Here is a 57671-nt window from a genome sequence, read left to right as displayed (position 1 = left end):
TCAGATTGATAATAACCTGTCCTAGTTTCTTCGGGTCAAAAATTTTAATTCCATCAATTACTTTTCCGATTTTTTGTTCATTGTCATCTAGATAACCGACAATGGCATTTTTGGAACGTGTATCGTGATCTAACGTTCTTTTAACGGCAATACCAAGGTCGCCAGCGCCGTAGATCAACGTATTGCGTCTGTCACTTCTTATATTTTTTGTATAAACAAAGAATATTTTAATAAATGTTCGGTATGTCGTGAGCAATAAGAAACAAAATAAGGCATATAAAATAATGAGTGAGCCAGGTAGAGTGTGTTGATCTCCAGTTGCGAGTAATACCGTTTTGATAACGAAGAAAACAAGTACTGCGAATACAATTGCTGTAAGAATTCGAATGGAATCAACAGCACTGGTATAGCGTATAATGCCCGTGTGCATCTTAAATAAATAAAAGGAAGTTGCTGTGACACCCATTGCATAAATCAGTCTGATCGCAAATTCAGATGTATTTATGAAAGCAAAATCAAAACTGTAATAGATGATATTTGCCAAGGTAAAGGCAAATATTGCCGTAAAGATATCTAATACAAAAATAATCCAACGTGGAACAATATTAAGTTTATTAAACATAGTTTTGTTTTAGTGCTTAGTTGGACAAATGTAACTTTTTTTCTAAACAGGTAGGCATATAAGTGCTTAATTTCTTTTGCTTAGCTTAAATAAAAGTAGTAAATTTAAAAAGTAATGCATGAAAATAAATGAGTGACTTAAGTAAATTGGCAAGTCAAGCAATGATACAGCCACAAGAGACTTTATCAGCGACTGCTTCTAGGGAAAAAAGATTGTTTATTGGTATACCCAAGGAAATTGCATTTCAGGAGAGAAGGATTTGTTTGACACCACTGTCAGTCGGTCTTTTGGTAGAAAATGGCCATGAAGTTATTATGGAAACTGGTGCCGGTTTAGGATCTAATTTTTTGGATCATCATTACAGTGAACAAGGTGCTCGTATTGTCTCATCTGCTGAGGAAGTTTATCAAGCGGATTGTATTGTGAAAATATGCGCACCAACTTTTGAGGAAGTAGGAATGATGAAGCAAAATCAGATATTGATGTCTTCACTACAGCCTTCATTATTAGAGCTACCTGTTCTGAGAGCACTTATTCAAAAAAAAATTACTGCTTTATCTTTCGAATATCTGCGCGATGAAGGGGGCTGTTTGGCAGTAGTCCGAGCAATGGGAGAAATTGTTGGTGCTACTTCAACTTTAATCGCTTCTGAATATTTAAGTAATAGTTTTGGTGGTAAAGGCTTAATGTTGGGAGGTATTACAGGTGTTCCGCCGACAGAAATGGTCATTATAGGTGCCGGAACAGTTGGAGAATATGCGGCAAGGACAGCTATTGCACTGGGTGCACAAGTGAAAGTTTTTGATAATTCCATTTATAAATTAAGACGTCTCCAAAATAATCTAGGAAGTCGCGTATACACTTCTATTATCCAACCTACAATTTTGAACAAAGCTGTGAAAACCTGCGACGTGGTCATCGGTGCTTTACGCTCAAAAAATGGGAGAACTCCTTGTGTCATTTCTGAAGAAACGGTTTCAGAAATGAAACCTAATTCTGTTATTATAGATGTAAGCATTGATCAAGGGGGATGTTTTGAAACTTCAAATATCACATCACATGATACACCGACCTTTAGAAAATATGATGTCATTCATTATTGTGTCCCTAATATTGCTTCTCGGGTGGCGAGATCTGCAACCTATGCATTAACAAATATTTTTACACCAATACTACTTGATATTGCTGAGCAGGGAGGTGTCAAAAATGTCATTTGGAAAAGTGCAGGAATTAGAAGTGCAACCTACTTATACCAGGGAATATTGACCAATAAGGATATTGCTTCAAAATTTGAAATGACAGCCAAAGATTTGGATTTAATTATAGTGACCAATTTGTAATTCATGAAACTTACTTTAATGATTATTCTTTTTTCAGTTGTTTTTCAAGCAACAGCGCAAGAAAAGTTTGCCTTATATAATGACAAGATCCCAAATTCTATCAATACAGATACGGCCAGATACAATCGAAATATTCCAGAAATATTTGTTTACAAGCCAAATGCAGCTTTAGATAAGGGTATGGGTGTGTTGATTATTCCAGGCGGTGGCTATGCACATATTGCTATGGATCATGAAGGACATGATGTTGCAAAAGAGTTGAACAAAGCTGGTTTTACGGCTTTTGTTCTTAAATATCGATTACCTTCGCCCAATATCATGGTCGATAAGAGCATTGGACCAATACAAGATGCGCAGCGTGCCATGCAGTACATCCGCAGTGGTTTTCCTTTATTGCATAAAGTCGGAGTTATCGGTTTTTCAGCAGGAGGGCACCTTGCATCTACTTTGCTTATCAGTTCAAAACGTGGTTTCATTGCTAATCCGTCACAGTTATCTTTAGCGCCCGATTTTGCCGGATTGATTTATCCCGTTATCTCCATGACTGACGCTATTACGCACAATGGTTCTAGAATCAACCTTCTCGGAGAGAATCCATCTCCAGAGCAGATTGCCAAATTTTCATCTGAACAGCATGTGACCTCAGATCTTTGTCCTGTATTTTTTGTTCACGCAAAGGATGATAAAGCGGTTCCGATTGAAAACAGTTATGTGATGATCAAAGCACTGGATAAAGCTCATGTTAAAAATAAGCTATTGACTTATGAGGAGGGGGGACACGGTTTTGGTTTGATTAATAAGACAAGTTCAGTAGCTTGGTTAGATAGTTTTGTAGATTGGGTAAATCATTTATAACATATTATTGAAATGAAACATATTTTAGGTCTTATTTTTAGTTTTTTGTTTTTAATAGCCGAAGCACAAACCTCTGATGGAGGATGGAAAGTGCCTCTTAATGCAGCAAGTCCTGCATTTGAAGTTCCCAAGAAAGATGGAACTTCTATTGCCAGTTCCGATCTGAAAGGAAAAGTAGTGTTGCTTAATTTCTTCGCAACCTGGTGCCCTCCATGTCGAGAGGAATTGCCTCGCTTGCAGAAGGAAATATGGGAAAAATATAAAGATAACCCCAAATTTGAATTAATGGTACTGGCGCGTGAGCAGGATTGGAATAAAATTGATCCCTTTGTTGCCGAACACAAATATTCCCTACCATTTTATCCAGACTTGAAAAGAAATGTATTTGGTTTATTTGCAGACCAAGGTATTCCACGCAATGTCGTACTCGATGCCCAGGGCAATGTTATTTACCAGTCCCTTGGGTATGAGAAAAAAGAGTTTGATCAATTGATTGCTCTTATTGATCGTCTTTTACTTAAAGACTGATATATTGCGCGATCTTGACGGTTACAGGTTGTCCTATTTGGATTGAAACAGGAGTCGTACTGATGGCATGTAGTTGTAAGGCATGATTTGTAATTACTAATTCATAATAAAAACCTCTAAAGCGGATATCGGTTAATGTGAAATCATGCGTTGTCTCCGATGCCGTTATAGATACCCATTCTTGATGAATGATGACGGTTGTATCACTTTGGATTTGAAGCAATTTCGCATCTGTGCTACTCAGAATATTGCTTTTAGCTAATAAAAGTGCTGTGTATGGATTAGTTGGTCTTTCGTAAAGTTCCCTTGGATGGCCTTGATCCAATATCTTACCATCTTTCATTACAATAAGATCGTCGGCCAGTGCCAATACTTCTGTCGGATCATGGGAAACAAGTATGATCGTAAGGCCTGTCTCGACCACAATTTGTTTGATGTCTTGTTGCAATGTGTCTCTGAAAGAGGCATCAACCTGATTGAAGGGTTCATCCATCAATAGTACTTGTGGATCATTTACCAATGCTCTGCAGATCGCAACACGTTGTTTTTCTCCACCGCTGATGTCAGCAATTCTTTTCTTTGCAAGATGATCAATCCGCAGTCTTTTTAGGATTGCAGCAGTTTTTGTTTGTTTGGCTTCGATATTTGTATTTGGCAATTGGGAAGCGACATTATCCCAAACATTGGCAAATGTGTTTAAGTCATCAAAACCCTGGGAAACCAGCTTCATGTCTTGATGCCCTGGGATTAGTTTATCTTTTCTTGTTGGAACTAACCAGCCTTTGTAACGAACTTCACCGGTTAATGGCTCTAATAGACCATAGATGAGACGAAGTAATGTACTTTTCCCACTGCCGGATTCTCCGATAATAGCCGTGATTTTACCTTCTTGGATTCCTATATTTGCTTGCTGTACGGCTAAACTTTCCGAATTTTCTAAAAATGAAAAACTAAGATTTTCAAGATGGATGTAAGGAAGTCCAAGGACCTCTTTATCAAAGGGAACATACTGACAAGAAGATTGTGACATATTTTGCAAAATAAAAAAAGCCGAATGTTATAATTCGGCTTAAAATTAAGCATTTTAATATTATTCTACCCTAAAAACCTAGCGTCAGGCCAAAAGTAAAATTATTTAAACCCTGTTGATCAGGACTATTTTCGAACATATCATTGAAATAATATTTGACAAAAACGCCCATTGAATCATATCCGAGTCGCGCAAAGGCACCATACTGGAAGCTGGCCAAATTGTAATTATCTTTAAATTTTTGGCTGCCTTGTTCATTACTTTTTAAACGTTGACTACCTTTTATTAAAATTCCAGTCATTGCGCCGACAGCAAGTTTCGCACGCTCACCATTTTTAAACCTTTTACTTCTGAACTCAAATGTTAACGGAACACGTAGGTATGTTGATGTAAATACATTCTTCTTGTAAGTGATGTCATCCGGGTAGGAATAGTCCAAAGGAGTAGCGTCCTGATCCAGCAAAACATTATGTTTCAACCTCAGATAGTTCCATTCAAAACCTGTCGATATATACGTTTTGAATCGATCACTGAATCGAAGGCCAAATTGAGCAATATCGAAACCAAAGTTGGAAGCTTTTTTATATTCTAAAAATTCGTTATTCTCATTTAATGTAAAGCTACCATCATTAATTAACCTTGAAAATCCCCAATCTATGCGAGAAAAAGTGATGCCACCAAATATTTTTGGATATTTTGAAACAGCAGGTGTGTTTTTGTCATCAATTTTATCACTGTCTTCTTTGCCTAAAATGCTTGTTGAAATATTAATTTTTTTAGTGCTGTCCTGTTGTGCATATGCTTTTACTAGAAGGCAGGATGTTAGGATACCGATGATTGCGAACGATAGAAAATATTTTTTCATATGGAAAGAGTTTATTTAGGTTTTACTTTTTTCTTTTTTTATTTTTAACGAGACTATTAAGTAGATCAATCTGTAATGTTCCCTCGTCATCATTGCTGAACTGAACTTCTGAACCATTCCCTTGATTGATGGTTTTGCTCAAAATGTTGAGCACCTTAGTAACAACATTCTGTTTGCTTTCGCTGGCTGAAGCCATCATACTTTCTTCTTCGTCCGGGTTTTCAATAATGGGTTTGATCGGGATGTATTCCATTGCATGTGCTATTTGTGCTTGTGAATCCACAACTACTAGCATCGGTTGTTCTGCTGTTATTTTTAGTTTTTTAAGCGCTACCTCTTCATTGATCTGTGCAATTTTCGGTGGCATTGATTTTATTTGATAATCAGTTTGCGTATCCTGAGTTTTTTCGGGTACAGTTTTGACGGCAAATCGGACAGGCTCTTCTTTAGTTTCTATCAAATCTTCTACTACATCCTTTTGTTCTTTTTGGGTAGCTGTATCTTTTTTCCGATTAACAATGTTTGTGGTTTCCACGGTGCTTGCTGACTGCTTCATGACCAATAGACTAAAAATCCCAATACAAATGAGGGTCGCGGCGATGCTAACAAGCGGTTTTAACCACTTTATTTTTTTCTTGATTGGTACAATTTTCTGTTCATCAAGATCCGCTTCTATTTTATTCCAGATATCAGCGCTAGGCTGTATATCAAGTTTGTCAATATGATCGCGGAATAATTTGTCGATTTCTTCATTTTTCATAACGTAAATGCCTCAATTTTTAATAATCTTGTTTTCAGCCACTGCCTTGCTCTTGATAACTGTGATTTTGAATTTCCCTCACTTATGTTGAGCATTTCGGCAATTTCTTTGTGTGTATAGCCTTCTACAGCATAGAGATTAAAGACTGTACGGTAACCAATGGGTAATTGATGAACGATTGACATTAAATCTTTGTAATGTATCTGATCGGTAGCGTTGTTATTCGGAATTTCATGAATAATGTCGTTATCGAGAGACTCTACATAAACAATTTTGTTTTTTCGCTGTATTTCAATAGCCGTATTGACCATAATTCTTCGTATCCAGCCTTCGAGAGACCCATTTTCTGAAAACAGGTGTCCTTTAGTGAAGACTTTTACAAATCCGATTTGCAGTATATCCTCCGCTTCTAAGCTGTCTTTTGAATAGCGTAAGCAAACAACAAACATTTTTTTAGAAAAAAATTGATATAGATGGTACTGAGCTTTTCTATCTCCAGTGAGACATTTTTTCCATGTTGAATCTATACTTACGTTTTCCAAAATTTAATCAGTTTATATTAGGAAGACGTAAGATATTTAGGAAAGGTTGCATGGGGCGCAACTATTTTATAATTATTTTTCGACTTGTAGGTGATGTAATCTCAATTTCAATTGTTTTTGCATCATCAGGCAGTAAGTTTGGGATTTTATTCGGCCATTCGATAAAACAATAATTTCCAGAATAAAAATAATCCTCATAGCCAAAGTCATAGGCCTCTTCTTCTTCTTTTATTCTGTAAAAGTCGAAATGAAAAATTGTGCCCTGTGGTGTGCTATATTCATTTACAATTGAAAATGTGGGACTTGAGGTGTTGTCTTGTACTTGCAAAGCTTTGCAAAGTGCTTTTATAAAGGTTGTTTTTCCCGCACCCATATGACCGTAAAAGAGAAATACACGATCATCAGGAAAAGACTTTAAAAGTAGTTCTGCAGCATGATCTAATTCTGAAAGTTGATTTACTTCGATTATCATGCTGCAAAATTACTTATTTGGAAGTATAAGTAGCGAAAGGAATAATCATTTCTTCCAATGAAATACCCCCATGCTGAAAAGTTTCATTAAAATAATTGACAAATTGATTGTAATTGTTTGGGTATACAAAGTATGAATCCTCTTTTGCAAAGACAAAGCAGGAGCTCATGTGCAACTTTGGTAATTGAGCGTCATGTGGATTCTTAATTAAGAACACGTCCTTGTCAATAAAATTTAGATTCTTACCCTGTTTATAGCGTAAATTGGTATTTGTATTACGGTCACCAACAATCTTGCTCGGTTTTTTTACTTTAATTGTTCCATGATCTGTTGTGATGATCACTCGAACATTACGCTGGGACAGCCATTTCAAGGCTTCAAATAAGGGCGAGTGTTCAAACCATGAAAGGGTTAAAGAACGGTAAGCCGCTTCATTGTTTGCCAATTCGCGAATCATAGCCATATCTGTTCTTGCATGCGAAAGCATATCGACAAAGTTGTAGACTAATATATTCAGATTGTTCTGGATTAAATTGCTCAGATTGTCCACGACATCTTTCCCCTGATCTAAGGTTAAGACCTTTGTATAGGAGTGTTTTATAGGCTTCCGGTAGACACGCTGGATTTGGTCTTCTAAAAATTTGTCTTCATATAAATTTTTACCACCTTCATCTTCATCGTTTTGCCACATTTTTGGAAATCGCTTTTCCATTTCTAAAGGCGTCAGTCCACTGAAAATTGCATTTCGGGCATATTGCGTCGCGGTCGGTAAAATACTGTAGTAAGTATCTTCTTCCTCTAGTCTAAAATAATCGGTGATTACTTCGTTGATCACTTTCCATTGATCGTAACGCAAATTGTCAATTAAAAAGAAAAATGTAGGTTTATCTTCCGTTAATTGCGGAAATACCTTTTTCTTAAATAATTGATGCGAAAGTATTGGAGCTTGATCTGGAGCTTTCATCCAATTCAAGTAGTTCTTTTCTATAAATTTGCAGAATTGAACATTTGCTTCCGATTTTTGCATTGTCAAGATTTCATGCATGCCCGCATCTTCAAGTTTCTCTAGCGAAAGCTCCCAATAGATCAGCTTTTTATATGCCTCGGACCATTGTTGATAATTCAGATCATCATTTAATACCATACCAAGGTTTCTAAAGTCCTGTTGATATGCCATCGATGTTTTCTCGTTAACAAGTCTCTTGTTTTCCGTCAGTTTTTTGATAGTCAGGAGAATTTGCTTCGGATTAACGGGTTTTATAAGATAATCGTCAATTTTAGAGCCTATGGCATCCTCCATGACATGTTCTTCTTCATTTTTTGTGACCAGTACAGTAGGTACGGTAGGATTAATGGATTTTAAGATTGCTAATGTCTCTAAACCTGTTAAACCCGGCATATTTTCATCTAAAAATACTAGGTCGAAAACACCTTCTTTAAAAGCATCCACCGCATCATTTCCATTATTTACTGTTTTGACTTTATAGCCTCTTTCTTCTAATAAGAGTATATGAGGTTTTAAAAAATCAATTTCATCATCAGCCCAAAGTATATGTGTTTTTTGCATATTGTAATATTTGCTATAATCAAAATCGATTAAATTCCAATTGTTTTAGTGTTTAGGTAGCTGGAGTAATAATCACTTTTTTTTGATATTTTCATTTAAACTATACGAACTTAAATAAAAAAGGAGCTTTACCTATTATTTTTAACACTTGTTAACCACTTAAACTAATTATATTTGTATTTATAATTTAACTCCTAGGACAGGAAAATAAACTGGCTCATCTTTAACTCATTTGATGAACAATTAAAGTTAGCTATTGTTTTGGCGCTATATGTTAGAAGAAATGCATTCATAAATTGAATAAGAAAAAAATATTAAATGATCCTGTCTATGGATTTGTTTCCATTCCATCGGGATTGATTTTTGAGCTTATACAGCATCCTTATCTGCAACGACTTCGCTATATTAAGCAAGTCAGTATGACACATTTGGTGTATCCTGGAGCGCTGCATACCCGCTTTCAACATGCGATAGGGGCTATGCACTTGATGTCGTTGGCGATTGATACGCTAAAAGGTAAAGGTGTCGATATCAGTGAAGAAGAGAAAGAGGCGGCACTTGCGGCTATTTTGCTTCATGATATTGGCCATGGTCCCTTTTCTCATTCTTTAGAACATACGATTATAGATGGGGTTTCGCATGAGTTACTATCTTCTCTTTTAATGGACCGTATCAATAATGAGTTCGGAGGAAAGCTTGATCTGGCCATTACTATTTTTAATAATAAATATCACCGAAAATTTTTCCATCAGTTAGTTTCCAGTCAATTGGATGCTGACAGAATGGATTATCTAAATAGAGACAGCTTTTTCACAGGAGTATCAGAAGGCGTTATTTCATATGATCGAATTATAGCTATGTTAGCTGTGGTTGATGATCAGATCGTTATTGAAGAAAAAGGAATTTACTCGGTTGAAAAGTTTTTAATAGCGCGTCGATTAATGTACTGGCAGGTATATCTCCATAAAACCGTAGTGGGCGCAGAACAGTTATTAATCAAAATACTGCAACGGGCAAAGCAATTAGCAAGTAGTGGCAACGCATTGTTTGCGACACCAGCGTTTAACTGGTTTTTGACTCAAAAAATTGATAAGAACAATTTTTTAGAAGATGCTTTACACTTGGACTGGTTTACACTTTTGGATGATACTGATATTATGTCTGGTATTAAGACATGGGCCCATCATGAAGATTCTATTTTGCGTATGATGTGTCAGAAATTGATGAGCCGTGAATTGTATCGGACCATTATGAGTAATATGCCTTTCTCAAAAGAATTGATGGATGAGGTTTATCGTCGCGTTAAAGAATATTTTCAGGTAAGTGATGACGAATTGCAATATTACGTTTTCACCCAGGAAATTCAGAACAGTGCTTATGATAGCCACAATGACCCGATTAAGATATTGATGAAGACAGGTGAGATTAGCGATATTGCTGAAGCATCAGATTTGTCGAATTTAGAGGCGTTAGCAAAAAAAGTGCAGAAGTTTGTACTGTGTTATCCCAAAGAGCTTGGATATATAGCAATTCCAGCTAAAAAATAATTAAAATATAATAAAAAAACATAGCTTTGTAGCATGCAATTTACTGCTCAACAAATAGCATCCTTATTAAATGGATCGATAGAGGGGAATCCTGATGTAGAAGTTTCAAATTTAGCGAAAATAGAAGAAGCTTCTTTAGGGGATCTTTCATTTCTATCGAATCCTAAATATGAGCAATTTTTATATGAGACTAATGCCTCTATTGTAATTGTTAATGAAGATCAACAATTATTATCAGCCCCCAAATCAACTTTAACGTTGATCCGCGTAAAAAATGCTTATACGGCATTTTCTACATTATTGAACATCTATAATGAAGTTCGCCTGGATAGAAAAGGCAGAGAAGAACCGTCATATATACATGATACTACTACCATCGGTGAGGATGGTTATATCGGAGCTTTTGTCTATATTGGCAAAGGTGGAAAAATCGGTAAAAATGTTAAAATTTACCCGCAGGTTTATATTGGTGATAATGTGATTATCGGTGACAATACGACCTTATTTCCTGGCGTTAAGATATACCAAGATTGTGTGCTGGGAAATAATGTTACTGTGCATTCTGGAACTGTAATTGGTTCTGATGGTTTTGGATTTGCTCCGCAGGATGATGGTACCTATGCTAAGGTTCCTCAAATTGGTAACGTGATTATTGAAGACGATATCGAAATTGGTGCCAATACGGTTATTGACCGTGCTACAATGGGATCTACAATATTACATAAAGGTGTTAAACTGGACAACTTGATTCAAATAGCCCATAATGTAGAATTAGGAAAGAATACTGTAATTGCCGCTCAAACGGGTGTTTCTGGAAGTAGTAAGATCGGTGAAAACGTAATTTTGGGTGGCCAGGTTGGTATTGTAGGCCATATTACTGTTGCTGACAAAAGTCAGGTACAGGCTCAAGCCGGAATCAATAGATCGATTACCGAAGCGAATAAAAAGTGGGCGGGGAGCCCTGTATTGGGTTTTCAATCCAATATGAGATCGCAAGTCATTTATGCGAAATTACCTGATCTTGAAAAACGTGTCAGGGAGTTGGAGCGATTATTAAAGGAAAATTTGAAATCTTAAAAGAACCTTTTGGTCGTTTTTGATTAAATATATGTTAGAAATGAATGTAAAACAAAGAACCATCAAGCAAGATGTGGTCATATCTGGAGTCGGTTTACATACAGGTAAAACTGTATCTATGACAATAAAGCAAGCTCCTGAAAATCATTGGTATAAGTTTAAAAGAATTGATTTAGAAGGTCAGCCAGAAATACTGGTTGATGCTGATAATGTCACAGATACATCGAGAGGTACAACGATTTCTCAAAATGGCGCAAGTGTGAGTACTATTGAACACTTAATGGCTGCTCTGGTAGGTTTACAGATTGATAACGTATTAATTGAAATTGATGGACCCGAAGTACCTATTTTAGATGGTAGTTCAGCCATATTTATTGATAAATTTGAGGAAGCTGGTTTCGAAGAGTTAGAAGCTGATCGTGATTATTTTGAAATTCAGCATGCCATACATTATATAGAATCTGAACGTAAGGTAGAAATCATGGCAATGCCACTAGATGGTTACCGTTTAACGTGTATGATTGATTTTAATTCGCCTGTATTAGGAAGTCAGCATGCTGCTATTAATACCATTGAAGATTTTTCAAAAGAAATATCTTCTTCAAGAACTTTCTGTTTTTTACATGAATTAGAAATGTTGGTTGATAATGGTTTGATCAAAGGTGGCGATTTAAGCAATGCGATCGTTATCGTTGATAAAGAAACATCTCCTGAGGAATTGAAGAAATTATCACATTTGTTCAACCGTGATGATGTTACTGTTGCAAAAGAAGGTATCTTGAGCAATATTCAGCTTCGTCATCAGAATGAGCCCGCTCGTCATAAGTTATTAGATATGGTGGGTGACCTCGCTTTAGTTGGTCGACCATTGAAAGGACATGTTATGGCAGCAAGACCTGGTCACGCCGCTAACGTTGCTTTTGCAAAGAAAATCAAAGAGCAAATCCGCAAGGATAAAAATACAAAAAAGATTAAGGTGTACGATCCAAATATGACTCCTGTATATGATACAGTGCAGATTATGAAGATTTTACCTCACCGTCAACCGATGTTAATGGTTGATAAAATATTAGAATTAACAGAAAATCATGTAGTTGGCCTGAAAAATGTTACAATGAATGAAGACTTGTTCATGGGGCATTTTCCTGGGGCGCCAATTTTCCCTGGGGTATTGCAAATTGAAGCGATGGCACAGACAGGTGGTATTCTAGTATTGAATACTGTTCCTGACCCGGAGAACTGGTTGACGTTATTTTTAAAAATTGAAAACGCACGATTTAAAGTGCAGGTAAGTCCAGGTGACACGATTATTTTTAGATGCGATTTGACGGAACCTATCCGCAGAGGCATTGCTAAAATGAAAGGTGTAGCTATGGTAGGTGAAAAAGTTGTTTGCGAAGCTGAGTTAATGGCTCAGATTGTGAAAGTAAAATAATAGTAGAGATGATACAGCCGTTAGCTTATATACATCCAGAAGCAAAGATTGCTCAAAATGTTGTTGTAGAACCATTTGCTACTATCCATAGGGATGTAGTTATTGGGGAGGGAACGTGGATCGGTTCCAATGTGACAATTATGGATGGGGCACGTATTGGTAAAAATTGTAAAATTTATCCAGGAGCAGTTATTTCAGGTGAACCTCAAGATTTGAAGTTCGACGGTGAAATTACAACTGCTGAGATTGGGGATAATACTACTATTCGCGAATGCGTTACTATCAATAGAGGAACAAAAGATAAATTTAAAACAGTAATTGGAAAAAATTGCCTTATTCAGGCATATAGTCATATTGCACACGATTGTACAATCGGTGATTACTGCATATTTTCAAATAGCAGTACACTAGCGGGACATATTACCGTAGGAGATTATGTAGTTTTGGCAGGTATGGTAGCAGTTCATCAATTCTGTACCATTGGATCGCATGCTTTCGTGACAGGTGGTACATTAGTAAGAAAAGATGTACCTCCGTTTATCAAAGCGGCACGTGAGCCTATTTCTTATGCAGGTATAAATTCTGTTGGATTAAGGAGAAGAGGCTTCTCAGAAGAGCAGATTGCTGAAATTCAAAATATTTATCGTGTTCTATTTGTTCAAAATAGAAATTTAACAAAAGCGGCGGCGATCATTGAGGCTGAATTTCAGGCAACTGAAATTCGTGACGAGATATTAGGTTTTATCCGCAACTCTAATCGAGGTGTTATTAAAGGATTTAATCAAAGGGCTGTCTAATTTTAGATCATTTGAAAATTATTTTAACAGATGTAGGTCGGCGTTATAATCGGGAATGGATTTTTAAACATATTACATATGAGTTTGAATCCGGAAAGTCATACGCCATACTTGGACCTAATGGTTCAGGAAAGTCCACTTTGTTAAAAGTGCTTTCGGGAAGTTTAGCGCCTTCCGCTGGAAGTATTTATTATGAAATGAATGATAAAGCAGTGGATGTTGAGTCGGTTTTTCAATATCTTTCGCTCGCTACGCCCTATGTAGAATTAATAGAAGAATTTACGTTACGAGAGCAAATACAATTTCATTTTAAATTTAAGAATTATCTAAGCGGATATAGTGAACCTGAGGTTGTACACTTATTAGGCCTGGAAAATGCAATAGACAAAGAACTGAAATTTTTTTCCTCAGGAATGAAGCAACGTGTCAAATTGGCTTTAGCTTGTTGCAGTGATTCTGCTTTCGTGTTATTGGATGAACCAACTAGTAATTTGGATACCGCAGGTGAAGGATGGTACTTAGAATTGGTTGATAAAACAAAGCGTGCAGATCGATTGTTTATCATTTGTTCCAACCAAGAGAAGGAATATAATTTTTGTGACCAGACCCTGTCTATTTCAGATTATAAAAGTTGATAATTATTAGATTTTTATTAAAAGATTAGATTTTGTAGTTTTGTGACTCAGAAAATAATTATAAAAGTTTAAATCATGGCAAAAGCATCAGACGTTAAGTCAGGAAATGTTTTAAGATTCAACGGTGAGTTAGTCGCTGTTGAGGAATTTATACATCGTACACCAGGTAATTTACGTGCTTTCTATCAAGCGAGAATGCGTAATGTGAAAACTGGTAAATTAGTAGAATACCGTTTTCGAGTTGACGAAAGTGTTGAGATTGCTCGTGTTGAAACAAACGATTATCAATATTTATATGAGGAGGGAGACTTTTTCGTTGTAATGGACAATACCACTTACGAACAGTTTAATATCCCTAAGTTCTTGTTTGGAACTTCGGCACGATTCTTGAAAGAGGGTATGAACGTAATTGTAGCATTTGAAAGTGATGAAGCAATTATGGCGCATGCTCCTAAAAGTGTTGAATTAGAAATAACATACACAGAGCCTGCAGTAAAGGGAGATACTTCAACAAATGCATTAAAAAATGCAACAGTGGAAACTGGAGTTGAAATTAAAGTACCTCTTTTTATTAATCAAGGAGATAAAGTAAGAATTGATACGCAAACAGGTGATTACATCGAGCGTGTTAAATAATATTAAGATTTAGGTTTAGGTTGATTATTCGGTCTTGTTAGCACCCAGCTGCAAGGCCGTTTTTTTTTCTATTATGATGACCAAAAATGAACTCAGGACATATTATCGGCATTTAAGATCGCGATTAGCTCCGTCTGAAGAGATTGATCTAAATTTGGGTCTGTTAGAAAATTTAAAGCGTTTGGAATGGCAAAACGTGAAATTTTGTCATGTCTTTTTGCCAATACTGAAATTTCATGAACCTAATACGCTGCTACTCATTTCATATTTGCAGGAAAAGTTTCCGGAGATTCAAATTGTTATCTCCAAATCGAATTTACAGTCTAATGTGATGAGTCATTATATTTATGATGATAAGTTGGCATTAGCTCATAATCAATGGGGCATACTCGAACCGGTAGAAGGAGTTTATGTTGACGAAAAGAGTATTGACATGGTGCTGGTTCCCTTATTAATTTCAGATAAGGCTGGGAATCGGATTGGATATGGAAAAGGTTATTACGATCGCTTTTTATCTTTATGCAGACCTGATGTTAAAAAGGTCGGTCTTTCATTTTTTGAACCTATAGCGATAATCGAGGACATCGATCCGCACGATATTCCTTTGGATGTCTGTGTGACACCAAAAACAATATATTATTATTAAAATAAAAGCGGGAACTATAAGTTCCCGCTTTTATTTTAATATAAAATTCGAAATTTTATGGTATTCTGAACTTTTTTAAGTTGTTTGATTAAATCCCGGTCATATTCACCTTTGATATCCGTGACAGCATAGCCTATATCAGCCTTAGTCATCAGAAATTGAGATATGATATTGATATCATTTTGAGCATAGACAAGATTAATCTGCGCCATGATACCAGGTACATTTTTATGGATATGAAGTAAACGTGTAACATCTTTTACTTTAGGAAGCAATAGATTTGGAAAATTGCGACTCATGTAGGTATCTCCATTATTAATGAAGTCGGCCATTCTTCTCGGAATAAATTCGGCGTTTCTCTTTTTGTCTTTTTTGTCATCAAAAACAACAATGCCTTTTGCATTGCAAATATCTTTGTTAAGATGATTTTTTGCATCACCTAAAACGCCAATCGTTTTGAGCTTATCGGCACGGGATAATTGATCTTCAGAAACAGAGATATCTTTTCCAAGTAAAAGCATGCCGACGTCTTTTGTATACTTTTCTTCAAAAGTGTCTTTTGTGCGCACAGAAAATCCATCTCTTTTTAATATATGAGAAGCAATTTCAGGAACCTCTCCGACGATCAGACAAAGAATCCGATTTTTAGGGTAGGAAATAGCGCGGGGTAAATTATTGACATATAGAAATTCATCAAAACTAGGTGTAATAAAATCCGCTTTTTCAGTGACAGTTTTTCTGGAAATATTTTCAGTAAATGCAAAGAATTTCTCAATAAGCCCGGATTCTTTTAATTGAAAATCAGAATACCCATCACCGATGCCGTAAATAGTACCATCTATTTTTAATTCCTGTAGTAATTTTACTTTACCGCCTTCATCCGATAAAGGATTTGATTCGTCAAATCCGATGATATTATCATGCTCATCAAATATAAAGGTGTTCGCGTAGATATTTTCCTTTTTGATATTATAAGGAATAACAACTGGCGTAATGAACTCTTTAAATCCTCCAGATACAATCCAAGCGGTGTCCGAATTTTTTTTAAAAAACTCTCTATTTCTTGAGAATGAAGTAGAGACTTTCTTTTTCAGGTGTGTAATAAGTTTGTCGAGATGACTTTTATTTGCTTGTAGTAATTGGACACGACCAGCTAATGCTTCACGAAATGAAAGTTTACCCTCCATTGCAAGATTGGTGTAGCGTTCAATTTCAAGATATATCTTTTCCCTGTCAGGATGATGTTCTAGCGAAATTTTTGCTAATTCGTCCAAAGCCTCTACTTGCGTAAAGGTACTGTCAAAATCAATGATGTAATAATTTTTCACGGTTTAGTTTGAGTTTAGGATTAGATTATTTATTGTCAGTTATAGCGTACAGCTATCTCTTTTAAGGTCGTTTCTAAAGGTTTATATTCAAAAGCTAATGCCTGTTGTAATTTTGCATCTGTATAGGCTAGCTTCTCGCTAGAAGCCCTAGCGCTATCTTTTGTAAGGGTCGATTTTTCCTTTTTTATCGATGCAACTGCAGTCGCTAGCGTAGCTGCGATCATCAGTACAGCAGGAGGGATTGCTATTTTAGGAGCTGCTTTACCCATCAAGGCACTTGCCTTCTCCAGTAGTTCCTTATTGCTGAGGTTCACATTGTTGATAATAAAACGCTCTCCTGAAATATTTTTTAGTGCCATTAGATTGCGCATAATGGAAGCCACATCTTCAACATCAACCACACCAACAGTACCTGTTGGGTAGTATTTTAATCCTTTATTGATTAATGAAAATATTGCACCGGAACCTTTTGCACCAGAGGAAGCTCCAATGATAACAGATGGATTTACGATAACAGCATTTAAACCTTCCGCAATACCTCTCCAAACTTCCATTTCACTTTCATATTTTGAAATTGCGTAGTTGGATAACGAAGACTCATATTCCCAATAGTCTTTTTCACTAACAGGAGCTTGATTTTTACTGGATCCTAATGCAGCAACAGAACTGACATGAACAAGTCTGGCCTGATGTGCTAGACAAAGGTTGACAACATAAGCGGTCCCTTCAACATTTACTTTTTTCATGTTCACCGCATCTTGTTTTTGGTAAGATACGACAGCGGCACAGTGGTACACCTCAGTGATATTTTGGAATGCTTCTTCAAGATCAAAGTAGTTACAAATATCAGCGTCAATCCATTGGATTAAAGACGATGATAATAGCTGTTCTGGAATTATCGAGTTTGAGCGTTTCGTAGCTATCACATCAATTCCTAAATCGATCAATTGCTTGATCAATGTAGCCCCTAAAAATCCGGTTCCTCCTGTTATTAATATCACATGTTAAAGATAACGTTAAAAATAATGTTTTCAAAAGTAAGTTAATAAATGGATATTTGTCTAAGGCAAGGTTTTAATTTTTGATTACCGTCAACACAAATTCATCATATGTCATTATCCGTTTTTTTTAGTCCGATTGTTACCCAAAAGCTATTTCCTGAAGAAGGATTTTTTCGTTCGCAACTTGGCAATGTTGTTCGTTTTTATGACAATCAATTTCCGACTTGGGATAAAGACGATAAGCCACAATTGGCTATAATTGGCGTAGAAGAAGATCGTGCTGCTGTTAATAATCAGGGCTGTGCAAAATCTCCTGATGCGATAAGAAAACATTTGTATCAGCTTTACCAAGGGGATTATGCAATCAACGCTGTTGATCTCGGTAATATTAAAGAGGGGGCAACGATAAAAGATACTTACGCAGCACTTAGAGCAGTTGTGGAAGAATTATTAGCCGATGATATCGTTCCCATAATAATTGGTGGTGGTCAGGATCTGACCTATGCACAATACTTAGGCTATCAAAATCTGGGGCAAAAGGTGGAAGTGGCCGTAATAGATGGTCGATTTGATCTGAACCAGGAAAGTGGTGAACAGGTTGCACTGGATTCAAGATCATATTTGAACCATATTATTCTGCACGAACCCGATTACTTATTTAATTTAAATAATATTGCATATCAGACCTATTTGGTAAGTAAAGAATCGTTGAATATGTACGATAAGTTATTCTTCAATGCTACTAGGCTCGGTGCAATAGCCGGTCGAATGGATCAATCTGAACCGCTGGTGCGAGCCGCTGATATGGTTAGTTTTGATATTGGAGCTATCCGTGCTTCTGAAGCTTCGGGCAATGCGAATGCAATGCCAAATGGTTTATTTGGCGATGAAGCCTGCCAGATTGCACGTTACGCAGGGATGTCAGATAAATGTTCTTCAATCGGGTTCTATGAATTTAACCCATCTTATGATCCCATGCAGCAAACAGCCATGTTGGTATCCCAGATGATCTGGTGCTTTATAGATGGCTTTTATAACCGTAAGCAGGATACCCCTTTATTACCAAAATCGTCTTATATTATCTATAGAACGACCCTGGAAAATGAGGAACATGAATTGGTATTTGTTAAAAGTAAAAAATCAGATCGCTGGTGGATGCAAGTTCCATATTTTGGGTCACGTTCTGTTAATGAAAGGTATCATTTGGTTCCTTGTCGATATGAGGACTATCAGATGGCTGTTACAGGTGAAATGCCTGACCTTTGGTGGCGAACTCATCAAAAGTTACAGTAGTTTTAATGGTCTGAAAAGACCATTTTTTATTTAGTTAAGTGAATTTATGGAAACAGTGTATATTATTATCGTTATCATTTTATTAGTTGTTCTAATTGTAATTTCTTTGAAAAAGAAGGATTCACATCAAGATGATAATCAGTGGAGACAGGAGAAGGAATTAATGGCAATAGAACTGGCAAAAGTGCAGCAACGTGAACAGAGTTTATTGCAAGAGCGGGCGATGTTGCGTGATGAACTGGAAAAAGAACGGGAGCATGTACTGATCGTTGAACGTTCTTTAGAGAGCACGCGTTCTTTTTATGAGGCGCAGCAAGATAAGTTTCAGGAGCAGAAAGTGGAGATTGCTGCTATTAAAAGCCAATTTAATACCGAGTTTCAGGTCATTGCCAATAAAATTTTAGAAGAAAAGACACTTCGATTTACAGAAACCAATTCGAAGTCCATTGGATTGATCTTAGATCCTTTAAAAGAAAAAATCAAACTTTTTGAAGAGAAAGTGGATAAAACTTATTCGCAGGAAGCCGCAGAAAGAAACTCTTTGAAAGGTGTGGTGCAACAGCTGATGGAGCAAAGTTTGCGGATTAAGGATGAAGCGACCAACTTGACGCGTGCTCTTAAAGGTGACGCAAAGAAACAGGGAAATTGGGGCGAGGTAATCTTAGAACGTGTTCTGGAACGCTCGGGGCTTGTGAAGGATCGTGAATTTAGATTGCAGGCATCATTTACAGATATTGATGGGAGACGAATGCAACCCGATGCCATTATTGATTTGCCCGAAAATAAACATCTGATTGTCGATTCGAAAGTTTCTTTGATAGCTTACGAGCGTTGGGTAAATGCAGAAGATGATATCGATCGTGCTGTTTTTGCAAGACAGCATATTTTATCTGTGGAAAATCATGTCAAAGACCTTTCTGCAAAAAATTATCATGAATTGTATGGTATTGAATCTCCAGATTTTGTCTTACTCTTTATGCCGATAGAATCTGCTTTGAGTATGTCGGTTTCCGAAAAACCAGATCTTTTTAGTGATGCATGGGATAGAAAGGTCGTAATTGTAAGCCCATCTACGCTTTTAGCAACCTTACGTACCATAGCTAGTATCTGGAAACAAGAAAGACAGACACGTAATGTTATTGAAATTGCCAAGGAAGCCGGAGCACTTTATGACAAATTCCACGGATTTTTAACAGATATGGATCAAGTACAGGCACAATTGCAAAAAGCATTGAAAAGCCATGAAGATGCTTCTAAAAAACTATCTTTCGGCGCTGGTAATGTGATTAAGCGCGTGGAGAATCTGAAGAAATTAGGTGCTAAGGCAAATAAGCAAATTGATTCCAAATATTTGGATGAAGAAATAGAAGAAGAGGATTAAACCTCTTCTTCTATTTCTTCGTTCATTTTCTTAAGTCTTTTATTGATCGATATATCGATAGAAGCATCTTTTAAATGGTCTATAGCAGCTTTCTCCGTAACGGTATAAGCATCCGATTCATATTCATCGATTATGCGTTGATTGTAGATCGCCTTATCATAAGCATCTCTTCCTGAAAGAAGCTTAACGAATACCGGTAAACACTCAAGGAAAATAAAAAGTAATCCGATGAAAGTAACCGCATTTGCAGTTGCTTCATCCACTTGTCCGTTAGCTTTAAACTTAAGGTTTCCAAGGGCTGAATTTCGGTCAGCAAATCCAGCCAGATTAACAGCGCTATCCAAACTGGCATTTGAAAGCCCTTTTTGATTTAATATACCTTCCGCTTTTTGTTTGTCAAGTATTAAGCGCTCTTTAGCTATAATTGAGCTACGTAAACTGTCAAGATATACTGTTGATTTTTCTAATTCAAGTTCTTTTCGTTTTGCATATGGTCCGTATCCTACTACACCAGATGTTTCGGTTGTTTTATTACCGAAGATTTCAAAGTTGAGCTTTTGTCGATCGGCTTTGATTCTTGCATCAAGGGAATCTCTTTCTGTGGTAAGTGATTTAAGTTGAGTGAGATCAAACGTATATTTTTTGTTAAAAATAATATTTAGACTGTCTATCTTAGCTCGTTCATTGGCAATATAGGTTGTCTTTAAATTTTCTCTTATTTCTTTGTCGAAAATTTTAAGCTCTAAAGGTCTTGAAATAACGATACCAATTAATATGGCAAGTAATATCCGTGGTAAAGCCTGTAAGAATTGAAAGCCACCTGTTTTCGATTTATTAATACTCAATACAATATAACGGTCCATATTGAAGATCATTAGACCCCATATGATACCAAATACAATTGCTAAAAGCCAATCTAGATAGGTTCCACTAAAAACAAAATACATAGCATAGCCACCAGAAAGGGAGGCAAAAAGACCCGTGAAGAAAATGGTAGCACCAATAGCCACATACTTATTATGTTCTTGCGGATATTTTTTTAATGTCTCTTCATGTACACCTGCGCAGTACAAGAAAAAATGATTGATATTATTCATTAATGAAGATTTATGCTATGAGACAACAAAATTATAAAATAGTTTCAGTACTTTTCTGGTTATTACAATATTGTGATAAATATACAATACTTATTTTGATCTTTCTAAAAAGTATTACTTACACAAATATTTGTAACTTTGCCCAAATTATTGCGAGAATAAAAAGATATATAATGAAGAAAAAACGACTTTTGCCATTTTTTTTAATTGTGGCAACAGCCTTTGTTGGTTGCGAACAAAATAAACAAATGACAGATAACCCGCTATTATTAGCATACGATACTCCATTTAATGTTCCTCCATTTGATAAAATTAAAGATGAACATTTTAAACCCGCTTTTGAAGAAGCGCTTAAGGTGCATAATTTAGAGATTGATACAATTATAAATAATTCCGAAGATCCATCATTTGCCAATACCATTGTTGCATTAGAAAATGCTGGAAAATTATTGGGTAATGTATCTACCGTTTTTTATAATTTGAATCAGGCAAATACTAACGATAGTATAAAAGCAATTGCTAAAGAATTAGTGCCCATTATGTCTGCACATAATGATGAAATTTCTTTAAATGCGAAATTATTTGAAAGAGTAAAAGCTGTTTGGTCTAAGAAATCATCGTTAGGTTTAGATAGTGAAGATAATAAATTGTTGGAAGAGACCTATAAATCGTTTGTTCGTGCGGGAGTTAACTTAAAAGATGCTGATAAAGAGAAATTGAAGAAAATTAATTCTGAATTATCGTCATTAACATTACAATTCGGACAGAATTTGATGACTGAGTCTAAAGCTTTTGAATTGGTTGTCGATAGTGCTTCACAATTAGAAGGTCTATCAGAGGCTTTAAAATCAGCGGCTGCTGAAGATGCAAAAGCTAAGGGTAAAGAAGGAAAATGGGTTTTTACTTTGCAGAATCCTTCTATTATGCCATTCTTGCAATACGCTAAAAACAGAGAATTAAGAAAACAAATCTGGGAAGCATACCAAACACAAGGAAATCATGATGATGCTACTGATAATAAAGAAAACTTACGCAAGATTTCAAATCTTAGATTAGCAAAAGCTAAATTATTGGGTTATGCATCTCATGCAGCGTTTGTTTTAGAAGAATCTATGGCTGAAAATCCCGCAAATGTATATGCATTGTTAAATAAATTATGGACTCCGGCACTTAATAAAGCAAAAGGCGAAGCTGCTGATATCAATAAAGAGATAAAAGCAGAGGGGGGTAATTTTGAAGTAGCCCCTTATGACTGGAGATACTATACAGAGATTATCCGTAAAAAAAGATTCGCATTAAACGAAGATGAAATCAAACCTTACTTTAGTTTGCCTACAGTAAGAGAAGGCGCATTTGCTGTCGCTAATAAATTATATGGATTGACGTTCGTTGCTTTAAACAACGTTCCTGTATACCAAAAAGATGTTGAGGTGTACGAAGTAAAAGACAAAGATGGCTCTCACTTAGGTATATTATATGCCGATTTTTTTCCTCGCGAATCTAAAAGAAGTGGTGCATGGATGACATCTTACCGTAATCAAAGTAAAACAGAAGGAAAGCGTAATGCTCCTGTAATCTCGATCGTTTGTAATTTCACAAAACCTGTTGGTGACCAACCGGCATTATTAACTTTTGATGAAGCGAGTACTTTGTTTCATGAATTTGGACATGCTTTACATGGTTTATTATCGAATGTAAAATATAAAAGTCTAGCAGGAACATCTGTTTCAAGAGATTTTGTAGAGCTCCCATCTCAGATTATGGAAAATTGGGCTGCAGATCCACAAGTATTGAAAGAATATGCAAAGCATTATAAAACTAAAGAAGCAATTCCAGATTCTTTAATTGCTAAAATGGAGAAGGCTGGAACGTTTGATCAAGGTTTCGCGACTGTAGAGTATTTGGCAGCTTCTTTATTAGATATGAACTATCATGCAACGACATCACCTATTACTGGAGATATCAATGATTTTGAAAAAGGAGCTATGAAGAAGATTGGTTTAATTGATGCAATAATACCACGTTACAGAAGTACCTATTTCCAACATATTTTTGCCAGTGGGTACTCGGCGGGCTATTATGCCTATATCTGGTCGGAGGTATTAGACTCAGATGCTTTTGCAGCTTTTAAAGAAAAGTCATTGTATGATCAGCCAACAGCAGATTCATTTCGTCGTAATATCTTAGAAAAAGGAAATACAGGAGATCCTGCACAAATGTATAAAACATTTAGAGGAGCGGATCCAGATCCGAAATATTTGTTAATTAAGCGTGGCTTGAATTAAACACAAAAAAAGGAGCAAAATTATTTTTGCTCCTTTTTTTGTTTTTTTATTCGTCAGATTCGGAATTAATCTTTACATTTGATTATTATTTATAATTAGTCTAAATACATACAAGGTGTCATGTTTTAAATAAAGCGAATCATATGTGTCAATCAGTCGTTCTCAGCCATAAAGGCAAATCTCATATCAGTTATTGCACGAAGTGTAAAACATTTTATATCTGGCAAGACTCTTTCCTATTAAGTTTAGGTTATCTTCAGTTTGAGTCCTTTGTTTCCGCAACGATGAGAAGTAATGTGAAAGGGAACTATTTTAGCTTTCCTGATGGTGATATGCGCGTATTGATTGATACACCTTGTCCAGAAATTGTTTTTGTTTTTAATGAAACCGAATGGAATGATTTTTCGGATGCACTGTCAGAATCCACTTACATGAGCGAAATATATCAGATGATGTCCAGCTAAAGATAAAAAGTCCTGTAGGCCTTTTCCACTTTCTTCTTCTATTCTTTTAAAAGGCTTTACAGGCACTATTAAAGTCCGATGTTAATTTATATACGAATCAAATAAATAATATTCGGACTTCTCTCGAACCCAATACATAAAAAATTGGTAAATAAAAAAGGGTTGTTTTCAAACAACCCTTTTTTTATTACAGAAATGCATAGACTTATTCACCGATAGCATAATATTTAAATCCTAGATCTTCCAGGTACTTTCTGTTTAACAGTTTTCTGCCATCAAATATAAAAGCGGGTCGTTTCATTTGGTGTTTTATGGTGTACCAGTCATAGTTTTTAAACTCCTCCCATTCCGTTAACACAGCAATAGCATGGGCGTCTTGGCATGCCTGAATGGGATCATTTACGACCTTTACAAGTGCTCTATTTTCTTCAGGACTTCTTGTATTTAAATAATCGAGATCAGCGTAGATACGTTCGGCTGTGACTTTAGGGTCGTATATCGTGATTTCAGCTTGTTCACTTAATAAGTAATCAGCAACGTAAATAGCTGCAGATTCTCTAGTGTCATTTGTATCCTTTTTAAAAGCCCATCCCAAGAATGTAATTTTCTTTCCTGATACTGTATTGTACAAAGTTTGGATGATATTATCTGCAAAGCGCTGTTTTTGGTGATCATTCATGATGATGACCTGATCCCAATAATCTGCGACTTCATTCAGACCATAACTTCTTGCAATATACACAAGGTTTAAAATATCCTTTTGAAAACAGGAACCGCCAAACCCAACAGATGCCTTTAAAAATTTTGAACCAATACGGGTATCCATGCCAATTGCTTTAGAAACTTCATCCACATTGGCACCTGTTTTTTCGCAGAGTTCAGAGATCGAATTTATCGATGAAACGCGTTGTGCCAAAAAGGCATTTGCCGTCAATTTAGATAATTCCGAAGACCATAAGTTAGTCGTCAAAATGTTAGTGTCAGGAACCCAATTTTGGTAAATTTTTACGAGCGTATCAATTGCTTCTTGATTTTCTCCACCAATTAACACGCGGTCCGGGGCTAATAAGTCTTGAATAGCAGTACCTTCGGCTAAAAATTCTGGATTGGATAGGATATGAAAATTAACACCATTGCCTGTATGGTCGAGAATACTTTTTAATGCTGCTGCAGTACGCACAGGTAAAGTAGATTTTTCGACAATAATCTTATCTGTTTTTGCAACAGAAGCAATTTGTCTCGCACATAATTCAATGTATTTGAGATCAGCAGCCATCCCTTTTCCTTTGCCGTAGTTTTTGGTAGGGGTATTGACAGAAATAAAAATCATATCTGCTTCATCTATAGCTTTATCAACATCAGTAGAGAAAAATAGATTACGACCCCTTGCCTCAGCGACAATCGCTGTCAGCCCTGGTTCGTAGACCGGAAGGTTATCCAAATTTTCGTCATTCCAGGCCGCAATACGTTCGACATTGACATCAACAATGGTGATTTGGATATGAGGACATTGTTGGGCAACAACAGACATCGTCGGTCCGCCTACATATCCAGCACCGATACAACAGATTTTTTTGATATTAAATGACATAGCTTTCTATTTCAGCATTCTTATGGTATTGCAAAAATAGTAAAATATTTAGTTTGGATAGCAGAAATGCCGATGAATTTGATGTTGTAATTGCTTATATATTTATTAAATTTACTGATTATAAAAGGATACGAAATTGATCAAGCAAGAGATAATAGATAAGGTGTTGGATGCTGCTCGAATAGAGGAGGTTGTAGGTGATTTTGTAGACTTGAAAAAGAGGGGTACATCGCTTATTGGTAACTGTCCTTTTCATCATGAGAAGACGCCATCTTTTCACGTTTCTGTTTCCAAAGGAATCTATAAATGTTTTGGATGTGGGGTTGGAGGAGATTCGTTGAAGTTCGTGATGGAACTAGAGAAATTTTCTTATCCGGAAGGCATTAAATACCTCGCTAATAAATACAGTATAGAGGTTGAAGAGGTTGAACGCTCGCCAGCACAGTTAGCGGCTCAAGATAAGAGAGAAAGTTTATATGTGTTGAGCGCATGGGCCAGTAAATTTTTCAAAGATGAAATGTGGACCACAGAGATGGGGCAGGTTATTGGCCTGCACTACTTTAAGGAACGTGGCTATCGGGAAGATATCATCAAAAAATTTGAATTGGGCTATTCCCCCGATAATTGGACTGCACTTGTTGATGCAGCGACCAAAGCGGGTTTTCATCCCGACTATCTGAAGGAAATTGGGCTTGCGATCGAGCGCGATGATAAAAGCTTATACGATCGTTTCCGCGGACGTGTTATGTTTCCTATCCATAATTTGACTGGAAGAGTAATCGGTTTCGGAGGAAGGACATTAAAGACAGATAAGAAAGTTCCCAAATATGTAAACTCACCAGAGAGTGATATCTACCATAAGTCAGATGTGCTTTATGGACTCAATTTTGCGAAAAAAGCAATTATGGAGGAGGATAACTGCTATTTGGTAGAAGGATATGCAGATGTAATATCTACCCATCAAGCAGGTGTAGAAAATGTGGTATCTTCATCAGGTACATCATTGACGACAGCACAGATTCGACTTATTGCGCGCTTCACAAAAAATGTAACAATTCTTTATGATGGAGATGAAGCTGGGATTAAAGCTTCTCTTCGGGGAACGGATATGTTGCTGGAGGAAGGTTTGAATGTTAAGATTTTGCTTTTCCCAGATGGTAATGATCCCGATTCGTATGTAAAGACTTATGGTTCTTCCGTATTTAAGTCCTATATCAAAGAGAATCAACAAGATTTTATTTTTTATAAAACTAGAATTTTACTTCGCGATACCAATAATGATCCGATAAAAAGGGCAGAGGTGATCCGTGATGTCGTTGAGAGTATCGCATTGATTCCGGATGAAATTAAAGTTTCAGTTTTTATACGGGAGTGCAGTAATTTATTGGATATTGAAGAGCGAATCTTACTTTCAGAATTAAATAAGATCCGAATTTCAAAATCTAAGAAAGCAGATAAGGATTTCACTAAGAAGAGTACTCCGGTTATGGGGGCAGGGGCTCCACCAATGGATGGACCTCCTGCAGATTTTTTCATGACCGATGAAGAAAGAGGTGGTGCCGCGCCGCTGGCACCAGAGACACCTGCGCAGCAGATTACTTCAGAAATACTTCAAGAACGTGAAATTATACGGATTCTTATCAATTATGGCGACTATCTGGCGACCTGGGAAGGGGACGGAGATATACCAGTAGCAGGGGTTTTACTAAGTAATATCGCTGATGTCAATTTTGAGGACAAGGCCGCAGCTTTTATCTTAAATGTTTATCGTGAGGCGGTTGAAAAATTTGAAATACCGGAGGCTAAGCAGTTTTACTCTAATCAAGACGCTGCTGTTGCTGAGCTTGCTATTAACTGTGTTGCGTCCAAGTACAATCTGAGTGAAAACTGGAATGATGATAAACGTAAAATCTATGTAACTCAAGAATATGAGCATTTAAAAGTGCTTGTTATCACTTCGATTTACCGCATCAAAAAACGTAAAATAACCCGTGAAATGGTCAAGATCCGTGAAGAGCTAAAGACGGAAAAGGATGACGCGAATGTCGAAGTTTTAATTTTCAAATATCAAAAACTTAAAGATGCCGAGAAGATGTTAGGAGGATTACTCGGAAATACCGTAGTCAAGTAAAGTATGGCCAAGCATCTTGAATTCGGCAAATTAGGAGAGTCTTATGCGGAAAAATTTCTGCAGGATTTAGGGTGTGAAATTTTGTTAAGAAATTGGCGATATAAGAATTTAGAAGTAGATTTGATAGTCAGAGATGCCGGTATTTTAGTTTTTGTTGAGGTAAAAACTCGTCGTAAGCTTGATTACGGAGAACCGTTTGAGTTTGTTGACTGGCAGAAGAAACGAAAATTGACAAGAGCTGCAGATGTATATTTGAAAAAATATGATGTGACTGGAGAAATTCGCTTTGACATTATATCAGTTCTCATCACAGATAAAGATAACATACAATTAGAACACATCAAAGATGCGTTTTGGAATGAATAAAAGTAGATTTAATATGAAAAAAACAACCTATATCCTCTTAGGTTTAGTACTTGGTTTAAGTGCCTGTAAAACGAAGAAGTCAGGTAAACTGGAGTTTGCTAAACCCGATGCTAGCCAATCAATTCAGCTAGGTGATCCAATTCAATTTCAGCTCAAATTTAATTCACCTGATCTGGACTCGGTTGTATATTATATCGATGATAAGATGGTTGCTTCTGGAAAAGATACTTCTGCAGTGCAGGTAGACAGTAAGAACTTAGCCTTGGGTACACGCAATATTTCTGCAAAGGTATATCAAGGAACAAGTATTGATAGTGCAAACGCATACATCACTATAGTGCCACCAGCTCCAAAAGAATATGGGTTCGAAATTGTCAATAAATTTCCACATGATACGACAGCATTTACCCAAGGGTTACAATATGAAAATGGGTTTTTGTATGAGTCAACAGGTAGTGGCGGAGGTACACTTACCTCCTTGAGACGCGTTGACTTAAAAACTGGTAAAGTGCTACAGAAAAAAGAGTTTGATTCAGAAAAATATTTTGGTGAAGGAATGACCATCATGGGAGATAAAATCGTGATGTTGACATGGAAAAATATGGAAGGTTTTGTTCTTAATAAATCAAGTTTTGAACTGGAGAAAACTTTTCCTTATAAGGATAGTAAAGAAGGTTGGGGCTTAACCTACGATGGCAAAAGATTAATTAAGTCTGATGGATCCAATAAATTATATTTTTTAGATCCGAATACACAGCAAGAAATGAGTTCTGTTGATGTTTATGACGAAAATGGTCAGGTGAATTTTCTAAATGAACTGGAGTATATTGATGGTAAAGTGTATGCCAATGTATATGAAAAGGATGTTATTGCTATTATAAATCCTGAAACTGGAATCGTAGAAGGTCGAATTAATTTAGTTGGGATCTATCAGCATGCACAATACGATAATGAGTTGAATGGTATCGCCTATGATCAAGCAGGTAAAAGATTGTTTGTCACTGGAAAACTTTGGAATACGCTATTTGAAATCAAGATGATCGCCCGTTAGGCTACCTACCTTGTCACATTAAAAAATATCTATTTTCAATCAGTAGCTTTGATGCGATGAAGATTGAAAAAAAGAGCATAAATAGATTTTATGCTCTTTTTTTTGTCTTAAGTTTTGGACGCATTACCTCTCTTAGATAGACATATAGATTTGCTGGGAATCTTATGAGAGACACCTTTGAATCTTGTTAGATTTTAGTAGGAATATTTAATAGCTTAAAGGCAGGGTTTGTAGAGGATTTATAGAGCTTTACCTCTATGAACCCTCTACAAACCCTCTATTATCACACTATAAAAACTTAAGGAAATTATAAGATGATCCCTATTAGATAGTAAGTTGTTTCAACTGTCATGAAGGGAGGTCATTTGTTTACGATTTACCAAATACAGGTGGTAGGAAATGTATTTGTTGCTATAGGGTCATTGCCTTTTCTAACAGGACTTAGATCGTTTGAATTAATAGCTAGGGATAATAAGTCATAGCTATTGAATTAATTCATTTTGCAAAATATTTTTCTTTTATCAAGCAGATCTCTATGGTAAAGGAGAAATTTATGATTGTATGCCAATCGGTGATGCTCAAGTAACAATGGATCGCTATGGATATTTTTAATAAGATCCATAGCGATCCATTTTTTTATTAAGGGCGTAACGTATTTGGCTTAATATAAAACTGCATTTTATCACTTAGGGGTTCAAATTCTTCTTTTTGAGCCTCTTCCACACGGTCTGGGTAAAGTATTCCATATAAATGATCTACTTCATGCTGAAAAATAACGGCAGTAAACCCCTCAATATTTTCCTCCTTTATTTTGCCTTCTTTACTAATATATTGTAAGCGGATGGTATTACTGCGAAGTACCTCTTCCCGACGATCAGGTATTGATAAGCATCCTTCAACTCCCTTTCTGATGAATTTTGATCGCCAAATAATTTTAGGGTTAATGTAACTTTCAAAAGGTTCACCTACTTTATCAAATCGTTGTACAACAATTAAGTTTTTATTTATTCCTATTTGCGGGGCCGCGATGCCAACGCCAGCATGCTCTGGATCTTGGACTGTGCTAAACATTCTTTTTTCTAAGATTGCGATCGATGGGTCATCAAATTTAAGGTCAACAGAAGTGGTCGTTAATACAGTCAGATCTTTCTCATTTGTAATTTGTAGCACACGTAATTTTTCTGTTTCTGTACCATTATTGATGATCTTAAGATCATCTGCGCTAAAATTTTGTCCTGCCTGAATATCTACTGGTCTTTCGTTTTTTTGTTTATGAAAAGCTTTTTCTCCTGCCATAATCTTTGTCTCTAAAATGTTTTCTTGAGGTGGTACAGGGCAGCGATAGCCATTGCTGTACGCACAGTAAGGGTTGTAAGCGGTATTAAAATCTATAGTTGCTTTGCCATTTATGATGTCCTCCGTTGATAAATCAATATAACGTCCTCCACTATAGCTTTCCTGACCGTTTGTTAAATCTAAAAAGGGTAGAAAGAGGTGGTTTTTGTATTGTGGATTTTGAAATAGCGCCGCACTTTGATAAACTGTCAGTTGATAGGGTTTATTGTTTAAAGTGAAATTTAAAATAGCATAACGTTTATAGGGGTTGCTAGTTCCATCGTAAGTGGGCATTTTGAACGTTTCTTCTCCTATTAATAAGGTAACGTCCGCCGTCACTTGGTATGCTTTATCTACTGGGAAATAATCTAAAAACTGTACCTGGTCTGCCGGTAAAGGACCGAATTTTGACTTGGAGAGACTCAAAGCTTTTTCTTGGCGATCTTTTAGAATAAGCGCCTGGTAATCTTGAGCATTTGCTTTTATACTTACAGTCATTAAGAAAAGCCCAATTAATATGGTGTATTTCATTCATTTTAATTTAAAGTCTAGCAAATTTATAGATTTTTTTTGATCAATAGGGAATCTATTTTACAGAAACAGAATCGTATTTTTGTCAAAATATTTAAGATAGGCATCGTTATGAGATTAATGGCTTTTGATTATGGAACAAAAAGGATCGGTATTGCAGTGACAGATCCGATGCAAATAATTGCAACAGCATTAACGACGGTGCATCCGGATAAAATTTGGGAGTTCTTAGAAGATTATTTTAAAACAGAGCAGGTGGAGACGTTTGTATTGGGCAAGCCTTTGCAAATGGACGGGACGGATTCGGAGTCTGCGATTCATATTTTAGGATTTGCAAGACGGTTAAAGAAAACATACCCTTTGATCCCTATTATTGAAATAGACGAACGGTTTACGTCAAAAATGGCCGCTGCTGTTATCGCTCAAAGCGGTAAGAAAAAAAATAAAAGACAAGAAAAGGGTATTGTGGATACCATATCAGCAACCTTGATCTTGCAGACATATATGGAAACTAAAGCATTTTAATATGGCATTAAAAGATATTCTATTCTTTGTAGAAGATATTGATTTTAAATTAAAGGAAAAGGCAAAAATTCGTCAGTGGATTGTGGATACAATCAAGGCTGAAGGATTTAAACGTGTTGGTGAACTAAGCTTTATCTTATGTTCAGATGCTTATTTATTGGAAATTAATAAGCAGTATTTGAATCATGATACTTATACAGATGTTGTTACTTTTGACTCCTCGGAAGATGATGATGTGATTGCTGGTGATATATTTATCAGTGTTGAGCGTATTACAGAAAATGCTGCTAAATTTAAAGTTGATAGTAAAGATGAGTTACAGCGCGTGATTATGCATGGCGTATTACATTTATGTGGATACCATGATAAAAAACCCGAAGATAAAACGTTGATGACGGCTAAAGAGAATGAGTATCTTGGGAAACGAGGTTTTTAGATATAAAAAAGGCTTGCAATAATACTATTGCAAGCCTTTTTTATATGATTTGATTAAGACTAAAATCTCTCGAATTGAGAAAAGAAAAATGCACCTTCGATTTGAGCGTTTTCATCTGAATCAGAACCATGAACCGCATTAGCATCGATAGATTTTGCATATTTGTTACGGATGGTACCTTCTGCAGCTTCAGCAGGGTTAGTAGCACCGATTAAAGTACGGAAATCTTCAATTGCATTTTCTTTCTCCAAGATAACAGCAACAATAGGACCTGAAGTCATAAAGTTTACTAATTCTCCGTAGAAAGGACGCGCGCTGTGTACTGCGTAAAAAGCACCCGCTGTTTCTGTAGTCAATTGAATATATTTCATTGCTACGATTTTGAAACCACCAGCAATAATATCATTCAAAATAGCGCCGATGTGACCATTTGCTACTGCATCTGGTTTGATCATCGTAAAAGTTCTGTTAGTTGCCATTAATGTTATTTTTTTTGCAAAAGTAATGATTTCCACCAATAACTGAAAGATAAGCATATTATATTATCATTACGACTATTTTTATGTAACTTTTTCTTTGATAAAAAGTATTTTCTTTGCGTGTCTAGAAATGATTAACTTTGTACTATTATGGCATTAAATCTAACAGTTGATATTGATAAGGATTCCGGTTTTTGCTTTGGTGTAGTCTATGCAATAGACATGGCTGAGGAAATTCTTGAGGAAGATGGTTATTTGTACTGTCTAGGCGATATTGTACATAATGATGAAGAAGTTGCTCGACTAAAAGCAAAGGGTTTGCGGATCATTGCTCATGATGTTCTTCCCACTTTACAACATGAAAAAGTCCTTATCCGTGCACATGGTGAAGCTCCAGAAACTTATAAGATCGCTCTAGAGAATAATATTACGCTAATTGATGCATCGTGCCCCGTTGTTCTCAAGTTGCAAAATAGAATTAAAACTTCTTTTGATCAGGATGAGAAGATCCTCATCTTTGGGAAGCATGGCCATGCTGAGGTTGTTGGTTTGCAGGGACAAACTAATGATGAAGCTTTAGTTTTTCAGGATATTGCTGAGTTGGATGATGCCGACTTGCCAGCATCCTTTACACTTTATAGCCAAACGACGAAGAGTGTAGATAAGTTTTATCAGATCAAAGATGAGTTGATCAAGAGAGGCTATGAAGTAAAAGCAAACGATACCATTTGTCGCCAAGTTTCTAATCGTTACGAAGATCTGGTACACTTCGCCAAGATGTATGACAAAATTGTTTTTGTTTCGGGTAAAAAATCTTCCAATGGTAAAGTTCTTTTTGAAGTTTGCTTAAAAGAAAATCCTGATACTTATTTTGTTTCAGAAGTTGGAGAGATTGATGTAACAGTTTTCAAAGAAGGCGATCGTGTGGGTATTTGTGGAGCGACCTCAACACCTATGTGGCTGATGAAAGAAGTCAAAGCTTACTTAGAAGCAATATAACCTCACAATTACGCGTCATAAATATTTCATATTGTCGTAGATAGCAATATCTACGATCTAATTTTCATACTTTTGTTTCAAATGAGTAAGAAAGCTACCAAAGGAATTTTATTAGTTCAACTGGGGACTCCGGATAGTCCTGCCACATCAGATGTAAGAAAATATTTAACAGAATTTTTAATGGACGGAAGGGTAATTGATATTCCATATATCAATAGAACACTTTTAGTTAGGGGAATCATAGCTCCTACTCGTGCTCCGAAGTCTGCTAAAATTTATGAAACAATCTGGGATAAGGAAACAGGTTCTCCTTTGATGCATTACAGCATTATACAGCGTGATCTCTTGCAGGATTCTTTAGGGGAGGATTATCATGTCGAATTGGCCATGCGTTACCAGAGTCCTTCTATTGAAAATGCTTTAAAAAATATGGAGGGAATGCTTCTGGATTCGATTCGTGTTATTCCTTTATTTCCGCAATATGCATCTGCGACCAGTGGATCTGTTATTGACCGCGTGATGGAACTGATTCGTAAATGGAATTATTTACCGAATATGAGTTTTGTAAGTAGTTATTGTCAAGAGCCACTCATGATTGAAACCTTTGCAGATCATGCAAGACAGCATGATATTGCTCATTTTGACCATATTGTATTTAGTTATCACGGGCTTCCTGTACGTCAATTGGGGAAAGTTGATCCAACCAGGCAGTTAAGTTGTCCGGAGGATGGTTGTGATTCGTGTAAAAATACGGTCAATTCTTTTTGTTATCTGTCACAATGTCATGCAACTACAAGAGCAATTGCGCAAGAATTAGGTCTTGAAAAGGAGCAATATAGCATCTGTTTTCAATCGAGATTAGGCAAAGAACCTTGGATTCAACCTTATACGTCAAGTTTATTAGAGGACTTGGCACAAAAAGGCAAGAAGAAATTATTGGTATTTAGTCCAGCATTTGTTGCCGATTGTATTGAAACAATAGATGAAATTGGCGTGGAATATGCTAATGAGTTTAAGCATTTGGGAGGTGAAGAGGTTCAATTGGTTGAAAGTCTAAACGGTGATCCTAAGTGGATTGAAGCATTGAAGCGCTTGGCTTTGAATGCTTAATACTAACTTAAAAATACGATGTTAATAGTAAATGTAATTGTACTTCTTCTATTGGACTTTTATATCTTTTTTGCATTAAAGGCAACAAAGATCAAGTTTGCAAAGACTAAAACTTTTGGGATTCTTTGGTGGGGTTATTCAATTTTGCTTTCTCTAGGAGTTATCATTTCCTTTAAATTTAATATTCCACTACTAGTTCGTTCCGTTTTTTTAGTTGCTTTTTTTCTCACAGCAGCTTCTAAATTCTTCTTTTTCTTTGTTCTCATTCTGGATGATTTGAGGAGAGGAGGACTTTGGCTAACGAGACTGTTGACCCCGAAAAAAACGATCAAACAAGCGGTCAATGTGTTGGAAATGCCAATCGCTGAAGAGCCAGTTAAAGGGATCACAAGGTCAGATTTCTTAACAAAGGCGGGGATTTTGGTTGGTGCGTCGCCATTGGTGCCTTTAAGCTGGGGAATTATTTCGGGAGCGTATGATTATCGTGTGCGTCGTCAAAAGTTATACTTGCCAAATTTGCCAGCAGCTTTTCACGGGATGAAGATTGGACAAATTTCTGATGTGCATTCGGGTTCTTTTTATAATAGAAAAGCCGTAAATGGTGGAGTTGACTTATTACTGAATGAAAAACCAGATGCTATTTTTTTTACTGGTGATTTAGTTAATAATGTCGCTTCAGAAATGCGTGATTATCAAGATATATTTTCAAGGGTAAAGGCTGATTTAGGTGTATTCTCAAGTTTAGGAAATCATGATTATGGTGATTATTATTTTGGGAAAGAGGATTCAGCGGCCAAAAGAAAAAATCTTCAGGACTTGATTGAGACACATAAAGTAATGGGCTGGGATCTTTTGAATGATGAGAATCGGATTTTGAAAGTTAACAATGAAGAATTGGCTATTGTTGGTGTACAGAACTGGGGTACCGGCCGATTCCCTAAGCACGGCGATTTGCAAAAAGCTTTGTTGGGTGCAGAAGAACAGTCTGTTAAATTACTTCTTTCCCACGATCCTTCGCACTGGCGGGCTCAGGTGCTAGATACAGATATCGACGTCATGTTCGCGGGGCACACACACGGTATGCAGTTTGGTGTTCGGCTTAAGAATGTTCAATGGAGTCCTGCAAAATATGTGTATAAAGAATGGGCCGGTTTATATAGAGAAAAAAACAATAAGCAACTTTATGTAAATGTGGGCTATGGATTCTTAGGTTACCCGGGTCGAGTAGGAATATTGCCTGAGATCACCATTTTTGAACTTATAAAAGGGAATGATCCGAAAGCACGCGTATAATTAAAGAATAACATTTATAAGGGATGTGGTATTTAAATATGCTTCTCCTACATGTTAGCTGATGACAATAAAAAAAATAAGCACTCAATCGAGTGCTTATTTTTTTATTGTCATTGTCATTTTCTTTAACAGTCTAATTACTATCTTTAACGATCAAAAATTATGAAATAAAAATTAGACCATGCAACAAACATTCGAAATTAATTCGGATCCTCATACCCGGTTGAATATACTTACTGGTGAACGTGTGCTCGTTTCTCCACATCGAAGTAAAAGGCCATGGCAAGGACAAGTCGAAGATGACAATCAAGAACAACGACCATCATACGACCCGAAGTGTTATTTGTGTCCGACGAACGAACGGGCTGATGGAGATGTTAATCCCGATTATAAAGAGAGTTTTGTATTTGTAAATGATTTTTCTGCACTCTTGAAGGATACGCCTACGGCAGATATCAATGAAGATGAGCTTTTTATTGCGGAATCTGAAAAAGGTATTTGTAAAGTTATCGCCTTTTCTCCACGACATGATCTGACACTTCCAGAAATGTCAGTTCTGGCAATAAAAGCGGTAGTAGATGTTTGGCAAAAGGAGTTTACTGCTTTGGCTGAACATGAGTGGATAAAGTATATTCAAATATTTGAAAATAAGGGTGCTATAATGGGGTGTAGCAACCCGCATCCACATGGTCAGATCTGGTCACAAAATCATGTTCCTGTGGAACTTCAGAAGGAGTCGAAAAATCAAAAGACATATTTTGACAATCATGGTGTTACCATGCTAAGTGCATATGTTCAAGCAGAATTGAGAAAAAATGAACGTATTATAGAAGAGAATGACAGTTTTGTTGCGTTAGTTCCATTTTGGGCATCATGGCCGTATGAGACGATGATCGTAAGTAAAAGACCTGTACAGAATATATTAGCTTTCACAGATCAGGAGAAAGAACAGCTGGCCTCAATTTTGAAATTGTTGACAACACGCTACGACAACTTATTTAATACATCATTTCCTTATTCTGCGGGTATGCATCAAGCTCCGGTGAATAGTGGAGACTTTCCGGAATGGCACTGGCATATGCATTTTTACCCACCATTGTTACGTTCTGCTACGGTTAAGAAATTTATGGTAGGTTATGAAATGCTGGCAAATCCACAGCGTGATATTACGCCCGAATTTGCAGCTCAACAATTAAGAAACTGCTCAACGACTCATTATAAAAACGTTTAATTTATGATTACTAAAGAATCTATACAGAATAAATTTACATCCATTTTTCAAGCTGAGCCTATTATTGTACGGTCCCCAGGTAGAATTAATATCATAGGAGAGCATACCGATTATAATGACGGGTTTGTGCTGCCAGCGGCTATCGATAAAGCGGTATATATTGCTGTATCTAAAAGAGATGATGAGTTGATCTCTTTATATGCCGAAGATTACAAGGCCGTCTACGAGATCAGTTTAAATGCTATTGCACCAACAGATTTACATTGGCCTAACTATATCTTGGGGGTTGTTGATCAAATCCAGAAAAGGGGTTTATTGGTTGGTGGATTTAATCTTTATATCGATGGTGATGTTCCCTTAGGAGCAGGTCTATCTTCTTCTGCCGCTGTAGAATGTGCTACGACTTTAGCTTTAAGTGAGCTTTTTGAGTTAAATATTCCACGTTTGGAGATTCCAAAAATTGGACAATTGGCCGAGCATACTTATGCAGGAGTAAAATGCGGTATTATGGATCAGTTTGCTTCAACGTTTGGTAAAAAGGATCAGGTATTAAAGCTCGATTGCCGTTCTTTAGAATATGAATATGTTCCTCTGATATTGGATGGTTATACAATCATTTTACTGAATACAAATGTAAAACATGCATTAGGAGATACTGCGTATAACAAGCGTGTGGAACAATGCAAGCAAGCTATTGATTGGGTTAAGGAAAAATATCCTGAAGTTGTCAATATGCGTGATGTGTCGGTTTCGATGTTGGATGAAATTGTGAAAGATAGAGATGCTGAAGTATATACAAAAACACGTTTTGTCGTTGAAGAAAGCGAACGCGTGCATGAGGCATGTGAGCATCTGAAAGCTGGTAATTTAAAAGCATTAGGACAAAATCTATTGGCGTCACATCATGGTTTGAGTCAAGAATATGAAGTGAGCTGTGCTGAGTCAGATTATTTGGTGGATTTTATCAAACAGTTTCCTGAGGTGCTGGGGGCAAGACAAATGGGGGGTGGTTTTGGTGGTTGCACGATTAATCTTGTGAAAAATGATTTTGTTGTCGCACTTATCGAGAAGATCTCACCAGAATATTTCGCGAAATTTGGTAAGGAATTGACCGTAATACAGGTGAAAACAGATGATGGTACATCTGTTTTGTAATGAATAATCTAAAAAAGGTTTCTATCATTAAATAGAAACCTTTTTTAGATCGTGTACTCATATGACAAATGCTATTATACCATTTCTTTTAAAAGCTTTAAAGCATAACTAATACTATTCACATTACTTAAAGCCAGCCTAAGCTGCTTTTTGATTTCTTTTAAATTACTAATCTCTGGGTGCTGCTGAACAAAAGCAAGTACTCTTCCAAATTGATCTGATTCGAAATAAGTTGATTTTGGGTTGTTAACGAAATATCCTTTTAAAGTGTTTTTCTTGTAGGATATTTTTTCAAATCCAATCTGCTTTCCAAACCATTGTAGGCGCAAAGTATTAAACAATTCAAAGACTTCATGTGGTATCGGACCGAATCGGTCTTCTAATGATACTGCAAAATCTGTCAGTTGGTCTTCATTTTCGAGTTTCGATATTTCCGTATATAGGTTATATCGCTCACTGATATTGGTTACATATTCATCAGGTATCAATACTTCCATATCGGTGTCGATCTGCGTAAAGGAGACATATTTGTGGTCTTTATCATCGGCAAAGACATCTGAGAATTCGTCTTCTTTTAATTCCTGAATTGCTTCATCAAGAATTTTATGATACATCTCAAAACCAATTTCGGCAATAAACCCAGATTGTTCTCCACCTAATAAATTTCCTGAGCCACGAATATCAAGATCGCGCATAGCGACATTAAATCCTGCCCCTAATTCTGAAAACTCTTCGATTGCTGATAATCGTTTATAAGCCTCTGGCGTAAGTGTAGATAATGGAGGGCTTAGCAGGTAACAGAATGATTTTTTATTTGAGCGACCTACACGTCCACGCATCTGATGAAGATCGCTTAGACCAAACATATGCGCATGGTTAATGATGATGGTATTGGCATTGGGAATATCCAATCCGGCTTCGATAATGGTTGTGGCAACCAATACATCAAAATCGTGATTGATAAACTTAAGCATAACATCTTCGAGATCATCACCTTCAAGCTGTCCATGCGCGATACCTACCCGTGCATTAGGGACTAATTTTTGAATCATAGCACCTAGTTGCTTAAGATCGGCAACACGGTTGTGAATAAAGAACACTTGTCCACCGCGTTCCAGTTCAAAGGATACTGCTTCCTGTATCAGTGTTTCATTGAATACATGCAATTCTGTTTGAACAGGTTGACGATTGGGGGGTGGCGTGTTGATTAAACTCAAATCTCGCGCCCCCATCAGCGAAAAGTGTAATGTACGGGGTATAGGGGTTGCGGTTAATGTCAGTGAATCGACATTGGCACGTAATAGTTTTAATTTTTCTTTAACGGAGACTCCAAATTTTTGTTCTTCATCAATGATCATCAGGCCCAGATCTTTAAATTTAACATCCTTACTTACTAGGCGATGAGTACCGATGATAATATCAATTTTCCCCTCAGCTAATTTTGCCAATGTTTCTTTAATTTGTTTTGCTGTTTTAAATCTATTGATATAGTCTATGGTACACGGTAGATCTTTGAGGCGTTCAGTAAAAGTTCGGTAATGCTGATGTGCAAGAATCGTTGTTGGTACAAGTACTGCAACCTGCTTGCTGTCTGCAACAGCTTTAAATGCTGCTCTTATAGCAATTTCCGTTTTTCCAAAACCAACATCACCACATACTAGACGGTCCATCGGATGTGGCGATTCCATATCACGTTTTACATCTGCAGTAGCTTTTTCTTGATCTGGTGTGTCTTCATAAATAAAAGAAGCTTCCAGTTCATTCTGTAAATAAGAATCTGGACTAAAGGCCGTACCGGTCTGTGCTTTACGTTTCGCATAGAGCATGATCAAGTCTCGGGCAATGTCCTTGACTTTTTTCTTTGTGGTTTTCTTTAGCTTGTCCCATACATCTGTTCCCAGTTTATTCATTTTTGGAATAGAACCTTCTTTTCCTGAATACTTGGAAATCCGATTTAAGGAGTTGATGTTTACGTACAGAAGGTCATTGTCAGCATAACTCAATCGGATCATTTCCTGAGATTTGCCATTGACTTCCACTTTCTCAAGTCCAGCATACTTTCCGACACCATGGTCGATATGGGTAATATAATCACCTGGTTTAAGATCTCGCAGATCTTTTAACGTGATGGCCTGACTTTTTTCATAACCTTTTTTTCGCTTGTACTTATAATATCGATCAAAAATTTGATGATCTGTATAGCAGGCTAATTTGACATCATCGTCCCTAAATCCTTCTCTGAATCCTTTATGGACAGGAATAAAGGTAACTGTTTTGTCGAGATCTTCTAAGATTTTATATATCCGCTCTATTTGTTTAGGCGAATCTGAGAAGATTAAATTTTCGATTTTATTTTTCTCATTCTCTTTGAAATTATGGATCAACAGATTGAAATCTTTATTGAATGAGGGTTGTGGGTGGATATCAAATTTGATTGTCGTTTCGGCTTTATAGAAGAATTGTTTTCCGAATTCGACGATTGGGAAATCGAAAAGGAGTGCATTGAAATTTTTTTCGTCAGAAAATCCATAAGCGGGATTTATCCACTCTGAATTGTCTTTCTTTTCTTTTTCTGATAAAGCATTCCAAAACTCGGTTGCTTTTTTATTTCCATCTTTTATCGTATCCAATGTGAACTGAACATCTTTTATCCAAACAACTGCATCTTTGTCAATATACTCCAAAAGGGAAATATTTTGCGCACTTAAGAATTTAGCTTGCACATTGGGGACGATGGTTACTTTATGAATTTTTGATACAGACAGTTGGGATTCGATCTCAAATGTTCGAATGCTTTCAATGTCATCTCCAAAAAATTCTATTCGGTAGGGAAGATCATTAGAAAAAGAGAATATATCGACAATTCCTCCTCGAATGGCGTACTGTCCAGGCTCGTAAACAAAATCTACACGGTCGAAATCGTATTCAAATAGAAACTCATTGATAAAGTCTATACTTAATTTGGTGTTTTCGGTTATTTCTAACGTGTTTTTCTCCAGATCACTTCTATTAATTACCTTTTCAGCAATTGCTTCTGGGTATGTAACAACCATTTTTGGTAATTCGGAAGTATGATTTAGTACATTTAATGTTTCTGCGCGTTGTAAAACATGTGTTGCATCAAGTTGTGTAAAATCAAAAGGTTTACGGTAGGAGGCGGGAAAAAATAATACCTGTTTATCCAGAAGGCTTTCCAGATCACTTAAGAAATAAGATGCATCTTCATGTGTTGGAAGGATAAAGAGGTAGGGGCGTTCTTGTAGGGTATAACTCGCTACTGCAACAACGGCATCAGATGAACCGATAAGGCCTCTTAAATGGACTTTTGGATTTTTAGCTTGTATCGCTTTTGTCAAAGTTTGTGTCAACTCACTTTGACCGTATTTTTCTATAATTTCTTTAATTCCCACGCGTTCACTAATTTGGAATATTGCGAATTTAGTTAAAATGATGGGTTGTTACAAAATAAGCTTTTGCTATCTGCTATAAATAACCAAAAAAATTAGTAAGGTCTCATTGTCATTGGTACTGGACGGTGTTGTAAAACTGTATTATAAGTTTGTATTTACATTTAATACTTTTATATAGTCTTTTAATGCTGTAGCATTTGCTGCATCAAGTATTTCTTGGAAATGCTCTCTATAGTCAAACTGATGGTCCTCATGAATTTTTTCATATTTTGACACAGCATGTTTTATTCTGCCAGCTATATATTTTTGAAGTTTATGTGCGGCAGATTGGTAAGATGAACCAAATAACGATGGGTACATCATGATGGCTCTTTCTAAAATGTAAATACGAAATTCTACTTCACTCAATTTATCTTTTGTGATTTTTTCGTGCTCGTTAACCATGCCGCTGGCTTGTTTTACCAATTTGCTTAATCCTACGAAATTGCTCATACTTGGCGTATTGTACACTTGTGATTCACCTATGTCAAAAAGTTTCTGTAGCTGTTTTCTCAGATGTTCAATGCGTTGTTCTAAGTCAGATTCATCTTCTAAAAGCTGAAAATGTAGTTGTTTGATGAGCATTTTATCTTTACTAATCAATCGGAGTAATAACTTGTCTTTTTCCTTTAAGGGAAGGTTAAGCACAGCTTTTTTTAATTCGGGATCTTGATGAATTGACATGATTTAAAGATAGGTGAAAATTAATGATTTTTAAAATTAGTAACGACGATGTATGCCCTACCTTAAAAAGCGGTTGGCTAATTGTTCATCCTGATGTTACTATAAAATCAAAATTTTAATAACATTATTTTAATAGACCTTCTTGACGTACTACATCTAAAATTATTTATATTTGTAGATAAATACCTACATCCTAATAATCTTCCATTGATTTGAAACTGCTAAATATATTTTTCTGTACGTTAGTTTTTGCGAATACGGCTTTTGCGGATTCTATTAAGCTTGAGGATTTGTTTTCCAGTAAGAGTCGGATTGAATATTTAATCAAACAAGAGAGGGATTTTGGGACTGATACTATTGCTTTAAAAAATTTTTTAAAGCCTATCATTTCTTATTCGAAGATATATGATGATGAGTCCTTGCTCATTGCATACGATAATATGCTTGCAAGAGGATTTGCCAATGTTTATGATTCGGCCAATGCTAGAAGCACAAATCTGTATTTAACTGCGATAAAAAAAGCAAAAAATACCAAAGATAAAGAACTTGAATTTTGGACAAAAGTCAATTATGGGTTTTATCTGTATGATTTGCATAATTATACGGACGCATTTCCAGTTTTCTTAGGTCTACGCGACTTACTGCCTCAGATATCTCTGAAAAAACTTCCTAATCCTGATATTTCCCTACGTAATATGGCTTATTTTTTTGGTAGTATAGGTGATGCTGAGGCTAATATGGAATATCTAAATCTTGCCCGTAAACATGCAGCACCTCAATCAAGAGAAATGGGAAGTATCCTTGATGCATTAGGTACGGCATATCTGAAATTGGCAGATACTGTAACAGCATTTCGTTATTTTAAAGAAGTGGAGTCACTGTCTAAATTTAATGGTGACGAAGTTCGATTGGGTAAGGCACTTGGTAATCAGGCACTCATTTATCGGGGGAAAGGGGATTTCGGAAAAGCAGTTGATTTATTATTGGAAGACCTTGTTTATTCTGAACGCAATAGTAGTAATCAGAATACCATGTACGCTTATATCTTATTGGCTCGAATATATGTCGATCAGGGTAAATTAGACCTCGCTGAGAACGCGATCAAGCGAGCGAGTAATTACGCTACTCAAAAAGTGTATCTGAAAAAATCTGAAAAGGAGATTACGGAAGTTAGATTACAAATTGCTGTAAAGCGACAGGATGACCATAGCGAACTTTTAGCCAGGAGGAGACTGATTCAGATTAATGATAGTTTACAGCTGTGGAATAGTGATGAGAAACTGCAACAATTAAAATGGCTGGCGGATAAACAGAAATATATTCATAGAATAGAACTGGGCAAAGAACAATTCGAGAAAGAATTGTTTAAAAAGAGAGCGTACAGTATTGTTGTTGTATTATTATTGGCGTTATCGATAAGTTTGTATTTTCTTTTTAACAGAAAACTGAAGGTGCGTAGAATTATCTATGAGAGGCGTGTATTAGGCCTGCAGATGGAAAAGTATTTGTCTGACCAAAAGCTAATGGAAGCAAATAATAATTTATCTTCTTTTACTATATATCTAAAAGAGAAGAATGAGTATATCGCTAATTTGAAAGATGAAATAGAAACTGTAAAACAAACTTCGTTTTCTGTTATTGAGAATGAAAGGGGGCAACTACAAGCATTGTTGGAATCCCATTTAATGACTGAAGATAAATGGAGTTTATTTAAGGAAGCTTTTGTAAAGGAGTATCCGCTTTTTTACAATGATATCCTTAGAAAATTCCCAGAATTGACTGAATCAAATCTGAGATTCATATTTTTAGGTAAGTTAGGCTTAAAAAATAACGAGATATCTAATTTATTGGGCGTGACTGAGGATGCTGTGAAGAAAGCTAAACAGAGATTGAAGAAGAAAATAGGGGAAGACCGTTACACCGTATTGTCTTCGAATTTAAAATCGTAGCGCTGTCATAGGTGATCTCCACTTTCAAAGTCAAATATCTGTTTATGGATAAAAAATAAAAGGAGTTAACACTAAACGTTAACTCCTTTTATTTTTTTAATCGATTGGATTTTCCTGCAGGTATTTCTCCCACTTCCAAGCGCTATCCATCATTTCGAAGATGCCTAATTGTGCTTTCCAATTTAACTCATTGGTTGATTTTGTGACATCGCCATATACCTTGACGATATCGCCTTCACGACGTGGTCCTACGACATAGTTTAGTTTTTGGTCTGAAGCTTCTTCAAAAGCTTTTATAGCTTCTAAAACAGAATATCCATTTCCTGTGCCTACATTAAATACATCGTACTTTCCTTTAGGATTTCCTTTTTCCAATAATTTGATTGCTGCAACGTGTGCTTTTGCTAAATCTACAACATGGATAAAGTCACGTACACAGAAACCGTCGTTTGTATCGAAGTCATTTCCAAAAACAGTCAATTTATCGCGTTTTCCTATAGCTGTTTGGGTAATGAATGGAAGAAGATTTTGAGGAACTCCTAATGGTAATTCGCCAATTAATGCTGACTCATGTGCTCCTACAGGATTGAAATAACGTAATGCAATAATATTAAAATTGTCATATGCATTTGCAGTTTCTTCTAATATTTCTTCTGCAATCTGTTTGGTGTTACCATATGGAGAAGTTGCTTTTTTTACTGGGGCAGCTTCGTCAACAGGTAAGTAATCAGGTTCTCCATAAACTGTACAACTGGAAGAGAAGACAAAGTTTATCGGCTTTTCACGATAAGCTTCTAAAAGATTGATTAGGGAGAAGAAGTTGTTGTGATAATATTTTAATGGATTCTGAACGGACTCACCTACTGCTTTAGATGCTGCAAAATGAATGATACCGTTGATATCTGGATTGTTTTTAACAAATTCTAAAACTTTGGTGTCATCACATAGATCAAACTGATGAAACTCAGGCTTTATACCGATGATTTTTTCAATTTGATCTAACATTTTGATGCTAGAATTAGATAAGTTGTCAACGATAACCGGTGTATAGCCTGCATTATGTAATTCAACAACTGTATGCGAACCAATATATCCTGTTCCGCCTGTTACAAGTATTTTGCTCATTGTTTATAGTTATAATATGTAAAGTCTTTGTGATCTAAATGCTCAGTTGATACCTATCGATAATATGTCATCGTTTTTTTAATCTTACCGCTTCGGTTATTAAAATTCGTTTCCCAGCCTTATTTTCTACTTATTTCCAACAATTAGAAAAGGGTTTAATATCTTTGACGAATATAAGTATTATTTTACGAACATGCGTCTTCTTTATTCTTTAGGAATTCATCTTTATGGGCTTTTATTACGCTTAATAGCGCCTTTTCATCCGAAAGCAAAGCTTTGGGTAGAGGGGCGTAGGGACTGGTATGCACGCATGAATCAAACGGTTGAAACGGGGCAAAATCACATCTGGTTTCATTTTGCTTCTTTGGGTGAATTTGAGCAGGGAAGGGCTGTTTTGGAAGGAATAAAAAAAGATTTCCCCTTAAAAAAAATTGTTATTACTTTTTATTCTCCCTCGGGATATGAAGTTCGTAAAAATACAAATTTAGCAGATTACGTTTTTTATTTACCTGAGGATACAGCAAAAAATGCAAAACTGTTTATTGATTTAATTAATCCTGAGTTTGTAGTTTTTACAAAATATGAGTATTGGTATCATTATTTTTCTGAGCTGAAAAATAGACAGATATCATTATTGATGATTTCTGCCATTTTCAGGCCTGATCAAATTTTCTTCCAGCCTTATGGCGGTTTTTTTCGAGAGATATTGAGTGCTGTGACTTATTTTTTCATGCAGAATGAAGAAAGTGTTCATTTATTGAAAGAGCATGGATTTAGAAATGTTGGGTTAACAGGGGATACGCGATTTGATCGTGTGGTTGAATTGCCTAAGCAGAGAAAACAGATCGATGAGGTTACGCAATTTGTCGCAGAATATCCAGTTTTGGTTGCGGGTAGTACTTGGCAAGAAGATGAGCAGTTATTAAAAGATTTAATGTTGAAATTTCCGAAGTGGAAGCTGATATTGGCTCCACATGAAATTCATGATACTCATATAAGGGCAATTTTAGCGTTATTTCCTGATGCTTTACAATTCTCTAAATATGTTTCGTATGCTGATGAAAGAGTAGCACATGCTCAAGTGCTGATTATTGATAATATTGGCATGCTGTCGTCGCTATATGGTTATGGAAAGATGAGTTATATCGGTGGAGGCTTTGGAATTGGTATTCATAATACATTAGAGGCTGCTACTTATGGTATTCCCGTTATATTTGGTCCTAAATATCATAAATTTCAAGAGGCTAAAGATCTGATTGAGCAAGGCGCTGGGTTTTCAATTCAAAATCGGGAAGAACTGTATAAAGTGTTTACATGTCTGCAGGATAGTGTAAAAAGAGAATATTCCGGGAAACAAGCAAAATGTTTTGTGCAGCAGCATGCTGGTGCTACTGCAATTATTATGAAATATCTTTATTCTTCTAAATTATTGAAGTAAGGTGTTTATGAGAAATATGATCGAACTTTGATCATACAAGTTTGATCATTTAGTCTACAATAAACAGTTCTGACATAATGTGATCGGCCATGAGTTTTCCTGTATCTGTAAGGGTCAGCTGATTTTCAACTTGAGTTAACTGCTTGTTGTAGATGAACTCTTCAGCATTGTTCAATAATTGTTTTTTAACCTCTGATCCGAATTTATCTTCCACTATTGTAAGATTAATACCCCACATCGTCCTTAGTGAGGTCATCGTATATTCATTGATACGGTCTAAGGCTGATAATTCTTCAGTTTCCAAAGGAAGTACTCCTTGGTAGATATCGTGTATATATTTGGCATTATTCGCGATATTCCATGAACGTGATGTACCATTAAATGAATGTGCAGATGGACCTATGCCTAAATAATGCTTTCCTTTCCAATAGTTCGTATTATGCTTTGCATACATCCCATTTTTAGCAAAATTAGAAATTTCATATTGTTCAAACCCTGCAGTTGTTAATCGATCAATCAGCATCAACATTTGATCCGCTGCTTGATCGCTATCTATTGCGGCTGCTTTTCCTGTTTTGATCATATGATCGAGCGCTGTTTTCTTTTCTACAGTCATCGAGTAGGATGAGATATGCGGAATCTGAAAATCCAGTAGCTTTTGCATATTCATTTTCCACTTTTCATCGGTTAATAATGGAAAGCCATAGATCAGGTCGCAGGTTATATTTTCGAATCCAGCATCTTGAACCCGCATAATACAGGATTCGGCTTCTTCTTGATTGTGTGCCCGGTTCATCCATCTTAGATCTTCTTCAAAAAAGGATTGAATGCCGATACTAAAACGATTGATTTCTGTTTGCCGCAGTTTCGCTACTTTTTCTCGCTTAAGATCGTCGGGATTAGCTTCTAAGGTAATCTCAACATTGGTGTCAATTTCGAAATGCTGCGATACTTTGTCAATCAGTCTGGAGATATCTTCCGCTTCTAGTATAGAGGGGGTGCCACCGCCAAAGTAAATGGACTGAATATTTTTGTCTTCCAGATAATCAGCTCTAAGTTCCACTTCCTTGTATAGCATGCTGAGCATTTCGTCTTTATATTTCAGTGACGTGCTGAAGTGAAAGTCACAGTAATGACAGGCTTGCTTACAGAATGGAATGTGAAAGTAGATCATGGGTACGTTTTATATGAAGGCAAAGGTAAAGGAAAATCCATATTTAAATGGATTTATTCTATTTCTTTGGTATACTGTTGCATGTTTTTATGAACTCTTCTTTTGATCCGATCGCGTAGATTACGGGGAGCAATAACCTCTATATTCTCGCCAAAGCCCAATATTTCTCGTTCCAGTTCAAAGTTTAAAACGACATCAAGACGAATCATGATACTACCATCATTATTTTTATCGATGATCTGTTGAGAGCTGTGTAATGGTTTGGTCTCTACATAAGGAGCATTGAAACTGTCAATTTTTAAAATTACTTTTTGGCCTCGGTCTTTGTGGCTTTTTGTTACGCCGATTGTATCGGCAAAGTAACGATCGAAATCAATTCCATCATAGGCTATGAAACCATTTTTTGCCATTTCATCAATATCTACAATACGATCAAGGGCAAGGTTGAGTAATAATTTTCCTTTTTTTGGTTTACAGATTAAAAACCACCTATTTCGGTATTCTTTTAAAAGGTATGGGTAATAAACATCTTGCGTTGGTGCAAGCGACTTAAATGATTTGTAGGTGATAAGTAAAGGTATTTCTTCGAGGATGGCATGATGTAAGGTACTGATCCAGTTCAAACCTTTCAGTAGTTTATTACTTTCCATTTGCACGACAGGTTTTTGAATTCCTACGGATTTAATGAGTGTATTTTCTAAACGTAAGATCATATCACTCATCTCGTCAAAATAAGAAAATCCATTAAGATGCTTGAGTAAATCCACGGCTTCTTTCATCTTCTTCATATCTAAGGAGGTGATGGGTGAATTACTGATGCTATATTTTGGATCACTATAGCTGTAAAATTTCCGATCTGTCACAATGATTGGAGCATTATATCCTAACTTATTGCTACGCATAAGCTGTATGTCTCCTTGAATCGTTCTTTTACTTATCCCATTATGGATACCTTCCAGTTCGTAAAGGGCATTGGATACTTTTTCAATGAGATCTTCTAACGTCCATTTGCGATGACGTTGACATAAACAACTGTCTATGGTTTTGTAGCGTATTAATGCAAGTTTATTGGTGGACATCTTCTTTTTGATGAAATTTTACAAAGTTAAATGTACAAAATTCATTTTTACTGCGCAATGTATTTGCGCATGAAGTTTTTTGTTAAGATTTTTTTTATATATATTCAAATTTATAAATTTGATTTTCAGTTATATATGTATTTTTTGTATTGTTTTTTAAAAGTATTTTTTGCTACGCAGTAAGGTTGCGTGATTAGGTGTGCACATTTGTAATGTCGATCAAGACAAATAGTTCTTTGAGAAATTAAGCGAATAGCTTTTAAGATATATACCTGAAAAGGTGTATGACATAGTGGATTATTTTAAAGTCCTCGTCTCCTGTTTCTGTATAGCAGGGTAGTATTATTTCAGTTGAAAATAATATGCTGACTTAAAAAACTACTATTGTCTCATGTTGGGGTCGTAGGTTCGAATCCTACCTCCGTCTCGAACGGAGTAACTCAGGGGGTAGAGTACAACAAAAAGGTGGGTTCGAATCCCACGCACATCTCAAAAGTGTGTCCATCGGTTGGAGGAACGAAAGTTCCATGTTCAAGTTTAAACTTTCTTTAAAAAAGTTTCCACTTAATAAGCGCTTCGTCTCTCGTTTGGTTTTCTCTTTTTGTGAAAAGGGCAGACAATTGAATGGGGTCTTTGTAGTATAAAATAGGTTCTAAAAGCAACAATAGGGTTGAGGATAGTGGAATACTTAAAAGTAATACAGGAATGGGCTGTATTTTATTTAGGGATAAGCTGTCATCATTTTATTTTTCTTTTAGCCCACTTTTATATTCCGGTCATATTCAATAAACAGGAATCGAAGCGTTTATAAATAATTGGATGATCTTTTTGATCGCGAGAAAATGTTAGAACAATAGTATATTCTGATAAAACACAGTGTTTTGTGTTGGGGAAGAGTATAATAAAAAATAAAATTAGAAATGAAAAGAGTAAGTATAGATATCAATCAATTGGGATTAGTTGTTAAAAAAAATCGTTATATCCGCGTAGTGCCTGCTGGAAAATACTGGCTAGGTTTTGGTGAAAAACTGGAATTATATGATTTGTCGAAGCCTTTTCCAGGTAGCTTGGATGTCGATGTATTGATGCAGCTTGCAGGTTTTTCGGAGCATGTGGAATTGGTGGAAGTTTCCGATAATGAGATCTGTCTGATTTTTGTTAACAACAACTATAAGCAGGTACTAGCAGCGGGCAGGCATGTTTTCTGGAAGGGTTTATTAACCTATCATTTTCAAAAGGAGGATATTACTGATATAGAAATAGGAACGACAGTACATAAGCAACTGTTGGAGAAGCAGACGCTGGCTTACTACGTACGGCAGTTTAAGTTGGAGCCTTCGGAAAAAGGTTTACTATTTCTTAATGGAGCATTTTCAAAGATATTGGAAGCGGGTACATATTACTGGTGGAAAAATGCGACATCCATCAGTATTTCAAAAGTAGATATACGATTGACGACTATGGATATTGCTGGTCAAGAGATTTTGACTAAAGACAAGGCGCAGATTAGGATTAATTTTTCGATACAGTACCAAGTTGTGGATGTACTGAAAGCAATGCTTGAAAACAAAGATTTTGAGAAGCAGTTGTATATGTTGATGCAATTGGCATTACGTTCTTATATAGGTCGAATGACTTTGGATGAACTGATGGACAATAAATCTGCAATCAACGCACATGTGCTAGAGGAGACTGCTTCACAGGTTGAATTGCTGGGTGTCAAGGTATTTCATGCCGGTGTTAAAGATATCATCTTGCCAGGAGATATCCGAGAGATAATGAATCAGGTACTGGTCGCGGAAAAAAAAGCTCAAGCCAATATCATCACGCGGCGTGAAGAAACTGCTTCTACAAGAAGCTTGTTGAATACAGCGAAATTAATGGAAGATAACGCGATGTTGTTTAAATTGAAAGAGATGGAATATGTGGAGAAGATTGCAGAAAAAATAAACAATATTTCGGTTTCGGGTAATGGTCAGATTGTGGATCAGCTGAAGCAGCTGTTTGTGAAATGATAGAGTTATCGTTTTATTTTAGCGTAAAACGGAGGTATAAATAAAGAGGCGCAGGGGACAGCGGTAAAGAGGTGCTGTTCCTTGCTTAAGAGAAATGAATAACCGATGTGAAAGATTGTCAATCTGTAAGCAATGGTTTCAGTACAATGGATTTGAGTAAGATCATGATGGAAAATAAAAGAATAAATGGCAATGACTTAATTGCTTTAGGCTATGAAGAGAATTTTGCTTTAGGTGAAGCATTGAAAATTAATAAAAAGAGATTAGGGTTTACCCGTGAAGAGATGTTGTTGAAGTTTGCAGAAGTATTGGCCACTCCGGATAGCTATTTGGAGGATGGGCTATTCAAGTCGCTAGCGTCAGCACTTTTAAATGTTGATGAAGTAGCTAAAGCTACGATTTCTTTAAAGGAGGGGAAACAACAATACACTATTTATGGTGAGTCACAGATTGAAGAGGGGGCATTGCGCCAGATGGATCTAGCGATGAAGCTTCCTATTGCAGTTGCAGGAGCATTAATGCCCGATGCGCATCAAGGATATGGTTTGCCAATTGGTGGGGTATTGGCTACTCATCATGCTGTCATTCCTTATGGTGTGGGTGTTGATATCGGTTGTCGAATGGCATTGTCAATTTTTGATGTACCCGAAGAGCATCTTTATCTGCATCATGATTTATATAAGAAAGTGATTATGGATAATACCAAATTTGGTGCTGGACATGGTTATTTAAAACATGAACGTGTTGACCACGCTGTATTAGCGAATAAAGCTTTTGAAGCGAATGATTTTATTCGTCAATTAAAGGATAAGGCTTGGACGCAGTTAGGCTCTTCTGGTGGGGGAAATCACTTTGTTGAATTTGGGGTCATGGAGTTTAAAGAAACAGATCGTACACTTGGTATTGAGAAAGGTCGATATGTGGCTTTATTGACGCACTCGGGATCTAGGGGATTGGGCGCAACTATTGCCGATCATTATACTAAATTGGCTAAAAAGCTTTGTTCTTTACCTTATGAAGCTCAGAATTTGGCTTATATGAGTTTAGATACTGCGGAAGGGCAAGAGTATTGGTTAGCGATGAATCTTGCTGGTGATTATGCTTCGGCTTGCCACGAGGTAATACATGAGAAAATCGGTAGGGCATTAGGTGCAGAGCGATTGGCGATGATCGAAAATCATCATAATTTTGCATGGAAGGAGTTACACCAAGGCGAGGAGGTGATTGTGCATCGGAAGGGAGCAACTCCTGCCGCGAAAGGGGTGCTGGGTATTATTCCTGGATCGATGGCAACTCCAGGTTTCTTAGTACGAGGGAAAGGAAAAGAGGAGGCAATTCATTCGGCTTCTCATGGTGCTGGACGTTTGATGAGTCGTACGAAAGCTATAAAAACCATAGCCCGTAAAGATCTAAAATCCATGTTGTCGGATAATGGTATCACTTTAATCGGTGCCGGATTGGATGAAGCACCAATGGCTTATAAAAATATTCACGAGGTGATGGCTGCGCAAGAAGATCTGGTAGATATTATCGCGAGTTTCTCTCCGAAGATTGTGCGCATGGCTGATGATGGAAGTCGGGAAGATTAACATAAAAATAAGAGGCCGGTTTATTAACCGGCCTCTTATTTTTATGTTATTTCTTTTCCCAGATATTGTCGTTGGATTCAATATCTGCTAAGCGTAGCGATGGATCAATGATTACTTTTGCTGGTTTTTTTGTTAAATTGATCTCATAGGATGGCTGTGTCCAGTTCCAGTCTTCCAATGTTGTTCTTTTAATACCTTCGTATATCTTGAAGTTTTCCGATGGCTTTTCGCCTCTCATTTCACGTAATGGGATATAGAAAAGTTCTTTTGTGCCATCTTCATAGGTTACTGATAGATCAATAGGCATTGCAAAGTCGGATTTGTTCTGTAAGATAATTTCTTTATCGGTAACCGTTTTGATTGCATAATCAATCTTACGAGTTGTGTTTATAAAGAGGTTGAAGTACCATTTCAGATTGATTCCTGATATATTTTCTGCAATTCTTTTAAAATCATTCGGTGTTGGATGTTTGAATTTCCATTGTTTATAGAATTCTAAAAATGTTTTGTCCAAGTTATCTTTACCGATAATATAACCCAACTGTACTGCTAGTACCTGGCCTTTGTTGTAAGCTTCATTACTGTATGCATAGTTGGTGTTGTAATAATCGGCAAGTAGGCTTGCAGGTTCTTCTTTTCCTGATAAAGCTAGTTTGTAATATGCACGATAAGCTTCTATTGATGGGTTAGCTTCAATGGCTCCACGTTTTTCAAATAGATTTTGCATGGCAAGTTCTTCTACATAAGAAGTGAAACCTTCGTCAAACCATTCGTCTACGGTTTCATTAATGCCAAATAAGTGCTGGTACCACGAGTGGGCTGCTTCGTGGAAGATGACACCAACTAGGCTTTTTAAATTACGGCCACCTGTAACCAACGTTGCAGTTCCATATTCCATTCCTCCATCTCCTCCTTGGATAATGGTATAATTTGGCCAAGGGTAAGCTCCAAATGTCTTAGAATTGAAATCAAAAAACTCTGTTGCTAATCCAAGTGCTGTTTTCCAATTTGTTTTGACAGAATCGCTTTCTGGAACATATACTGTATAAACATGCACTCCTTGGTTGCTCTTCGCGGAGTCAACAACAAATTTTGGATCTGCAGCCCAAACAAAGTCATGGATGTTTTTAGCAACATAGTGCCATTGGACTTTATTATCTTTTGCTTTAATCCTTGGTTTTCCAACATAGCCTTTTACTTCTGTAGGGTTTTGTAAAACACCGGATGCGCCTAGAATATAATTTTTGTTGATATTGATGGTGATATCAAAGTCTCCAAATGGGGCGATAAATTCGCGTCCAATATACTCATCTAAGTGCCATCCAAATTCATCAAAATGTGCCATTTTAGGATACCATTGCGCCATGGATAAGGCGACTCCTTCTTTAGAATTGCGTCCCGATCTTCTGATTTGTTCAGGGACTTGGGCTTCCCAGTTCATCTCAAATGTTGCGGTTTCGCCGTCTTCAATTTCATTAGGAAGGGTCACTTCTAAAATGGTACCATCAACTTTGAAATTGGTGTTGTTACCATTCATCGTTAATGATTTTATTTTTTGATAACCAATTTGTTTTGCTGTTAATGTAGCAATACGGCTCTGGTATTTGGGTTTATCTTTTGTTCCAAGATTGGTGGTCATTCTTTTGTCTGGATCGGCAATGTTTGCCAGTCTGTTGTCCATCATTGATCCTGGTTGAAAGGCGTTGAAATACAGGTGGAAATACACTTTTTTGAGTGATTGTCCTGAATTATTACTGTATTTCAATTGCATATTTCCGTCATATTGATATGTCTTCTCATTCACATCAATGTTCATTTTATAATCTACGGTCTGTTGCCAATAGCCTTTTCGTTGTGCTGTTGCTGTCTGAAAGACGAACAATCCTACGATTAATGTGTAGAGGTATTTCAAATTCATGGTCCAAATTTACAAAAATGATTAGGAATTTGTGGAACTTAAAGAAGTGCTGTTTTGTAATATTTGTTTGATAAAGGGTTGTTTTTACATCTTTCAATTGTTATTTTAGATATATATCTAATCAAATTTATATGGAGGAAACCTATTATAAATCTTCAGGAAAAGCTCCGATTGGGGGAGTCCTATTTGCTATTGTTGCTGGATTATGTGCTTCTGTTATTTTAGCTATTGTTTATATTGCTTTGCAATGGTTTATACCACTTGTGTATTTCAATTTTTTAATCACATTTGGATTAGCATATGGTTTATTTTATGTCATTGATGTTCTTCTAAAGATAGGAAAAGTTAGGAACAGGATGATTGCACTTTTGCTTACTTTGATCTGTACTTTGGTTGCCTGTTATGCGCAATGGTGCTTATTTGTTTCTTTGATGTTTAATGCGGAAGGTACAATGGGAGGTGATATATGGGTGAAGTCTTCCTTTAATTTGGATGGTTTTTTATACTTTCTATTTCACCCAACGGATACCTTTAGCGGGATTCAAGAATTAAATGCAGTTGGAACTTTTTCTCTACAGAAAAATGTTGTGAGTGGCTGGCCTTTGTGGATTTTATGGGGTATTGAGGCGGCTACCATTATTATCTATCCTATGGTATTAGCCTTTTCGGGTAAGACAACTGAACCTTTTTCTGAGAGGGGTAATGAATGGATGAGAAAAAGGGAACTGGAAAAACAAATTGCTTATATCCAAGATAAGCAGATACCCGAACAGAATTTGCAAAAAAAAGATTTTGCAAGCCTACAAACGTATCTTCAAAGTGATGATTTGGGTGCTACGTTTGCAACTGTCACGATTTATGAATCTGACGCTGATAATTATCAATATATTTCAGTGGTTAATCATAAATTGGGCACAAATAAAAAGGGCGATATTGTTGATAATAAGACGAATGTCCTCACATACTTCAAGATTTCTGAACGTAGTCTTTAAAAATAGAAAAAGCGGATTAATCCGCTTTTTCTATTTAATAAGCTGGCCATTCTTTTCTTTCCAATCTTTCATGGAACCACTATAATTTTTAATCTTTTTTATCCCTGCTCTATAAAGGAGTGAAGTGGCTATAGTAGCACGATCTCCTGACTGACAGTGTAAATAAAGTTCTTTGTTGGTGTCAATTTTATGAAGATTTTCGGTTAAAGTTCCCACGAATAAATGTGTTGCATTTGGAAGATGTGCAGTTTTAAATTCATTCTCATTGCGAACATCTAGAATTTGTGCATTAGGATTATTTAAAGCATTATTCATTTCTTCGAAATCAATAATTTTCTGCTTTTCAAGAGGTAAGCCAAGTGTCGTTATTGTTTCGGGAGTGATAAAACCAATCGCCTGATCAATACCTATGCGCATTAGTTTTCGTGTAACGTCTTCTAATTGGTCTTTTGAAACAATGAGTATAAAAGGGTTATTATAATCTAATATCCAGCCAGCCCAATTGCTGAATGCTTTGTTATTTTGAATGTTAATGCTATTTGGGATAAATCCTTTTGCAAACTCTATTTTATGGCGTGTATCAATAACTGTTACATTATTTTGATAATGCGATACAAATTCATTCGTCTCTAATTCTTTGTAATTGGGTACGGATGTTAATAATGGACGCTTGATTTTGTTGAGTTTTTTCATCATTGCAAAATACTTTGGTGGTTCTGGCTGCCCACTTAACAGTTCTTCTACAAATCCCACTTCATTATTTCCAAATTGTAATGCCCAGTTTCTTACTTTTTCATATCCGACAGTTGTACTTGGGACTGCGCCTAAAGCTTTTCCACACGCTGATCCTGCTCCATGTGCAGGCCATACTTGGACGAATTCGGGAAGGTTGGCAAATATTTTCAAGGATTCGAACATTTGATGTGCTCCAATTTCTTTTGTGCCAATAAGTCCTGCCGCATTTTCTAATAGATCTGGACGACCCACATCGCCAACGAAGACAAAATCTCCTGTAAATAACATGACGGGTTCGCTCGTTGCTGGAGTATCGGTTAATAGGAAACTGATACTTTCAGGCGTATGTCCTGGTGTATGTAGTACTTTGAAAATAAGATTCCCTAATTTTATTTCATCTTGATGCTTTAACCCGATATGATCAAAATCATACTGCCACTCTGGCCCTCCTTCATCAGATAGATAGAGTTGAGCTCCTGTTAGCGATGCTAATTCTAATGATCCCGAAAGATAGTCGGCATGAATGTGGGTTTCTGCGATATGAGTTATTTTTAAATTGTTTTTTTCTGCAATTGATAGGTATGTGTCTACATCTCTTTTAGGATCTATCACAATTGCTACGCCTTTGGCTTGACAGCCAATAAGGTAACTTGCATGTGCTAATGATGATTCGAAAATGTGTTGGAAAAACATAATTTATTTCTTTATAAATTTATAAACTGACTGATTTCGGTACCTGCTATGGCAATGCCTATTGCTCCAAGAAAGTATCCAAATACTACTTTTAAATTTTCTGGCTTTAATTTCGTTTTCAATTGGAATCCAATCATCAATCCAATCAGTGTGATTCCTGTAAAGATAATTAATATTGCCCAATTGATTTGATCTAAGTGTCTGAAATTGCTGAGTAGACCGAATGTGGCGTTAATGGTAATAATGAATAGGGATGCCGCCGTGGCTTGTTTAATGTTAATTTTCATTAATAAGACGAGTGCGGGTACGATGATAAATCCTCCTCCGGCCCCCACCAATCCAGTTAATAATCCAGTGATAAATCCGATGGTTATTAAATGAGCTATAGTATTGCG

50 protein-coding genes (1 of these 50 running past the window's edge) are annotated in these 57671 nt (G+C 36.4%); 29 read left to right on the top strand and 21 right to left on the bottom strand.

Annotation, left to right across the window (positions count from 1 at the left end; all coding sequences use genetic code 11):
• On the bottom strand, nt 1-622 hold the beginning of the coding sequence (locus tag WH188_RS21975; protein WP_132771627.1) for a polysaccharide biosynthesis protein. It extends 1304 nt beyond the left edge of the window; only the first 622 of its 1926 coding nucleotides appear in the window; it begins with the start codon at nt 620-622; its stop codon lies beyond the left edge, outside the window.
• Nucleotides 623-750: 128 nt separating this feature from the next.
• On the opposite strand from WH188_RS21975, the gene WH188_RS21970 reads away from it, so the two are divergent.
• Genes WH188_RS21970 through WH188_RS21960 form a run of 3 tightly spaced genes read left to right on the top strand, consistent with a single transcriptional unit; the run spans nt 751 to nt 3345 of the window.
• Nucleotides 751-1962 carry an alanine dehydrogenase gene (locus WH188_RS21970; protein ID WP_021191874.1) on the top strand — a complete coding sequence of 404 codons (1212 nt, stop codon included), beginning with the start codon at nt 751-753 and terminating at the stop codon, nt 1960-1962.
• 3 nt (nt 1963-1965) lie between these two features.
• Entirely contained in the window at nt 1966-2817 is an 852-nt protein-coding gene (locus WH188_RS21965) for an alpha/beta hydrolase (RefSeq protein WP_132771626.1), read from the top strand.
• Nucleotides 2818-2829: 12 nt separating this feature from the next.
• The gene (locus WH188_RS21960) at nt 2830-3345 is read left to right on the top strand and encodes a TlpA family protein disulfide reductase (RefSeq protein ID WP_132771625.1); all 516 of its coding nucleotides are present in this window, start codon (nt 2830-2832) and stop codon (nt 3343-3345) included.
• Here the strand turns inward: WH188_RS21960 and WH188_RS21955 are convergent.
• The 6 genes from WH188_RS21955 to porX form a co-directional block, all read right to left on the bottom strand.
• Entirely contained in the window at nt 3335-4375 is a 1041-nt protein-coding gene (locus WH188_RS21955; RefSeq protein ID WP_243655462.1) for an ABC transporter ATP-binding protein, read from the bottom strand. The two genes, WH188_RS21960 and WH188_RS21955, sit on opposite strands and share 11 nt — an antisense overlap.
• Before the next feature lie 70 nt (nt 4376-4445).
• The gene (locus tag WH188_RS21950) at nt 4446-5240 is read right to left on the bottom strand and encodes an outer membrane beta-barrel protein (RefSeq protein ID WP_339424644.1); all 795 of its coding nucleotides are present in this window, start codon (nt 5238-5240) and stop codon (nt 4446-4448) included.
• A gap of 22 nt (nt 5241-5262) precedes the next feature.
• The gene (locus tag WH188_RS21945; RefSeq protein ID WP_339424643.1) at nt 5263-6000 is read right to left on the bottom strand and encodes a hypothetical protein; all 738 of its coding nucleotides are present in this window, start codon (nt 5998-6000) and stop codon (nt 5263-5265) included.
• Nucleotides 5997-6449 (bottom strand): RNA polymerase sigma factor, encoded by a 453-nt coding sequence (locus tag WH188_RS21940; RefSeq protein WP_445265592.1) that lies wholly within the window; start codon nt 6447-6449, stop codon nt 5997-5999. Before WH188_RS21940 ends, WH188_RS21945 begins: the two co-directional genes overlap by 4 nt.
• A 154-nt stretch (nt 6450-6603) precedes the next feature.
• Entirely contained in the window at nt 6604-7014 is a 411-nt protein-coding gene (tsaE, locus tag WH188_RS21935) for a tRNA (adenosine(37)-N6)-threonylcarbamoyltransferase complex ATPase subunit type 1 TsaE (protein ID WP_021191868.1), read from the bottom strand.
• A 13-nt stretch (nt 7015-7027) separates the two neighbouring features.
• The gene (gene porX, locus WH188_RS21930; RefSeq protein WP_021191867.1) at nt 7028-8581 is read right to left on the bottom strand and encodes a T9SS response regulator signal transducer PorX; all 1554 of its coding nucleotides are present in this window, start codon (nt 8579-8581) and stop codon (nt 7028-7030) included.
• A gap of 296 nt (nt 8582-8877) precedes the next feature.
• On the opposite strand from porX, the gene WH188_RS21925 reads away from it, so the two are divergent.
• From WH188_RS21925 to WH188_RS21895, 7 genes are all read left to right on the top strand, one after another.
• The gene (locus WH188_RS21925) at nt 8878-10128 is read left to right on the top strand and encodes an HD domain-containing protein (RefSeq protein ID WP_132771622.1); all 1251 of its coding nucleotides are present in this window, start codon (nt 8878-8880) and stop codon (nt 10126-10128) included.
• 33 nt (nt 10129-10161) lie between these two features.
• Nucleotides 10162-11205: a UDP-3-O-(3-hydroxymyristoyl)glucosamine N-acyltransferase gene (lpxD, locus tag WH188_RS21920; RefSeq protein WP_021191866.1), complete on the top strand. Its 1044-nt coding sequence runs from the start codon at nt 10162-10164 to the stop codon at nt 11203-11205.
• Nucleotides 11206-11245: 40 nt separating this feature from the next.
• Nucleotides 11246-12640, top strand: a complete 1395-nt coding sequence (locus WH188_RS21915) for a bifunctional UDP-3-O-[3-hydroxymyristoyl] N-acetylglucosamine deacetylase/3-hydroxyacyl-ACP dehydratase (protein WP_183916341.1) — start codon at nt 11246-11248, stop codon at nt 12638-12640.
• A gap of 8 nt (nt 12641-12648) precedes the next feature.
• Nucleotides 12649-13437 (top strand): acyl-ACP--UDP-N-acetylglucosamine O-acyltransferase, encoded by a 789-nt coding sequence (gene lpxA / locus WH188_RS21910; protein ID WP_021191865.1) that lies wholly within the window; start codon nt 12649-12651, stop codon nt 13435-13437.
• Nucleotides 13438-13448: 11 nt separating this feature from the next.
• Nucleotides 13449-14072 carry an ABC transporter ATP-binding protein gene (locus WH188_RS21905; protein WP_132771620.1) on the top strand — a complete coding sequence of 208 codons (624 nt, stop codon included), beginning with the start codon at nt 13449-13451 and terminating at the stop codon, nt 14070-14072.
• 75 nt (nt 14073-14147) lie between these two features.
• The gene (gene efp / locus WH188_RS21900) at nt 14148-14708 is read left to right on the top strand and encodes an elongation factor P (protein WP_021191864.1); all 561 of its coding nucleotides are present in this window, start codon (nt 14148-14150) and stop codon (nt 14706-14708) included.
• A 73-nt stretch (nt 14709-14781) separates the two neighbouring features.
• Nucleotides 14782-15354, top strand: a complete 573-nt coding sequence (locus WH188_RS21895) for a 5-formyltetrahydrofolate cyclo-ligase (RefSeq protein WP_237682853.1) — start codon at nt 14782-14784, stop codon at nt 15352-15354.
• Between the two features lie 35 nt (nt 15355-15389).
• On the opposite strand, the gene WH188_RS21890 is transcribed toward WH188_RS21895, so the two are convergent.
• The gene (locus tag WH188_RS21890) at nt 15390-16682 is read right to left on the bottom strand and encodes an HAD-IB family phosphatase (RefSeq protein ID WP_021191862.1); all 1293 of its coding nucleotides are present in this window, start codon (nt 16680-16682) and stop codon (nt 15390-15392) included.
• A 35-nt stretch (nt 16683-16717) separates the two neighbouring features.
• Nucleotides 16718-17683 carry an NAD-dependent epimerase/dehydratase family protein gene (locus tag WH188_RS21885; RefSeq protein ID WP_021191861.1) on the bottom strand — a complete coding sequence of 322 codons (966 nt, stop codon included), beginning with the start codon at nt 17681-17683 and terminating at the stop codon, nt 16718-16720.
• 108 nt (nt 17684-17791) lie between these two features.
• Here WH188_RS21885 and WH188_RS21880 point away from each other — a divergent pair, with 108 nt between their 5' ends.
• Both WH188_RS21880 and rmuC read left to right on the top strand, forming a co-directional pair.
• A complete protein-coding gene (locus tag WH188_RS21880; protein WP_021191860.1) occupies nt 17792-18976 on the top strand; it encodes a formimidoylglutamase in 1185 nt (394 codons plus the stop codon).
• Between the two features lie 46 nt (nt 18977-19022).
• Complete coding sequence (gene rmuC, locus WH188_RS21875) at nt 19023-20357, top strand: DNA recombination protein RmuC (protein ID WP_021191859.1); 1335 nt, start codon at nt 19023-19025, stop codon at nt 20355-20357.
• Here the strand turns inward: rmuC and WH188_RS21870 are convergent.
• Nucleotides 20354-21454, bottom strand: coding sequence for a DUF4407 domain-containing protein (locus tag WH188_RS21870; protein WP_021191858.1), 1101 nt, complete (start codon nt 21452-21454; stop codon nt 20354-20356). The genes rmuC and WH188_RS21870 overlap by 4 nt on opposite strands.
• 173 nt (nt 21455-21627) lie before the next feature.
• Here WH188_RS21870 and WH188_RS21865 point away from each other — a divergent pair, with 173 nt between their 5' ends.
• Nucleotides 21628-23739, top strand: a complete 2112-nt coding sequence (locus WH188_RS21865; RefSeq protein ID WP_132771618.1) for a M3 family metallopeptidase — start codon at nt 21628-21630, stop codon at nt 23737-23739.
• A gap of 143 nt (nt 23740-23882) precedes the next feature.
• The gene (locus WH188_RS21860) at nt 23883-24203 is read left to right on the top strand and encodes a hypothetical protein (RefSeq protein ID WP_031286983.1); all 321 of its coding nucleotides are present in this window, start codon (nt 23883-23885) and stop codon (nt 24201-24203) included.
• Between the two features lie 205 nt (nt 24204-24408).
• Here the strand turns inward: WH188_RS21860 and WH188_RS21855 are convergent, their stop codons facing one another.
• Nucleotides 24409-25794, bottom strand: a complete 1386-nt coding sequence (locus WH188_RS21855) for a nucleotide sugar dehydrogenase (RefSeq protein WP_132771617.1) — start codon at nt 25792-25794, stop codon at nt 24409-24411.
• Between the two features lie 136 nt (nt 25795-25930).
• Here WH188_RS21855 and dnaG point away from each other — a divergent pair, with 136 nt between their 5' ends.
• From dnaG to WH188_RS21840, 3 genes are read left to right on the top strand one after another with little or no spacing between them, the layout of a single operon-like run.
• On the top strand, nt 25931-27925 hold the full coding sequence (dnaG, locus tag WH188_RS21850) for a DNA primase (protein WP_132771616.1): 1995 nt from the start codon (nt 25931-25933) through the stop codon (nt 27923-27925).
• A 3-nt stretch (nt 27926-27928) separates the two neighbouring features.
• Nucleotides 27929-28291: a YraN family protein gene (locus WH188_RS21845; RefSeq protein WP_132771615.1), complete on the top strand. Its 363-nt coding sequence runs from the start codon at nt 27929-27931 to the stop codon at nt 28289-28291.
• A 13-nt stretch (nt 28292-28304) separates the two neighbouring features.
• A complete protein-coding gene (locus tag WH188_RS21840; protein ID WP_132771614.1) occupies nt 28305-29342 on the top strand; it encodes a glutaminyl-peptide cyclotransferase in 1038 nt (345 codons plus the stop codon).
• Between the two features lie 639 nt (nt 29343-29981).
• Here the strand turns inward: WH188_RS21840 and def are convergent.
• Entirely contained in the window at nt 29982-31208 is a 1227-nt protein-coding gene (gene def / locus WH188_RS21835; protein ID WP_132771613.1) for a peptide deformylase, read from the bottom strand.
• Between the two features lie 111 nt (nt 31209-31319).
• Here def and ruvX point away from each other — a divergent pair, with 111 nt between their 5' ends.
• A complete protein-coding gene (gene ruvX, locus WH188_RS21830) occupies nt 31320-31733 on the top strand; it encodes a Holliday junction resolvase RuvX (RefSeq protein WP_132771612.1) in 414 nt (137 codons plus the stop codon).
• Between the two features lies 1 nt (nt 31734).
• Nucleotides 31735-32169 carry an rRNA maturation RNase YbeY gene (ybeY, locus tag WH188_RS21825; RefSeq protein WP_168127917.1) on the top strand — a complete coding sequence of 145 codons (435 nt, stop codon included), beginning with the start codon at nt 31735-31737 and terminating at the stop codon, nt 32167-32169.
• A 59-nt stretch (nt 32170-32228) separates the two neighbouring features.
• Here ybeY and WH188_RS21820 read toward each other — a convergent pair whose 3' ends face one another.
• Entirely contained in the window at nt 32229-32648 is a 420-nt protein-coding gene (locus tag WH188_RS21820) for a nucleoside-diphosphate kinase (RefSeq protein WP_132771610.1), read from the bottom strand.
• Nucleotides 32649-32798: 150 nt separating this feature from the next.
• On the opposite strand from WH188_RS21820, the gene WH188_RS21815 reads away from it, so the two are divergent.
• The 5 genes from WH188_RS21815 to galK all read left to right on the top strand — a co-directional run bounded on the left by WH188_RS21815 (nt 32799) and on the right by galK (nt 38436).
• Nucleotides 32799-33647 carry a 4-hydroxy-3-methylbut-2-enyl diphosphate reductase gene (locus WH188_RS21815; protein ID WP_168127916.1) on the top strand — a complete coding sequence of 283 codons (849 nt, stop codon included), beginning with the start codon at nt 32799-32801 and terminating at the stop codon, nt 33645-33647.
• Between the two features lie 81 nt (nt 33648-33728).
• Nucleotides 33729-34757 carry a ferrochelatase gene (gene hemH / locus WH188_RS21810; RefSeq protein WP_132771608.1) on the top strand — a complete coding sequence of 343 codons (1029 nt, stop codon included), beginning with the start codon at nt 33729-33731 and terminating at the stop codon, nt 34755-34757.
• Between the two features lie 18 nt (nt 34758-34775).
• Nucleotides 34776-36050 (top strand): metallophosphoesterase, encoded by a 1275-nt coding sequence (locus WH188_RS21805; protein ID WP_132771607.1) that lies wholly within the window; start codon nt 34776-34778, stop codon nt 36048-36050.
• Nucleotides 36051-36231: 181 nt separating this feature from the next.
• A complete protein-coding gene (locus WH188_RS21800; RefSeq protein ID WP_132771606.1) occupies nt 36232-37281 on the top strand; it encodes a UDP-glucose--hexose-1-phosphate uridylyltransferase in 1050 nt (349 codons plus the stop codon).
• A 3-nt stretch (nt 37282-37284) separates the two neighbouring features.
• Entirely contained in the window at nt 37285-38436 is a 1152-nt protein-coding gene (gene galK / locus WH188_RS21795) for a galactokinase (protein ID WP_206368610.1), read from the top strand.
• 74 nt (nt 38437-38510) lie between these two features.
• Here galK and mfd read toward each other — a convergent pair whose 3' ends face one another.
• Nucleotides 38511-41846: a transcription-repair coupling factor gene (gene mfd / locus WH188_RS21790; protein ID WP_132771605.1), complete on the bottom strand. Its 3336-nt coding sequence runs from the start codon at nt 41844-41846 to the stop codon at nt 38511-38513.
• Nucleotides 41847-41987: 141 nt separating this feature from the next.
• A complete protein-coding gene (locus tag WH188_RS21785; RefSeq protein ID WP_021187994.1) occupies nt 41988-42569 on the bottom strand; it encodes a hypothetical protein in 582 nt (193 codons plus the stop codon).
• A gap of 212 nt (nt 42570-42781) precedes the next feature.
• On the opposite strand from WH188_RS21785, the gene WH188_RS21780 reads away from it, so the two are divergent.
• A complete protein-coding gene (locus tag WH188_RS21780; RefSeq protein ID WP_339424641.1) occupies nt 42782-44518 on the top strand; it encodes a hypothetical protein in 1737 nt (578 codons plus the stop codon).
• 96 nt (nt 44519-44614) lie between these two features.
• Here the strand turns inward: WH188_RS21780 and galE are convergent, their stop codons facing one another.
• Nucleotides 44615-45643 carry a UDP-glucose 4-epimerase GalE gene (galE, locus tag WH188_RS21775; protein ID WP_168127914.1) on the bottom strand — a complete coding sequence of 343 codons (1029 nt, stop codon included), beginning with the start codon at nt 45641-45643 and terminating at the stop codon, nt 44615-44617.
• Nucleotides 45644-45836: 193 nt separating this feature from the next.
• Between galE and WH188_RS21770 the strand changes: the two genes are divergently transcribed.
• A complete protein-coding gene (locus WH188_RS21770; RefSeq protein ID WP_132771602.1) occupies nt 45837-47081 on the top strand; it encodes a 3-deoxy-D-manno-octulosonic acid transferase in 1245 nt (414 codons plus the stop codon).
• 49 nt (nt 47082-47130) lie between these two features.
• On the opposite strand, the gene hemW is transcribed toward WH188_RS21770, so the two are convergent.
• Complete coding sequence (gene hemW, locus WH188_RS21765; protein ID WP_031286993.1) at nt 47131-48255, bottom strand: radical SAM family heme chaperone HemW; 1125 nt, start codon at nt 48253-48255, stop codon at nt 47131-47133.
• A 53-nt stretch (nt 48256-48308) separates the two neighbouring features.
• Nucleotides 48309-49334 (bottom strand): helix-turn-helix transcriptional regulator, encoded by a 1026-nt coding sequence (locus tag WH188_RS21760; RefSeq protein ID WP_132771601.1) that lies wholly within the window; start codon nt 49332-49334, stop codon nt 48309-48311.
• Between the two features lie 920 nt (nt 49335-50254).
• On the opposite strand from WH188_RS21760, the gene WH188_RS21755 reads away from it, so the two are divergent.
• Together WH188_RS21755 and WH188_RS21750 are read left to right on the top strand one after the other, a co-directional pair.
• Nucleotides 50255-51349, top strand: a complete 1095-nt coding sequence (locus WH188_RS21755; protein WP_132771600.1) for a slipin family protein — start codon at nt 50255-50257, stop codon at nt 51347-51349.
• Nucleotides 51350-51456: 107 nt separating this feature from the next.
• Nucleotides 51457-52938: an RtcB family protein gene (locus WH188_RS21750; RefSeq protein WP_243655461.1), complete on the top strand. Its 1482-nt coding sequence runs from the start codon at nt 51457-51459 to the stop codon at nt 52936-52938.
• Between the two features lie 46 nt (nt 52939-52984).
• Here the strand turns inward: WH188_RS21750 and WH188_RS21745 are convergent, their stop codons facing one another.
• On the bottom strand, nt 52985-54856 hold the full coding sequence (locus WH188_RS21745; protein ID WP_168127913.1) for a M1 family metallopeptidase: 1872 nt from the start codon (nt 54854-54856) through the stop codon (nt 52985-52987).
• Between the two features lie 131 nt (nt 54857-54987).
• On the opposite strand from WH188_RS21745, the gene WH188_RS21740 reads away from it, so the two are divergent.
• The gene (locus WH188_RS21740; RefSeq protein WP_132771598.1) at nt 54988-55848 is read left to right on the top strand and encodes a hypothetical protein; all 861 of its coding nucleotides are present in this window, start codon (nt 54988-54990) and stop codon (nt 55846-55848) included.
• A 30-nt stretch (nt 55849-55878) separates the two neighbouring features.
• On the opposite strand, the gene WH188_RS21735 is transcribed toward WH188_RS21740, so the two are convergent.
• Entirely contained in the window at nt 55879-57276 is a 1398-nt protein-coding gene (locus WH188_RS21735; RefSeq protein ID WP_021192213.1) for an MBL fold metallo-hydrolase, read from the bottom strand.
• An 11-nt stretch (nt 57277-57287) separates the two neighbouring features.
• Nucleotides 57288-57671, bottom strand: a 384-nt coding sequence (locus tag WH188_RS21730) for a sulfite exporter TauE/SafE family protein (RefSeq protein ID WP_339424640.1), incomplete at its 5' end; no start/stop codon positions are given.

Origin of the sequence: Sphingobacterium sp. MYb388, from assembly GCF_037479535.1 — a bacterium.
GTDB classification, from domain to species: domain Bacteria; phylum Bacteroidota; class Bacteroidia; order Sphingobacteriales; family Sphingobacteriaceae; genus Sphingobacterium; species Sphingobacterium anhuiense.
This window is presented reverse-complemented; position numbering and strand designations above follow the sequence as displayed.

Bases quoted from the DNA above. Each gene is read 5' to 3' on its own strand.
- WH188_RS21815 (WP_168127916.1), top strand. From the start codon at position 32,799: ATGGCATTAAATCTAACAGTTGATATTGATAAGGATTCCGGTTTTTGC.
- WH188_RS21755 (WP_132771600.1), top strand. From the start codon at position 50,255: ATGAAAAGAGTAAGTATAGATATCAATCAATTGGGATTAGTTGTTAAA.
- WH188_RS21800 (WP_132771606.1), top strand. From the start codon at position 36,232: ATGCAACAAACATTCGAAATTAATTCGGATCCTCATACCCGGTTGAAT.
- lpxA (WP_021191865.1), top strand. From the start codon at position 12,649: ATGATACAGCCGTTAGCTTATATACATCCAGAAGCAAAGATTGCTCAA.
- lpxD (WP_021191866.1), top strand. From the start codon at position 10,162: ATGCAATTTACTGCTCAACAAATAGCATCCTTATTAAATGGATCGATA.
- rmuC (WP_021191859.1), top strand. From the start codon at position 19,023: ATGGAAACAGTGTATATTATTATCGTTATCATTTTATTAGTTGTTCTA.
- def (WP_132771613.1), bottom strand. From the start codon at position 31,208: ATGAAATACACCATATTAATTGGGCTTTTCTTAATGACTGTAAGTATA.
- WH188_RS21915 (WP_183916341.1), top strand. From the start codon at position 11,246: ATGAATGTAAAACAAAGAACCATCAAGCAAGATGTGGTCATATCTGGA.
- WH188_RS21880 (WP_021191860.1), top strand. From the start codon at position 17,792: ATGTCATTATCCGTTTTTTTTAGTCCGATTGTTACCCAAAAGCTATTT.
- WH188_RS21895 (WP_237682853.1), top strand. From the start codon at position 14,782: ATGATGACCAAAAATGAACTCAGGACATATTATCGGCATTTAAGATCG.
- WH188_RS21840 (WP_132771614.1), top strand. From the start codon at position 28,305: ATGAAAAAAACAACCTATATCCTCTTAGGTTTAGTACTTGGTTTAAGT.
- WH188_RS21860 (WP_031286983.1), top strand. From the start codon at position 23,883: ATGTGTCAATCAGTCGTTCTCAGCCATAAAGGCAAATCTCATATCAGT.
- WH188_RS21940 (WP_445265592.1), bottom strand. From the start codon at position 6,449: ATGTTTGTTGTTTGCTTACGCTATTCAAAAGACAGCTTAGAAGCGGAG.
- WH188_RS21735 (WP_021192213.1), bottom strand. From the start codon at position 57,276: ATGTTTTTCCAACACATTTTCGAATCATCATTAGCACATGCAAGTTAC.
- WH188_RS21870 (WP_021191858.1), bottom strand. From the start codon at position 21,454: ATGAATAATATCAATCATTTTTTCTTGTACTGCGCAGGTGTACATGAA.
- porX (WP_021191867.1), bottom strand. From the start codon at position 8,581: ATGCAAAAAACACATATACTTTGGGCTGATGATGAAATTGATTTTTTA.
- WH188_RS21845 (WP_132771615.1), top strand. From the start codon at position 27,929: ATGGCCAAGCATCTTGAATTCGGCAAATTAGGAGAGTCTTATGCGGAA.
- WH188_RS21960 (WP_132771625.1), top strand. From the start codon at position 2,830: ATGAAACATATTTTAGGTCTTATTTTTAGTTTTTTGTTTTTAATAGCC.
- WH188_RS21760 (WP_132771601.1), bottom strand. From the start codon at position 49,334: ATGTCCACCAATAAACTTGCATTAATACGCTACAAAACCATAGACAGT.
- WH188_RS21865 (WP_132771618.1), top strand. From the start codon at position 21,628: ATGAAGAAAAAACGACTTTTGCCATTTTTTTTAATTGTGGCAACAGCC.
- hemW (WP_031286993.1), bottom strand. From the start codon at position 48,255: ATGATCTACTTTCACATTCCATTCTGTAAGCAAGCCTGTCATTACTGT.
- WH188_RS21785 (WP_021187994.1), bottom strand. From the start codon at position 42,569: ATGTCAATTCATCAAGATCCCGAATTAAAAAAAGCTGTGCTTAACCTT.
- ybeY (WP_168127917.1), top strand. From the start codon at position 31,735: ATGGCATTAAAAGATATTCTATTCTTTGTAGAAGATATTGATTTTAAA.
- galK (WP_206368610.1), top strand. From the start codon at position 37,285: ATGATTACTAAAGAATCTATACAGAATAAATTTACATCCATTTTTCAA.
- WH188_RS21970 (WP_021191874.1), top strand. From the start codon at position 751: ATGAGTGACTTAAGTAAATTGGCAAGTCAAGCAATGATACAGCCACAA.
- WH188_RS21955 (WP_243655462.1), bottom strand. From the start codon at position 4,375: ATGTCACAATCTTCTTGTCAGTATGTTCCCTTTGATAAAGAGGTCCTT.
- galE (WP_168127914.1), bottom strand. From the start codon at position 45,643: ATGAGCAAAATACTTGTAACAGGCGGAACAGGATATATTGGTTCGCAT.
- ruvX (WP_132771612.1), top strand. From the start codon at position 31,320: ATGAGATTAATGGCTTTTGATTATGGAACAAAAAGGATCGGTATTGCA.
- tsaE (WP_021191868.1), bottom strand. From the start codon at position 7,014: ATGATAATCGAAGTAAATCAACTTTCAGAATTAGATCATGCTGCAGAA.
- WH188_RS21740 (WP_132771598.1), top strand. From the start codon at position 54,988: ATGGAGGAAACCTATTATAAATCTTCAGGAAAAGCTCCGATTGGGGGA.
- WH188_RS21745 (WP_168127913.1), bottom strand. From the start codon at position 54,856: ATGAATTTGAAATACCTCTACACATTAATCGTAGGATTGTTCGTCTTT.
- WH188_RS21965 (WP_132771626.1), top strand. From the start codon at position 1,966: ATGAAACTTACTTTAATGATTATTCTTTTTTCAGTTGTTTTTCAAGCA.
- WH188_RS21945 (WP_339424643.1), bottom strand. From the start codon at position 6,000: ATGAAAAATGAAGAAATCGACAAATTATTCCGCGATCATATTGACAAA.
- WH188_RS21805 (WP_132771607.1), top strand. From the start codon at position 34,776: ATGTTAATAGTAAATGTAATTGTACTTCTTCTATTGGACTTTTATATC.
- WH188_RS21770 (WP_132771602.1), top strand. From the start codon at position 45,837: ATGCGTCTTCTTTATTCTTTAGGAATTCATCTTTATGGGCTTTTATTA.
- efp (WP_021191864.1), top strand. From the start codon at position 14,148: ATGGCAAAAGCATCAGACGTTAAGTCAGGAAATGTTTTAAGATTCAAC.
- WH188_RS21950 (WP_339424644.1), bottom strand. From the start codon at position 5,240: ATGAAAAAATATTTTCTATCGTTCGCAATCATCGGTATCCTAACATCC.
- hemH (WP_132771608.1), top strand. From the start codon at position 33,729: ATGAGTAAGAAAGCTACCAAAGGAATTTTATTAGTTCAACTGGGGACT.
- WH188_RS21855 (WP_132771617.1), bottom strand. From the start codon at position 25,794: ATGTCATTTAATATCAAAAAAATCTGTTGTATCGGTGCTGGATATGTA.
- WH188_RS21820 (WP_132771610.1), bottom strand. From the start codon at position 32,648: ATGGCAACTAACAGAACTTTTACGATGATCAAACCAGATGCAGTAGCA.